Source organism: Nocardia sp. CY41 (assembly GCF_009829325.1).
In the GTDB taxonomy this organism is placed as follows: domain Bacteria; phylum Actinomycetota; class Actinomycetes; order Mycobacteriales; family Mycobacteriaceae; genus Nocardia.
Genome location: NZ_VUOS01000026.1, coordinates 1 through 57,671, shown reverse-complemented (window position 1 = coordinate 57,671; position 57,671 = coordinate 1). Strand labels below are relative to the sequence as shown.

Sequence of the window (57,671 nt, the reverse complement as noted above, 5' to 3'; positions counted from 1 at the left end):
GCCTTGAGGAACACTTCGAAGCACTCCTCGACCGCAGCCGGGTCCGCTGCTTCGAAGCGTTGCCGGAGGACTTCCAGCTGAGCGTTGCTCTGCTCGACTTCCTCGGCTCGAACCCGCTCGGCGGCCTCATGGCTTCTCACGGCCGCATCCCACGCAGCCATCCGATGTTCTTCTCGGCTCATGTGCTGCGCCAGAGCCTCTTCGAAATCCGCCCGCTTCTGCTCGACCTGCCGCTGGTACCCACTACTCCGCACGCGCTGCCAGCCCGTCGGTGCCGGTGGTGCGAACTGCTCCCACACCGGCGCAGGACTGGCGGCCGCTAGCTCGGGCCCAGGGGTGAACGGCCGCGGTTGGAACTCGCTCCGCAGGAGGTCGGTTGGCCAGAGCACCTCTGTGGGAACGTAGCTGGCCAGAAGCGAGGCAAGCTCCTCGACTCGTTCACGAACCATACGAGTCCGGTGTGCAGCATAGGCACGCCGCTGCTCGACGTAGCGGACCTGCTGCTCCTTGGCGGCACGGGCCGATGCCAGCTCGGCGGCCTTGACGGCACGCTGCTGTTCCCGCGCCGCCTGCGCCTCAAGTCTCTGCTGCCGCTGAAGAATCCGCTGCTGCTCCCGCTCGCGCATCCGCAACTGATGCTGCAATTCCGCGAAGAATCCCCGACGCCGAGCCATCGCCAACCCCCGATCACGCCTACGACCACCTCTGTACCGATCTACCACAGAGCGCGGCCAGTGCGCGCGAAGCCAGTCGAGTTACAAGGTCAGGTGGACCGCTCCCCAATGGCCCGTGGGTTTTGACGTGACCCCGTGAGGTCGGTCCACCTGATCTGGCCCCCGCTCAGGAGGCCGCGGTTACGAGAGTTGAGGCAGACTAACCCGCGGGGGGTTACGATGCCGAGATCCTTTCCGCCGTCGGTGCGCCGACAGTCGGTAAATGCTGATCCTCAGGCGCCGCTGATGCGCCCGAGGACGTCGGCTGCGAGGGCGCGGTTGTGACATGGCGCGTACGGCCCACGCCCCTTGGTTACAAGGAGTTCAGCGAGGCGTCGGATCGCTGCGGCGAGCGGCAGGCCGAAGAACTGCTCGTCGGCGCCTTCGTCGGAGACGAACCAGTCGACGACGATCCCGTCGCCGTCGGCAGAGGCCAGTCCGGAGCGCTGAAAATGCAACTGTGGAAAGGTAATTTTTAACTGAGCGAGGGTGCGAAGGGTCTCTCCGGTGAGCGCGGACTCCGACACGTACATCGCGATGCGGTAGTCCACGATGCCGTTGCCCTCCAGGAACCGCTCGACATACAGCACTTCCATCGGCCCGACGTTCAGCGTGAACAGGCGCTGACGCGCGGCGGTCCTGTTCGTGGCGGGGAGCGCACTCAGTGTCCACCGGTCCACCTCCCCGTCGGCGGGGTCGTCGAACGCGTGGGTGAGGTAGTCGGCGATGAGGTCGACTGCGGGGTCGAAGAACGGGTCCTGCTGTAGCTCGGCGAAGTTCTCGTCGCTGGCGGAGGGGTGGAGTGTGCTCATGGGATTTTTGGGATCACTCGAAGTAGTCCTCGTCGACCTCGACGACCGTGAAGGTCTGTCGCGTCTGGACGCCGACGCCGTAGCGGATCATCAGCTCGGCGAGACGCCTGCCGTCGATGAGGATGATGCGGGTGCCGATGTTCTGCGCGTACTCGCGGGCACCCGACGTGAAGGCGCTCGTGGTAATGAAGACGCCGCGGGCAGCTCCGACGCCGTGCAACGCGCCGACGAACGCCTGGATCTCCGGCCGACCGACGGTGTTGTCCGCGGCGTAGCGCTTGGCCTGCACGTAGATGCGTTCGAGGCCAAGCGGGTCCTGATCGATGACACCGTCCACGCCCCCGTCACCAGACCCGCCGATCCGGGCGGCCCGGCCTTCGGTGCCGCCGTATCCCATGGCGACGAGAACGTCGAGTACCGAATGTTCGAGGAACGCCGGATCCTGACCGCGCAGCCGTGCCAGCAGGTCGGCGGCGACCTCGGAATGGAGGCGTTCGACACCACGCTCTATCTGCTCGAGTGGGTCGACTACTTCGTCGGCGACATGTGCGTCGGCTACGGCGTCGCCATTCGAGGAGCCTGTCCGCACCGGCGTGTAGTCCTGATACTCGGGTAGCGCTTTCAGGATCTTCTCGGTGATCCCTGCGGGGTGAGCGGCGAGCAGAGCTCGGCCCGCATCGGTGATGACGAAGGTAGCGCGGGCCGGCTTGTCGACGAGCTTCGCGCGGTACAGCCCGCTGAGCGCCCACCCGATCCGGTTGTCAGCGCGCCCCTGCCCCGACGGCAGCACCTCGGCCCGCTGCTCAGCTGTCAGCCCAACATGTTCCTCCACCGCCGTGTGCAGGTCGCGCTTACGCCAGATGTGGCCGTCGGCAAGGACTTCCAGCACCGGCGTGAGAAAGCCCGACCACACCGGCATCGCCGACACCGGCGCGGTCACAGCTCGCCTCGGAAGGCGCCGAATTGGAAGGATGCCAAGAGAGGGCCGAGTTCAGCGAGGGTGGTGCGGTGGCACGCCCCCATCGACACGAGGCTTTCCGAGGTTTGCACGAACTGACCCTAGACTTCTGTTGGCGGCACTACAATCGGTGCCGACTTCACCTGCGCTGCACTGATCATGTTTAGTCCCGACGTTGTCTTCGCCGAGCGAAGAAGGTGCCTACGCTCTCCAGCGGATCCAGATAGTAGGCGGCAAACCTCTGATGGATCACCTCATGGCACCGGACACGAATCAAACGGTTCTGATGCGTAACCTCCAGAATTGATCCATCCCATACGGCTACTCTCCCGATCTCGTGGGCGATGCCGTGGCCTTCCCCAACGAGCAGGCTCCCTACTTCAAGCCGGGGGACTTCGCCGCGATGCCTGGAACACCGCGATAGACCGTATCTCGGCCGATAGCCATCCGTGAATCTCGGTTGTACATCCGTGCCAGCTCGCCTTGGCTGCCTCGGCACCAGCAGACCCCAACCAACACCGGACCCACAGCCTCTCGCAGCACCGCCATAAGCCGTATAGCGCAATACGCTTGATCGTGGGTCGCTGAGATGGGGTTCGGCGCTGGGCTACATGACCCCGGCCGAGTACGCTGCGGCCTGCACCCACACCCGCTACCCGGTGGCCTGCTGGACCGACTGATCACCGAATGACCTCACCTGACTCTCTTCCCGGGTTCGCATCATCGGGGACCGCTCATCGGTGATCCCACCGTCACCGCGGTGATCGCCGATGCACCCAACCGGTTGTGGGCGGTCGATCCCAGTTCGCCGCCGCCAACGACGGCGGTCGGTGAAGATCGTGTCGATTGCCGAGGAACACGCCCGCGAATGTTTGGGCGGGCTGGTGGAACGCTCGATCACCGCCGACAGGTTGATCGACGAACTTGACCCGCGTCGCCGTTACCCGGCAGCACCGCGCTGGCTTTGCGATAACCACGTTCCATCTCACCCGACTTCTAATCAACGCTCGCGATAGAGGTCAAGGATCTGCTCGACGACGACGACGGTTTGACCGCGCATGAGTACACCGAGTTCCAGATTGCCTCCGGCAATCCCGGCACCAGTAACGTTCGCGCTTCCAATATATGCAGCTGCGGAGTCGGACGTCATTACCTTGAAGTGCGGCCAGGGCGCATCGAGCCTTAGCCGGGAAATGTGAAAATTGGCGATCGCGCCACTGACGCGGATTGTGGTCGACAGTTCGTTAAGTGCGTCGTCGGCGTGCGTCGAACGTGTCGGTAGGAGGATTTCCAGCAATACACCTCGCGCGGTGGCTGCGGCTAGTGCATCGCCGACGAACGCTAGGCCCGGACGGTCGATGAAGGGTGCGGCGAGTCGCAACGTGTGACGTGCCTGTACAATAAGTGTTATTAGCGTCTCGCCAGTGGTACGCCGCAATCCTCGCGGCAGTGGTGTTCCGCTGGGGAGCGAGGCGACAAGATCCCAAGGCTCGTCTACCACCACGGAGCGACGGCCCAGCACCCAAGCCGCACCCTCCTGACATGCTGTAGATATCCGGGCGGCGTCTGCGCCGATGCGAGAGCGCAGAAGGTCGACGAGGTCCGGATGAAATCCGGCGCGTGACGTAGCGAACCGGTCCGTATGAGGCGCGGTGAGTAGGTCAGCAAGCTGACACGCTGCGGCTCTTGGATCGGCGGCGTCGACGAGCACGCCGCCGACAAGCTCGGCATTGTCCACGTCAGTGCGCTTTCACCAGGAACCCGTATTCTCCGAAGAGTTCGGAGCGATTGAGGAAGCGATTGAACCATCGGCACGATGGCTCGCCGAGGTGCAGACATGCCATGCATGCTCCACCGCCGCTGCGGCATCCGGGATCGAGCGGGCATCGGGATTCCCCCTCGACGAGGTCGGTGAGGAAGCGATGTAAGGCCGTTTCGAAGACAGCTTGCAGTCCACCGAGAACGAAGTCGCCGCGGGACGCGGCATAGACGATGAAGGCCATTTGATGAGGTAGAAGGTATTCGGCGAGTCCGTCGCGTTCTATGCCAGCGAAGGCTGCGAGGCGGCGTATAGTGCGGTGCGCGTAGGAATGGATCAATCTCAGAACGTCACCGCCAAGGTCTTGGTACAACTCCTCTGTGGCATAAGGAATCTCGATGTGTTGAAGTAGCGAGAGGCGCGCGGAACGAGAATCGTTGACGGCAGGCAAGGTATGACCAGCCTTAACGAGATGCTGGTACACGCGAAGTGGATCGAGCCGGAATAGCAATGCCTCCGTGCGCGACAGCGATCCGTAGGCGCGGATGTGTCCACGGTCGCGGAACGGGACCAGCCGTGCTGCTCCGGGTGCGAGGTCGCCTCTCGTATAGCCGAATGCAAGTGTCGCGACGGGGAAGTTTGCCAGCAGCTCCACGCCCTCGAGATGCGCGCGACGCATGGCGTCGTGGTACGCACCCTCGTATAGCGTGCGAAGCGGAGGCGTGGTGCCTGCCACCATGTCACTGACACGTGTGCGTCCACCCCGAACCGCCGAAGCGAGGCTCAGCGCCTCCTCATACGCTCTGTCGCGAACGGCATCCGGCATCGCCACATCAGCACCACGGTTGCCGCCCTCTGCCTCGCCCTTGTCGACAGCGGCCTGAGCGAGTTCACGCGCGGTCGCCTCGGAAAGACCCGCCTGCCGGAACGTCTCAACGAGTCCCGCAAGCGTTTGACGACCGGCGGTGGGATCGTCTGCGGACATCCCATCAAGTACCCATTCCAGTGCGCGCGCGCCGCCTCCGGCAGCGCGCAACCGAGCCGCGTCCGCGGGGTCGGGCGGGTTGACGAGCACGGCGAATCGTGGCGAGAAGACCACCGCTGCGCGGTGCACGGTCACAAGCATTCCGCCGTTGCCGCAGTTGCACGGTTGGAAGGGGAAGCCGCCTCGCGTCAGCGCCGCGCGACAGCTGGGGCAGAAGAAGCGCAACTCCTGCGCTGTCGCAGTACCGGGAAGACGGACCGCGACAGCATTGTGGGTACGGCAGCGCGGAAGCATCGGGGCCCCAGAAGCACCGCAGTTGTGATAGGTGACGAATTGCATTTGCGCACGCGACTTGCCGCCACAGGAGCAGCGTTCATCCCGTGCACGGGCGATGCTTCCGCACTGCTTACAGCGCCACTGCGGCGGAAAGGGCTCAACGAGTACGCCACGATCCATATTGAGACCGACGACCTCGACGGTCATGCGGGCCCGCAGTTCGCGTCCAAGGCCGTCGTCCATGCCAGTCGCGGTCCAGGGCGCGATGGCGCCGAGCAGGGTGGTGCGCACGGCGTCTTGGTCGAGCTGGATCGGGACTGGATCCAGCCACTGCGCGACCCTCCAAATGCGGCCCTCGAGGTCGGCGGTCTGGCCGGGCAGTAGTCCAAATAGTACTTGGGAGGCACCTCGTTCGACCCTCATGGTCTGCCTCCTCGTGAGAATACCGGCGCCTGCGCTTCGACATCGCGAAGTGAGCGCATCGGCTCGCCAGTGGGAAAAAGTTCTCTGACCCATTCGGCAGCGCTCGCGGGATCGTTGAGCGCTCGGTAGAACTCGCGCAGGTAAGTGGTGATATCTCGGCGCAGATTCTCGTCAAGCGGTCCGTCGAAGCCGAGCATGTCGATGAGCGCCTGTAGTTCATCGGATTCGAGCACCGGGAGTCGTGCGAAGGCACGCTGTACCGGCCCGGGCTTTGTGAGCTGCCGCAGCCCCGCCGCGATCGCAGCCGGTTCGTGGATCCCGTAAAGGCGGGCCTGTTCGAGGCCGGCAAACGTTAGCTCCAGGATTCGACGGCTCCTGGCGGTAATCGGTACAGGGTCGATCAGCCGATCGGCATGCGCGACGAATGATGGGAAGGTGCGGTACACGGCTGCATCACGCTCGCGTCCGATCTTGTGCAACACGATGACGAGGCCAGGATGGGTCCGGCCTACTCGTGAGGTGGTCTGGATGAACTCCGCAGTCGCAAGGGGAAGTCCGAGCATCACCATGACATTAAGGCGATCGAGGTCGACACCGTGCGAAAGCATCGAAGAGGCCGCTACGAGATGGATCCGGTCGTAGAAGTCGTGTTCGGGATCGACGAGGCGAGCGAGGGTCGTCCGCACTTCATCGAGAGGGGTGCGACCGGTGAGCGTAGCGGCGTTGACCGGTCGGTCGAGCTGAATCTGCGTGTCAAAGGATCGAGCGACGGCCTCAACGTCCTTGAGATTGGAGCCGTAAACGACGTCGACGCCATAGTTGAGGACGAGCTGCGGCACTGTCTTGACATCAACGCCGATCGCGGCTGCGACTGCCGCGGGATCATCGACGGCACGTCGCGTTAGACGCTGAAGTGATTCCGTCAATTGGTCAGTTGCGTACTCGAGCGTCACACCTCGGGGCGCCAGGCCAGCAAATCGGCGGGCGAGAACGCTGGTGTCCCGAGACCAAAATGAGCGCCCTGCTTGCGCACCGGGACGCGGGAAAGCACGGCCCTCGCGGCGATACAGCGCGGCAACCTGCTCGTCGTATCCGGCGAGCGTTGCCGACGATGCAATGATCTTTGGTACTGAGCCATAGTGGTTCTGCAGAGCGTCTAGGAGTGCCTCGTAGTGGGAGTCCACCGCCCCCAGGCTGTCGCGCAGAAGATGGAGTTCGTCTTGCATGCGAATGGTCGGGGCATACAGGCTGGCGTCTTGGGCGAGCGGGCCCGATGCGGCAGTGCAGCCAGGAAACAAGCATCCGCCAGGTGAGCCGCTCCGCGGAGCGTACGTGAAGCCGTGGCCGGGCATCGAGCAGCGTCCTGAGGGTGGTCCGTAGAACCCGCGCATCGCGGCCTGCATCGAGATGCTGGCGGCCTTGTCAAGAGTTCCGAGGACGACGGTCGGTAGCGACCGGTAGATCTCGTCATCGACGATGCGGAACGGCAGCGGTCGCGCGCCCCATTGGCAGTCCGAAGCGGTGCATACGTGGTCTAGAGTCCAACGCGCCTGGTCGAAGCGCATCTGGAGGCTCGCGTCGCCACAGAAGGGACAGCGGAGCAATACCTTGTAGCGCGAAGGCATGTCTGGATCCGTGGGGTCAGGTTCACCAGGCCGCGCACTGGAACCGCGCCTGATCCTGTTGGGAGTACCACCAGCGCCGACGAAGAAGCCGAGCGAAAACTCGCGCCCGCTTATCTTCTCGTCGCGGCGTATCAGCTCTGCTGAGGCGAGGACGTCAGCGAAGCGCTGAGTCTGTTGGAGCGAGAGCATACGCAGCGGAAATCGTCCCCACGACGTGATTCCCTCCCGCTTGCCGCGCAGCCGGTCGTAGAACGCGGCCGTGAGAACGTAGAGGAGGTACGTCTCGGTCTTGCCGCCACCGGTCGCGAACCACAAGGTGTCGACGATGCGGCGGTCGCCGTCGCCGCTATCGTCGACGATGGATACGGCGTTGGCGAGCAGAAAACCGAGCTGGAACGACCGCCAAGCTGTGTGTCGCACAAGTGGCGATTGCGCGAAAGCGCGGTTGGCGAGCTGGAAGCTGCACCGCAGTTTGGCGTTGGTCTCGAGCAGGGTCAGTCCGCGGCGCAGCCGGGTAAGTTCCTCCATGAACTTATTTGCCTCGAGGCTGGCCTCGGCGCGCATCCCTGCTTCCCACCCGTCGGTGGCCGCACGACGCGCGAGAACCGCGGGAGCCCAGTTGTCGGCACCCCAGCGCTCACAAGTATCGATGAGGTCGCGCAACACGGGAAGTGGATTCTTTGCGAGGGTGACGAAGGTGATATCGGGGCTCGGTCCGAGGTCCACATCCCAGTAGGCTGGCCGCGGCTGGTCGTAAACAGCGGCGTCTGTCGTGCGGAAGGTCGCGTCATCGCATTTTTCGACGCCACCGTTGATTCCGTACGCTGCGATGCTGCGGTCGTAGCGGAACGAATCAGGGAGGTTGTCGAGTGTGAAAGGCAGTGTCTTACCAGCGTCGACGATGAGGCTTACCTCGTAGACGTTGACGTCCCAGCGCGGTATCTCCTCGGGCGAGAGATTTACCAGGGTTACCGCAAGGTCGAGACCGTCCTTGCCGACTTCGACCTCTGCGCGGAACTCGCAGGCCATGCCGTTGGCACCGATTCTGCGCAGGGCGGCAATGAAGTCTTCGCGTCCCGCCGACCTGAGAATGCCTACGCCGCACGGTGTCTCAAGGTCGGCTGTCACCTCAATCGGCTCGCTCTTGCGCCACTTGGGATCGTCAGGTGCCTCGCCGCCTTCGAACTCGCTCCAAACTACGAGACGAGCGGTGCATCTCACGGTACGGCCATCGATTTCACTGAGACGCAGGCGGATGCCGACTTCACACGGCTCGAGCCGTTCGCTGCGCTCACCAAGGCGGCTGTTCTGGACGACGACCGCAGGCGCGAGTCGGCCCAACCAGAGTCTCCCGCTGGGCGCGACGGGTAGGGTCTTCATGTGATCGCCACGGCCCTCGGCGACAACACCATCGAGCATCCAGGTGACGAAGGCTTCGGCGTCAGTGGTGTGGATTGCGGTCACAGGTCCTCCAGTCTGCCGAGAAGTGTGAGGGGCACTAGCTGGTCGCAGGGCACGACGTCGATGACAACCGCTTCGGCGATGGCCTCGCGCAAATCCGTGATGGAGAGTCCCGTTTCGTCGTCAACGAGGTTCACGTCTGCGGCGACTGTCGCTCCTCGTGCCGCTGCGGCGAGGGCACGGCCAGCGGCACGGCGGAACCCGCGGCGTCGCTGCACGCCGGCGAATAGTTCGCGGAGACGCACCGACGACATCCCGAGGTCGAGTACCTCGTTTAATTTCTCCAGATCGCTGAACCGCTGCGGCGCCAACGTGCCCTGGGCGACCCAACCGCGCACCGCGCTCGTTCTGTCACAGCCACGCGCCACGAGGGCCTGCTGCAGCGTGGCGATGGTGAACCCAGATTCCGCAAAGCGCCTCTTCACCAGGCGGTGGTAATCATCGACCAGGAACCGCGCAGCCAGCAGATCGGGCCGATCGCCAAGGCGTTCCTCGAGCGACTCAAGGAGCCCTACCCGTCCTTGCCGCCTTCCCACCAGCACAACCGCACCGGATGTCAGCGCTTCTGGGCGGCGTTCCACAATCGTCGGTCCCTCACGCACGTCGACGGGACGCCCGACTTCCAGCATCAGTTTCCCTCGATCGGTGCTGACCGCGACAGCCGGCACGGCGGCAATCCATCCCCTGCCGTCTTGGCGGGCTAGGGCTGTGTTCAGCCCTTCGCCACCAATGTTCAGCGGTTCAAGATCGAAAAGAGCGGTGAGGTCACCGAAGGGATCAGGCGCGGCGACGTACTCGGCGCCGTCGACGACGAGCACCGGTCGAATATTGAGCGGCACCGCTTCTTGCACGTTGGGAGGAGGCGTGCCGACGAGCGCTCGCCACGTCCGTTGGCGGACCTTCACGCCGCCCCAGTGATCACGGGCAGACTCAAGCGACGCTATCGACGATGCATAACCACTCGCAGACTCCCGTCCCAAGGCGAGGACTTCCACGTACGGCGCAAGCCCGCTGAGCAGGCGGTGCCAATCCCACGGCGCTGGCTCACCAATCATCAGTACCCTGGGCCAGGTTCCCTGCCGGTGGAGCTTGCCGATCGAACGGACAACGAACGATGCGTTGCAGTCCCTGTCACGGGTTTGTAATCCCAGCGAGTCGAGAAGGGCCTTCGCTGCCGTCGCGGTGCGTGTGACGACGAGCGTCTCATTTCCGCTTGCGTGGACCTCGCGCAGGGTTTGCTCGAAGGGGTTCCCGAGTTCGAGCGCGGCGCGCAAGTCCGCGATGTCGCTGGCGATGATGCTGGCGATCTCGGCGACGTCACCGGTTAGCGTGCCGGCCCAAGCCGACAGCTCGGAGGCAAAGGTCTGTGTCGCCCGTGCCGCCACCGGAGGCAGGCCGGCGAAGCGATCGAAGCGTGATGGTGTGCAGGGCAGTGAGGTGAGCGTCGAAAAGTGGTGCCAGGCGGCCGATAGGCCGCGCTCGAGATTGCGGTCGCGGCGACTTGGCGCCATAGATCGGAGTACACGCAGATCTTCGCGGACACGACTCAAGGCTGCCTCCGCTTGCGGGTGACGCGCAACGCGCAGACGGACATCGACGCCTGCAGCCATGGTGTCGAGCCGCTCGGATGCGACCGAGAAAGGCCACGTGTATCCGGCGCGGACACTGAAACCGTCGGCACTTGCCAGACCCGCCTCTGACCAGCCCCAGATGAGCCGTCCCAATTCGTCGGCACGGCGAAGCTCCGGATCGAGAGGATCGGCGAACACCTCGATTGATGGCTTTGCAATGTCGACGCGCACAAAACCCGCGAGGTGATCCACGATCACGTGATCGACTGACCAGCCCTTGCAGTGATGCCCGATGATGACGCCGTTCAAGTTGCAGTGGCCAGCGGGACTCTCGCCTTCCGGGTCGCCGCGGTATGACGGGAACACATCAGCGATCGGCACGCGTGCTCCAGTTGTCGCAATCCGCAGGGCGTTCCATGTCCGGATAGCTTGCGTCGTGTCGGCCGTGACAATGCCTACCGACGATTCGCGATTGCCGCGAACGAATTCGTCCAGCAAGAGCTGAGCTGCAAGGAGCACTGCCACCTCGCCCGCTGGCGCGGGATACACGATGGTGAGGCCCTGGTTACGGGACTTCGCCATCGCAATGAGGGCCAGGGCGACCTCGTCCACCCAGCAGAGGCCGACCCTGTGAGCGCCGTGGCCATCGTCGAGGATGAGCCGCCGCTCGCGACCAATACGAACCAAGCTAGCGAGTTCGGCCGATGCTAGAAGCGAGGAATCCCACGCGTTCATCAGAAACGGACCCCAACTACCCGAGGGGCGATTCGACTGCCATGCTCCACCGGGCGGGTGGTGCGACACATGGGCCGGGTTGCCAGCCCAGGACTCTCGGCAACTAGAGCGAGCCGCACATGCCGCACCACAGCGTGCGTCCACACGGTGTTCTGCTCGAAACCATCTGGTCTGCAGCCGCTTTTGGTCCGATACACTGTCGCTCCAACCCCCGCCAAGCTCACCAGCACAAAGAACATGATCACCCAATGTCGCTATGTTCGTTGTGCATTTCGACACTGCCCGCCGCCAAGTTCGGCATCATCCTGAGGTTCCCCCGCTTCCTTGGAGGGCTCTGAGCATGGTCCGATAGGGCCAGGAAGGAGCCCGGCGTGGCAGCACCGAAGAAGTATCCGGACGAGTTGAAGGCCCGGGCGGTCCGACTGTATCTGGAGTCGGACCCGAAACCGACGATACGCAAGCTCGCCCAGCAGCTCGGGGTGCATCACGAGGCGCTGCGGAACTGGATCCGCCAGGCCGATACTGGCCAGCGGCCGGAAACGGCGTCCGCTGATCTGGCCGAGGAGAACAAGCGGCTGCGTAAGCAGGTGGCCGAGTTGGAGCGGGTGAACGACATCCTGCGTTCTGCGAGTGCGTATTTCGCCTCGGAGCTCGGCCAGACCCGGAGGTGATCGTGCGGTTCGTGAAGGACAGCCGGCACCCGGTCGAGCTCGTATTGCGGGTGCTGGGTATCGCCTCGTCGACCTATTACTGGTGGTGCAAACGTCTCGAGCGGCCCTCGGCGCGGCAGATCTCCGACGAGGTGTTGCTGGCCGAGATCGTCGATATCCATACCAGCTCCGGCGGCACTTACGGCTCGCCCCGCGTGCGCGCAATGCTGGCGCGGCGCGGCATCTCGGTCGGCCGCAAACGGGTGGAGCGGGTGATGCGCGGCGCCGGGTTGCAGGGCGCTTTTCTGCGGAAGCGGTGGCGGATCGGATCCACGCGGACCGATCCACGGGCCGCGCCGGCGCCGGATCTGGTCGAACGAGTCTTCACCGCGGATCGGCCGAACCGGTTGTGGGTGGCCGATGCCACGCGCATCCCGTGCGGGCAGGGCGCGTTCTGGCTGGCCGCGGTGCGGGATGCGTTCTCCAACCGGATCGTCGGGTGGAAGACCTCGGACCGCTGTGACACCGAGATGGTTCTGGGCGCGCTGGAGTACGCGGTCTGGAGCCGAGATGTCCGTGACGGTGAGTTGATCCACCACTCCGACAGGGGATCGACCTACACCGCTATCCGCTTCGCGAACCGGTTGGCCGACAACGGAATTGCGCAATCCATGGGATCGGTCGGGGATTCCTACGATAACGCGCTGATGGAGAACTTCTTCTCCACGCTGAAGACGGAACTGGTCTACCGCCGGTCGTGGCGGACCCGCGACGAGGCCGAAAACGCCCTGTTCTCCTACATCGACGGCTGGTACAACACCCAACGCATCCAAAAGAACCTCGGCTGGAGATCACCCGACGAGTTCGAAGCCAGCTACCATCACCCTGTTCCAGCCGAAAGCTGGTAGTCCGCCCTCCAACAATGCGGGGGAACCTCATCCAGCTCGTACAAACCAAGCGCCGGTGTGGCTTGGGGTATCTCGGTCCACGTCGACGGCTCCTCGAGCACGATGGTCGCGCCCTTCGCTATCCGAAACCGATGCGGGACTTCTCGGTTACCGTCCGCCTCGATCAATACCTCCGGCTGGAACAGCATGACTGGTGTTACCAGGTGTTAAGTGGGTGATGACGCCGACGAGTTGCCCCACGATCTGATCTTCTGGGCCAACCCGAACGGTAAGGCGTCCGGCTGGCTGTACGCCAATGGGAAAGGTGTGGGTTGCGACCGGCCAGGGTTCAACTGCGCATGGCGGCCCACAATGGGGCGTGCAAGAGAAGGGGTTTCCACGAACGTGTATCCGGGCGGGAAGTCGCGATGAACGGCACCGACAACGTGGTTCTCGAGGCCAGCGGCGTCACCTACTATTCGCCGCAGGACGAGGCAGCGTTGTTCGGGTGGCTCGACAATACCCCCTGCGTCGAGTCGTACCGAGGACGTTCGTGCACCTTGTACTTGACCGTCGATCTCTCCGCCGTCGACGAAGGTGGCCTCCGCGAAATCGTTACGCTCTACCGCCGATACAACATCGACCTGAGGGGGTTACGCGCCCTCAGCGCAGACCGAGTCAGTCCGTGGTTCAGCGACACCGCTCGCTGGTGGCACGATGAAGCCTTCGGGTAGGGCTCCGGCCCGGTCGTCGCCTCGGAACACCTTCGGTGCCGGAGGGGACATCGAAGGCGCAACATGTCGCCCGGACGTACACGGCAGTCAGGCACTCACGCCAGGATCAGTATCTGTCGTCGATGAAGTACGTGTGCGTAGTGGTCCACTCCCCCTCCGGACACAGACACTACGCACACGGGTGGTTGTGGAGCGGTTTCTACCACGCCACCCGTTTTTCATGGTCGTAGGTGAGCTTCGGGCCGAGTTGCCGGTAGACCTCGAGTTTGTCGGTGGGGTCAGCCGCCTTCAGTATGTGGACCAGCCCGCCGAGTGAGGTCACAAGCTGGTGGATCTCCTTCTTGTTCAGTGGTGATCCGCGCGTTGCTCGGCTTTCCGCGCGGTGAGCTGTGCAGCGGTGGCCTGGCGTTCGCCCTGAACTTTGTTGGGTCCAGCTCGCCACAAGGGCCGGGTCGGTGCCCGCTTCCAGCGCTGCTCGGGACCGAGACAGTTTGCGGTCGTGTTCGGCAAGCGATCGTCGTGCACTCTCGATGGCGGGCGTGTTGTCGGTCTGGGCCTCTTCGAGCATGGCCAGCGAATGCTCGATCCGGTCGGGGTGAAATATCTCGGCCAACCATGAATCGATCGGGCTGCTGAGCTGGTCTTCGCGCAGGTAGACGGTCGTCGGGTGGTCGATGTTGTCAGCGAGGGCGTACTCGGGGGGATACCGGCAGCGGTAGTGCGGCCGCCCGTGGTTCCAGCTGCCCTGTATCCGCCGTCCGCAGGCGTCGTGGAACAACAGCCCCTTGAAGGCGTACGGGTGCTGACGCCGGGTCGTGGTCCTGCCCGTCGATTGCGGGCCCCGGGCGGCGAGCCGAAGGTGCGTCTGCTCGAAAACGTCCTTACTGATGAGCGCGCCACTACACCACCCCACAGATCGTCGCGGCCGAGGAACACCTGAAAGCGGCGAGCCTGCTCGATGGCGGGCGCACCGTCCCGGCGGCCGCGGTGGATGTCGCGATCATCGAGCACGCCGCCAACGACAACGGCCAGATGCTCAACGACGGCCGAGTCCAGCTGCTGCGCGAGTTCGCCACCTCACGCGTAGGCGAGGTGGCGCGCGAGCCTCCAGAACGACCCGTAGGGCGTAGGGCACAACTCACGGGTCGTTCCGGTGTGTGCCTATTACGTGCCGATGCCGAACTGGTGCGGTGGTGGATACATTCGCTCATGTTCACTTTGGTGCAAATCACCCGGCCTCAGGGGTATCCGGAATGCTTTCCGATGATCGATTGGGTCGAGACGGCGTGCTGGATGATGTTGGATACGATCGGGTTGCAAGGCCATTCGCCCGCACTGCCCGACTTTCCCGCCGAGTTGCATGAACTGGGCGTAGTGCACCACGGTATCGGCCCCGACGGCAAGGGAGTCTCCTATGACCGTTACATGGAGAGCCGAGGTGAGCTTCAACGCTGGAGGAAGATCGTCGACGATTCCGATTACAGGAGCCTTCTTCGGCTACAACAAGTCGATCCGAGCGCAAGCAATGTCGCGTTCACTGCCATGTTGAGCAACAGGCTCGGTCGGCTCAATCGCTACATCGAGGAGATCGTCCCGCCGCGCACCCGCGATAACGGCGGTCGAAATGAAGGCGCTACTGCGCGCGCCACCGTTTCGGGGATTCTGGATCGGCTGGTCGACACTCTTACCGACATTCATGATTCCTACAAGGCGCTCCAAGGCCGATACGAATCGGCAGCGGTGGGCTTCAACTTTCTTCATCCCCATTATCCGAAGCCAATGAAGCCGGCCTGAGGCCAAAGCACAGCGGGACAAGCATCCAGAACGGCTGTGGGGTTGCACTATCCACGGGGCGATCTGGATCAGGTCAGCTCCGCCTTCGTGTCCAATGAAGTCGTAGATCGTCAGCGCACCCGGCTCGCCGGTCGTGGTGCCGATCAGGAGTACAGCCCGCCGGGCTCGAACGTTCGAAATATCCGAGGCCATTGACTTTCCACCCGCGGATTCGCTGACGACGTGATACAGGCCGGCGGCTTCGTCGATCGTCGGAACCACGGCCGCCGCACCGACATCCAAGGGATCAGCGGTGTGTTCGGCAGCCGCGACGGCAGTGGGGCGAGTTGCGCGGAATGCACCTCACCGATATGCGTCTTCGGCGTACCCCCACGTCCACTCGGCCCGAGCGCGACGGCGAAACGCTCGTGGCCCTCGGCCGAAGTCCGGCACACTGCCGCCGTCGCGCTCCAGGCATCGTCGATGCGGCGCATCCCGTCCGGAAACGGTCCGAGCACCAACTCGATCTGCTGCTCGGGAAGACGCGGCGGAGGGCCACCATGGCCGTCACCGTATGACAGCCCTCCTCGCCATCGGCACTTCCCTAGGCACTCGCGCGGGCATCGAGTGCCTCCTTCCAGCGCGCGGTGCGTCGGTCCCGGTTGCGCGACGGTAGTGGAATGCTGGTCAGTGAGATCTGAACATCTTCCGCGAATCCGACCGCGACGTCCTGATTCCGCCCGGCGATACGCCATTCGGCCTGCACACCCGCCGCTCGGCCATGCTCGAACGCAGGCGGGTCTTCCGGGTGGGAGTGACCGCATCGGCTTTCGGGGCGTTACCCGCCGACTGTGCCGCCCGCGTGTACGAGATCGCGTTCTCCACCGGACAACGGGTGCTGGTGCCCGAGGTATTCGCCCCCGCGTTGTGCCCACTGGTTCACCCGCGGGCAGCCGGAAGTGGTACGCGATCCGCGCTCACTGACCGCCGTAACGATCGTTGAGTACCTATCGAGTGCTGATGTCAGGGGGTCGCGGAGTGGATAGGTTCCTGTCGATGAAGTCAGCCCGGGTTGGATTGATGATGCTGGTCGGAGTGGCGGTTGTCGCGATAACGGCAGTCGCGCTGCTGTCTATCGCGTCGACGACGAAGACGGTGCAGCGGGACAACGAAGCGGGGCAGGACTCCGGTCTGCAATCGAAGGTCTTCGCGCGGGACGCAGCGTTGAACGCCGCCAAGGAGGTGGCCGTCGCCGTGGTGGGCATGGACGCCGAGCGTATCGACGATTCGATGCGCACAATGCGATCGAAGATGACCGGATCTCTCCGCGATGCTTTCGACAGCAACGCCGAGAGAATGAAACAAGCTGTGTCGCAGTCGAAGTCGTCGATCTTCGCGAGTCCGCTCGTTGCCGCGCTTGCGGAGTTCGACGACGGTGGGACGCGGGCCGAAGCCATCGTCGTGCTCGAACAGAGAACGAGCACCGACACGCAGGCACGTGCCGCTACGTATGTGCTGTCGCTGGCCAAGGAGGGGGGAGATTGGAAAGCAGACGATCTGCAGCCCATCGGCACACCACGAATGGCCGCCGACGTTCGCACAGGCCCGCTCGCCATCTTCGGCGAAACACCGGCCGAGATCGGCAATGACGCCTTCGTCGTCGACGCTGCTACCCGCGAGGTGAAGACGGCCGCAGCCGAGGCCACACAGGCGATGTACACCTACGACTACCGGCTGATCGATGAGTATCGATCCAAGGTCTCGGCACTCTTGACCTATCCGCTGCTGCAGATATTCGAGGCGTCCAGCGACGATCTCGTCGAGGGGGTCACTGCGACGCAAGCCAAGCAGACCGTGAAGGTGGATCCAGTCGGTTTGGTCGATCTCCGCGCCGACAGGGCCGACCTGCTGCTCGTTGTGGAGGTCAGTGCGTCGAAGGTCAGAGCGGCGTCCGAACTCACGAGGGGAACCATGGCGGCTCGGATGATCAAGGTCTCCGGCAAATGGCTGCTGTCTGAGCTTCTCGACATCGCCTGATCACAACACCGCCTCGTTGGCCGAAGGCGTCTGCGGATGGGCGGCTGGCCGAAGTCCCCCCGATGCCCGAGTGGCCGGGAATGATCGGACCGTTGCGACCATGCCTCCCGGTCCCAGGGTGTTCCGGATCTTCGTTCCCGCGAAGTTCCTCGCCGCGAGCGATCGCAGACATTCGGAGACACCGGAGTTCTGGAAGTTCTCAGATGCACCGGGCTGTCTTGTGTATTCGCCTCGAACGAGGCTACTTCGGCCAGTATTCGAACCACCATCGGATCGTCGGGTTGCCGCTCAGCGTGCACCCCGATGTCCGGTAGTAACGCTGGTACTCGCCGTTGACGACGAGGCAGTCGTGTTCGGTGGGGTGCCCGACACTCATCTTCGGCCACTCGTCGGCCCCGGCCGTTGCCATTCCGGGAATCACAATGCCGAATGCGACAATAGCGATGCCCATCGCGCGACGGAGACCCCACGCAGGCCTTGTATCCAGGCTGAATTGACTCGGCGTGGTGTTCAGGTCTTCGTTCGATGACCCTGTCATGATTCTCCTTCGATTGTTGCCGGTGCTGGTGACAACTCCTTCGGACGTTATTTTCACGACCCAGGCTGTGCCCGTCATCGGTACGCGTTAGGCATTTCGGTTGCTACCGGGTGTTGCGGCCGCGACGGCGCCACGGCCCAACCCTTTCCGACCTCCGACAGTCGTAGCAGGTGGCCTCGACCGATACGACATGCGAGCAGGGTCAGGATTCCGATGTGTCCGAACCGACAATCACCGCAACGTCGGCTGCCTCGGGGGTGCCGATCGATCCGCCCGCGGTGACCGCCGGACTCGTCGGCCGTGATTGGGGAGCTCGACAGACTTCGCGCCTCTTGACGCCGCCGGTGTACAAGTGTTCGCGGGTGCGAAAGCTAATCAGCATCGGGTCGTCCGGTCGGTGGCTGATCAGATTCCGGTGTTCTCAGGATGCGGCAGCCCTCTCCAGGGGGCAGCACTCTGCCATTGCAGGTCGCAGGGCCGCTAATGGATTCCTAGGCATATCGCCACGAATTCACTCCCCACACCACCGGCGCCACTCCCAGTAGGGCTAGAAAGACCCCCCCGCTCGTGGCAGCCGGTTCCTCCGAGTCATGTTTCTCTTCTTCTGTTCCTGCCACTCGACTTCAAAGGGCTTGCGGATCGACTCACCCGTGTCGCGGCCGATCCCGAGCAATTCGACAACCCGCGCCATTCGGACCAAGCCCGGGGCACAACGCGGTCGCGGTGGTAGTGGACGAACTGCACTGACATGACGCGAGGGCCGCCGACCACTCGCCTGGTCGCCGCTTCGTCCAGCAACAGCACCGCATTCATAGGAACTCTCAGGCCGCGGCGCTTCGATAGGCACGTTCGCCGCGGAAGACGGCCGCGTGCCGTGCCGCGAATTCGTGAAAAGTTGTCGGCTCGATACCGAATCGCCGATGGGTAGCAACGTTCACCTTGGCGGTTCCCAGTTTCCGCCGCTCGTCGAAGAGTTCGACGAACGCGTCGGCGCGCGGCGGCGGATAACCTCGGCCGAGCCACTCGCTGCGTTTGGTCTGGGGGGCGACGTCGACATATCGGACAGGTCGGTCGATGGCTGCGGCAATGTCGGCGGCGACCCCGGCCCCGGTCAACGCCTGCGGCCCGGACATCCGGTAGGTGGTGTATTCGTGTCCGTCGCCGGTCAGCACGGAATGCGCAATAGAGGCGATGTCGTCGATCGCTATCGGGACCAGCGCCGCCTCGCCCAGGGGCAAGCGCAGTTCACCCCGCGCGACGATGTCGGGAACCTCCTCGAAATACGCCTCCATGAACTGACTGGGCCGCAGCACAGTCCACGGAACGCCGGATGCCAACAGATAGCGCTGAACCTGCTCATGGTTGCGGGTCGACCGGAACTTCTCCGCATCCCAACCGGTGAAATGATCGTCACCGGAGAACTTGACGATGCGCCCGACGCCGGCGCGTTTGGCAGCGTCGATGAACGTGCATTGCGTTTCGAGCATGTCGGGCCCAGCTCCGGAGATCATCAGCACTCGATCGACACCCTCGAGGGCAGCGCTGAGGGAGTCCGGCCTCAGCATGTCGCCGACGACGACATCGACGACCGGTAGCGCCTGCAGTTCGGCGGCTTTTGCGGGTGTGCGGACCAGCGCGCGGACCGGGTCGCCGTGGCGCACGAACTCCCGAATCACTGCCGACCCCGGACGGCCTGTAGCGCCTGTAACGAGAATCATCCTTGCTCCATGTTCGTAGGTGGTTACATAATGGTACTTTATAGATACATATCGCAACTATAGAAGTGCGCTTCGTAACTGAGGCGATAAACTATCGACGTGGACAGCAAACGGACATACGGCGAGGCGTGTGCGGTCGCCAACGCTCTTGACCTGGTGGGTGACCGGTGGGCCCTGCTCATCGTTCGAGAGCTCCTGTTCGGACCCAAACGATTCAGCGACCTGCGGGCGGGACTCCCTGCCATTGCACCCAATCGTCTGACCCAGCGGCTGCGTGAGCTCGAGGAGTACGGCATAGTCCGACGACGCACACTCGGCCCACCTGCCGCATCGCAGGTCTACGAACTTACGGTGTGGGGTCGCAGCTTGGAAGGCGTCCTTGTGGAGCTCGCCCGGTGGGGCCGGCAGTCGCCGTTCCGAGATCTCGATGATCACGTCAGCGTCGATTCGCTGATGCTGGCGCTGCGGACCGATTTTCGCCCGCCCTCCGCTACCGACCTGCATGCCACCTATGAGTTGCGGTTCGGTGCTGATCACGTGGCAGTCCGAGTGATGGGAGCCGAGATCGACATATCTCGCGAGGAGGTGGCGGCGCCCGACGTCATCGTCACCACCGACGTTCGAACGTTCGTGAGGGTGATGACCCGAGCCGAGCCCGTGTTACACGCCATGCAATCGGGTCGGCTGAACCTTGCAGGCGATCCGGCCGCGTTCGAACGGCTGCTCAGCGCACTGCCGCGACCAACCCCCGCCGATCTCCTCTGAATCTCGTCCGATGGGTAGCAGCGTTCACCGTTGCAGTTCCCATTTTTTTGCCGCTTCTCGCCCCGCAGACCTCGTCGAGACCGGAGGGAACGGGGTCAGCCGCCCGGGCGAGGAAACGTCCACCGGCGTAGCCGAATCGGTCGATCCGCTTACCGGGCGGCAGCTGCTGCGAGTGCGGCATGGCCTCGCTGAGACGGAAGATGTGGGCGCAGCGGGCATTGGGGAAACCGAGCGCGTCGTTGTTCCGCCTGAAACGGCCGAATTCGGCTACGGAGGTACGAGCGCGGCCAGCTCACCTGGACTGCGCCCACAGTCCCGCTCCCGGTGTTGCTGGCGGGATGACCGCCGGGAAGCACTCGCTGCAGCGTTCCTGTTCAGCCTGCTCGGGCTCGCATCGCTTGAACGGCCTCAGATTCCGGGATGTCGGATTGCAGCCGGGCCTGCCCGGCCGGTGTCTTCGAGTGGGTAGTGGTTCATCAGGATCAGAGTCTCGGCAGTGTTGGCGATGCCGTGATAGCCGATGTGGATGGCCGCGTGGAGCTTGCCCGCCAGGGATCACCGGGCTTCGAAGTCATGCAGCTCCGGCCTTTCGAGGAAGATCCACACGTCCGCGCCCTAGACCCTGCGGGCCTCGGCCGAGGCGTTCCTTGACACCATCCGCTCGTCCAACACCCGCCGCACGTGTCTTTTGCGCCGTTACTGCCGGAACCCTGATCGGCAAAGTATTCGTCTACGAGTTGTTTCGGGACGACACTTCCGCATCGATTACCTGTAACGCCCACTCGGTCCATCGGTACAAGGCCTCTTGCTGATAGATGCCGTACTCCGCAGCCAGCCTGCCGAACCGGAGTTTGCCGCACGGGTGGGTGTCGGCGTCGGCACGCGCGGTGATGGACCGCAGCTCATCGAGTTCGGCGAGCGCGTCGGCACGATACCGCAGGACCAGCTCCCGTGCCTGTTCGGGCTCCACTGCCGAGAGCAGGAACATCCGCAGCGAGTACTCGTCGCGGACCGCCCTGGTCTGCATGGGCGTCATCAACCATTCCCGCAATAACGTCCGCCCCTCCTCGGTGATCGCATACGTCCGGCGGCCACGAGCTCCCTCCTCTGCGACGACGATCAACCCTGCTTCGGCGAGCCGGTTCAACTCCGGATAGATATGGCTCTGCCGCGCCGTCCACGCGTGCTTCTGCAGCGACCTTTCAAATCGGGCGGTCAACTGGTAGCCGCTGGCCGGACCGTCCTCGAGAAGCCCGAGCAGGGCGTATCGCAACGACATGCCCACAGCATGGCAGATCGCCGTGACCCGTCCTCGCCGACCGGCGGAGACCTCGGCGTCGGTCAGCTTCTTCGGTCGGTGTCGCGCAGGGCCGCCAGTACGTTCTCCACCGCGCTTGCGAATACGTGTTGATTCCGGTGTCCGCGAGCAGCGTGGCGCGGAATCTGTGCGCCACATCGGACACTTCCGCGGTTGCTCTGGTCAGTTCCGGCAGGCCGAGATCCGCCGAGTAGGAGTCGAGTCCGACGACTCCGGCCGCGCGCCTCGCCCGGTACCTGGTACACCCGATCCAGCGAGATGGCCTGGCCGAGCAATGCTTCGGCGTTGTCGACCAGGTCCCGGTCTCGCCGGTCAACCGACGCCTGGGCGAATGCCTGTCGGGCCGGTCTCGACTGGGGCAGACCACGACCGACATATGCAGCCAGCCACACCGGCAGCCGGTCCCGTGGAAAGGTTTCCATGCCGGCGAGATAGTGGGTGGAGTCGCTCGGCGGGATCGACGGTTCGCGCAGCCCGCCCGGATCTGTGGTACTGGTGTTGGACAAATTGCGAGCCCCTGCTCCCCGCCATCGCGGTTGTCGTCCAGCGACTACTGTTGACGGTGCCATCGCTGAAGATCCTCGCGAGCAGCCGCGAGCCGCTCCGCTGGGTCCACGTTCGATACTCGTGCTCACTCCTCGGCTTTCGCAGTTCTTGCCGAAGGGGCGTTCGATGCACCTCGTGCGCTCAGCGGTATTCCGGATGTTCGTTGCCTGTGGCTGTGCGAGGGCGGCGGCTGCGACTTCAGCGGCAGGTGCGCCTATCGTGTCGTCGTGACTGTGCACTGCTCTGCGACGGCGACGATGTCGCGGTGACCACCGACCTCACCTATCGTCCGGTCGTGGGCCATACGACCAGCAGATCCGGTGCTGACATCGTCTGGTCGTCATGACGCGATTGGCGCCGCGAGGAGCGAGGTTCCCTTCACGGTGGTGTGGGGCCCAACCCCGTCCAGCGAGACCGACAGGCGGTGTGCGACGGATCCTGCATCGAATTCCCAGCCGTTGTAGCCGTCGAACGCGGGATCGTCTGCAGCTGGGAGTCTTGGAGCCGCCGGTCGTCGCCGGTCGTTGATCCACGCAAGCATCTCGTCGCGGCTCGCCTGACCCATGGAGTCGTTGCCGTACAGATCGTAGAAGCACGATTTGCAGTACCTTGCCCTGCTCCGCGACGGTCCACTCCGACCAGTCGCCGCAGCCGCTCTGGTACCCGTGACCATAGAAGTGTGCCGCACCGAAGCGGGCGCTGAGCGCTTCGAGGTCGGCGTTCAGGGCTCCTCTGTGCACCAGCTGGGTCCAGCCGTCGAACGCCGGAGTGACCACAACCGCCTTGTCGGGCGGCAGGTCACCTTGTGCATCGAATAGCCAGGCGGCCTCTCGGAAGCCGACCGGCACAGCGTCGGTGAGCTGAAATGCGTCGAGCACCGCGGCCTGGTCGCTGGTCGGGACCGCGTACCAGGAGCACTCTTCGACGAAGGTGGGCCCGAGCGGCTCAGCGGCGTCGAGATCCTGCGCGCGACGATGCAGGAGGATTTTATCGAGTGTCGCGTCGCGAGTCTCCGGCCCGCACCGCCGGGTACCAGCAAGGCACTCTCGCGGGAGTGTTGCCGAGATCAGGAGATCGGATGCGCCGCTGCGCGAGCGGGTGCTGTGGCACATGCTCTATGAGTCCTCCGCACGCGCCGAGGAGGTACTGGTGCTCGATGTGCGCGATCTGGACACGGTGAACCGGTGCGTGGTGGTGGCCCGCAAGGGCGGGGCGCGGGAGGTGATCGCGTGACAGCCCGGCACAGCGCGGTTGCTGCCGCGCATGCTGGCCGGTCGGCGCCGGGGCCCGGTGTTCGTGACCGACCGTAAGGCCCCGGCCCTCGGTGGCCGGCAACGATGTCGACCCGGTGACCGGGCGGGCCCGGTAGTCCTACCGGCGCGCGGCCGAGCTGTTCGAGACGCACACCAGCGGCGACGATGACGGCCCCTACACATCGCATCAATGGCGGCATTCCCGGCTCACCCACGCCGCCGAGGACGGCGCGTCGACGCCGGTGCTGATGAAGTCGAGCGGGCACACGTCGGTACGCAGCCTCGCGAAATACGCCCGGGTGTCCGACGAGGAACTGCGCCGGTACCACGCCGACGGCGACCCAGCCGCACGCCGGCGACCGGGCCGCTGAGCTCTAGGCCACGGCCGTAAGGTGCTCGGCCCGTTGATTTTCCGTAGGCACGTGTCCGCTTCGAACCGGGCGGGTCGCGGTTGTTTGCTGAATCAGCTGTTCAGTCCGGCCAGTTCACGCCATTCGGCTATCGGCGCGGTGGCTGGTTGGGCTGTGAGAACCTGTAGGCAGACGTGATCGGCGCCGGCATCGAAGTGGGCTTTTACGCGGTCGGCGATAGCGGCGAGTGCGTTTGGCCCGCCCCCGGCCACCAGTGCGTCGACGACCCGGCTGGCCGGGGTGCCGCACAGCTCGTCGATGGTGTAGCCGAAACGCTGCATGTCCTTGACGTGCGCGCCGCCGGTGGCGAGGTAACCGCCGACATGAGCTCGGGCCAGGTCGCGAGCCGCTTCGGGATCGGGGTCGAGCACGACCGCCTGCTCGACGGCGAGCAGCGGGCCGGGGCCGAGCCGGGTGCGGGCGTCTTCGGTATGGGCGACCGGCACCAGGTAGGGATGCGCGCCGCTGGTTCGTGCGGCGGCCAGGTCCAGCATCTTGGGGCCGAGTGCGCCCAGCACGCGGTGGCCGGGAACAGGCGGGGGCGGGCTCTGCAAGGGCACCGCATCCATCGCATCGAGGTAAGCGGTCATCGTCGAAACGGCACGCCCGGCGGAGGGTACGCGATGCCCTCGGTAGATCAGTGGCCGGTCATCGACCCGGTGTCCGCCGAGGCCGAGGATGAACCGGCCGGGATAGGCCTCGGCGAGGGAGCGTTCGGCGGTAGCCATTGCGATCGGATCGCGGAAAAAGATGTTCGCGATCCCGGTGCCGATCACGAGGTCGTTCGTGGCGCCGAGGAGGATCCCCGCCTGCGTCAGCGCGTTGCGGCCGAATTCCTCTCCGATCCACAAGGCGTCGAAACCGAGCTGTTCGATCTCGCCTGCCAGCTCGCGTACCCGGGTGGCGGGTTGTGCATCCAGGGCCAGTGTCCACAGGCCGAGGCGGCCCGCTGTCGTGTTCATTCATCCTCCGGTAAAGTGAGAGACTCTCACCTTAACGATAGTGAGGGGCTCTCACCTTGTTCGAGGAGGTCGTGTGCCGAGACCTGGACCCAGGCGTGCCGATGCCCGCCACAATCGCGAGCAACTGCTCGCGGTCGCGGATACGGCCTTCCGCCGGGACGGAGTGCACGCCTCACTGGCGGAGATCGCGCGCACATGCGGGATCGCCATCGGCACTCTCTACAAGCACTTCCCGACCCGCGAGGCACTTGTTCAGGCCCTGATCCACGATCAGGTCACGAGCCTGCAGGAGAACGCGGAACGGCTCGCCGACTCCGACAAACCGTGCGAAGCGCTTATCGAGTGGTTGCAGGAGTTCGGCCGGTGCGCCTCGGCGTATCGTGGCTTGGCGGAATCGATCCTGGCCGCGGCCGCCGTGCAGAACTCTGACCTGAACGCCAGTGTCGAGAGCATGCGCGCCGCCGGCGGCATTCTCGTGAGCAAAGCGCAAAAGGCCGGGGCCATCCGGCCCGATGTCACTCCTACGGAGGTGTTCGCGCTGGCCTGCGGGGCGGGTACCGCGAGCGAGTACGCGGCCGCCGATCCCGATCGCCTCCTGCGATTCGTCGTCGAGGGGCTCTCAGCACGGTAGCGGGCGGGTGTATGCACTCTGAAACACCCTCATCGTCGGCGGGCGGGTAGTCGGCCGCGTTGTCAGCAGGAATCAGGAGCCGTGAGCTGAAAGCGCACCATTCGGCATTACAGCTCACTCTGATTGGCTATACCCATACCGCTGGGCGCGCCCATGAGCGCCCGATTCACTCGTCATCGTCAGGGTTCCGGTAATAATCGCCGAAAACCAACGGATACGGGCGTAGCTGCTGGTGAGCCTCGTCGGGACCATCAGCGTCTTCGGACCTGCTTCGCGGGCTCGAGCCGCGGACCGGGGAGACAGCCAGGACTTCCGCGCGCCAGTATGAAAGCGCGTTCGGCAGACACACCCCCTCCAGTTAGGCTGACACGGTATCCGAATCGACGGAGTCGGATGTGAATTGCACTAGGTGGGCTGGCTGTTGACCGATACGACGACCGGTGAAGAGTTGTCCCTGCCAGCCGGGGCGGGCAGCGGTACGGATCGGGCGCTTCGCCGGGTGCGGATCCTGTGGATGTTCGCTGTCCTCGCGCTTTTCGTGGGGGGAGTCGCGGCAGTGCCCGCATGGTTTCAGGCATATCGCTTCTACCGATTCGACTGGGTCCCGGTGTGGGCTCTGGCGGTGTGCTGGACGGCCGCTGTGGTACTCCTTGCCGTGCCGAGGCTGGGTCGGCGCCGCGGGCGGGGGCGGATTGCACTTGCCGCCGCTCTGGGAGTGGCGATGGTGCCTGTGTGGTCCGTTTCGATGTTCGTGGCCTCGTTTGTCGCCGAGGACAGCGCGGTCGTGGCCATCGAGGTAAGTGCCGACGGGCACCACGAACTGGTCACGGAATCGTACAAGGAATACAACAACCCCGCCGCTTGCCGCGTCTTGCTTCGTGAGCGCGGTGGGCTGTTCAGCAGACAGGCCTATGTGTGGCACGACGAAGTTTGCCCGCAGCATGTGTCCTTCACGGGCGCCACCACGATCAGCCTCACCGAGCCGGGCTCCGGGAAGCCTAAGGTGACGACGTTCGACGCCGACCGGATGCAGGTCGCACGGATTCATCGGACTTACGGCATCCGCTGACACGAACAACTTTCGAATCGGTACAGGGGCGGCACACTGAACCGTCACCTCGACAATAAGCCGGCGACCTACTCGATGCCGCCACCGATGGACCCGGCTCCGGCTGGGACCTGCACGAACTTCGGCACTCTGGGCTGCCACATCTTGGCGAATCGGGCGCGAGCCTGCTCGAACTCATGGCCAAGTCGCGTCACCGCAAGGCCGAGAACCTGCGCCGCTACTCCAAACCATCCCCGCAGGCGATGCGCGAACTGACCAGCCTCATCGGTCCCGGCCCGTCCCGGACCCATTGACCAGCAACGACGTCATATCCGCCCGAAATTCGGCCGACACTACGGCGACCCCTCGTCGGGAGCATCCGGATCCCGCAACGGCCGGTGACTTCCGCGCAGATCTGGCTGGTGGAAGCTGTAGTGGCCGTCGAGCCGGACATGGCGGCGGATGAATGGCGACAGCCGCGCGGCGTCCTCCTCGCGTACCGGATAACCCTGCTCCCGCAGCTGGTCCACGGCACGGCTCAGGTACACCGAATTCCGCCTAACGGCAGTTTCCGCTCAACTGGACCCCACATGCCGATGCTCAGAGACAAGGTCGTCGCTGAAGCTGCTCGGCTTCCCTGCCGTGAATGAACTACCCGAACGCCAGCACTGCAATTCCGACGAAGAGATCCACGATCGCGCAGAACTCGGCGAAGGACCGGGCGACTGTGCGGTTCGAGTGGTAGTGCACGCAGTCCCACCCGCTGTGGGCGATCCAGCCGGCGGCGACCACGAAGCGGGCGACGTTCCCGCCCACCTCGACCGCGATGATCGCCGCCGTCGCGAACCCGGCAGTCGCGACCGCCAGAACTCGTACCGTCGAGTCGAATCCGCGGCTCGCCGCCAGCCATCCGAGCAGATTGGCCGCGAGCACTGTGAGCGCGGCATATGGGGGCACCCAGTCCTGGAGCCGAAGCAGCGCGAAGACCACTCCCAGCACCAGAAACACGGTCCAGGTCGCCTGTTGCCGCCCCACCGCCGCGGCGCCGATATAGATCAGCGCCAGCACAATCAGCAGTTCCGCCAGCGTGCGGACCATGTCCGCGTCGCCGGTCGGCGCCATCACAGCCACGACCGCGATTGCCGTAAGCGACGGCCAACGGTGTGACACCCATCGGATCGCCTCCGTCATTTGCCGGCCTCCGTCGTGTCATCCCTCACTGAACTACGCACAGTGCTGCATGGCCACGGTCAGCGCATCGGTATTCGATAAGCACCGGACCGGACGCGACGTTGGCTCGCGTCACCTCCTTACCCAGTGGCACTACGCTCCGTATGTATGGCAGGAACGAGTGCGTCTGTGGTGCCCGAGGTCCCCGATACCGCCGTCCGGGCCGCGTTCTCCCGTCTTCGGCCGCGTGACATCCAATTCCGGCACCTCGCCAGCGTTCGGGCAGTACTGCACTATATGACGGTCGCCGACCCACAGCGGCTGTCCCGGATGCTTGGCGATATCGCGCCTGCTCAATTGCTGTGCGCAGCCCGACTGGCGCACCCGGACCATCTCCCAGCGCTGCACGCGGCTTTCGACTACGCCTCGGATGCACCTGCAGTATTCTCATATATGGCAGGCGATTTCCCGCCGAGCGTGGATATTCCCGTGCCGAGCAATGCCCGGATCATCGCCGGATTGGTCGGACTCGCCGACGGCCTGCCGGGCAGCGCCGTATCACATGGCCTGTTTCCCAGCCCCATAACCAAACTCGCCCGGCTGAGCCTCGCCTCGACCGGATATTTTCCCCGCTCCGAGGTTCTCGATGCGGCTCGGTCCGCCTATGACACGGGACACCCCTACTGCGCGCACGATGCCGTCGCGTGCGCACTGGTGCACCCGGACGTCTCGGTCGGTGAGCGGATCGACCTGGTTGCTCAGCTGGCTGCGCTCGGCCCCGACGGACGAGCAGCTCGCGGGTGGCGGAATCGGAAGAAGTTCTGGCGTATCGTCCGATGGGCCGGCTTGCCACCGGACACGCGCCGCACCGGATGAGTGGTGGAACCCGACGGGGCCGATCGACACCACCCATGGGTCGAACACTTCGTGCACAACTACTCGCTGCCCGGTCGAAAGCCGATTTCGTACACCCGGGCGGGGCAGCCGCGGGCAGCGCGCCGAAAGCCGAGAAGGTAACCCCGACCCGTAATAGCCGCCTGCGTTCGTGCATCATGGTCGGCTCGACGGTAAGTGATCAGGTTCTCGCCGATCAGCCTTCCCCGATCATCACGCTGCCCGGATCGGCGGACCGCGATGGCATCGGTCCGCGCGACTACCGCGGACAGCTCCGGGCACTCCGCGACCGACTCCGACCAGCCGCGAACGTCAATCGTCTCGGCCGCGATTCCGAGCCGGCCACGACCCGCAGCAGGCAGGGTGGTCGACCCGTCGCACGCGAGCACTAGGCGGGTCGGCACTGGCAGGTCAGGGCATGGTCTCAAACGAGATACCGTTGAATCCCAGCCAATTCCCCGGCAGACCTCGACCGTCACGGCGCTACAGCAAACGGCGGGCGCTGGACCGCGTCTTGGCCGAGCTCGGAATCCGGCCGAGCAGCCCGGTTTGGCCAAGTCGGCCTCCCAGTTGTGCAACGTCCACGGATTCGACGGATCGGTCTCGCTGCAAAGCCGACATTCCTCCGGCTACATCGCGGGGAAGTCGACTCGGTTGATCAACGGCGTGAACGTACGTTCCGGTTCGGCCACGGCCACGACAGCGACTCGCCGGGCCGAATGCGCGACCTGATCCCGAGAGCCAACGACGGTCACCCCGTGTCGGTCACCACATCGCGGTACGGCTTGGTGAGCCATACCCCGGCGCTTTCGCCCGATCGCAACTGTTCACGACCTGGGAGCGGTCGCCGTACTCCGCAGCGGCCGACCGGCCGGAAATGGCCGCCAACTGCACGGACGTATACACAACCTCGCAGCACCGATGAATTTCGGATGGAGTCGCCGTCGATACGTACAGAGTTTTCGACAGACAGGAGTCCATGCATGACGAGTCCGTTCCGGGTCGGGGTCCTCGCCCTGCTCAGAACCGACCCGGAGGTGGCGGGATCGCGTGCGCCGCATCACCGACAGCGGCTGTACGCCTCCCCGTTCCGTCCGGCCCGGCTGACGGCGTGGGAAGCGTACCCACTGCCGCCGCTGACCGACGGCCGCTTCGAGATGGGCATCGACACCGGCAGACCGGGAATCGAGGAGGTAACCCCGCGCCAAGGGACAGCCCGTCGTGCCGCCACCGATCCAGCGGCTGGCCCAGATCCACGAGACCGTCGACTACCGGTCATCGGCGACACCGTCGCACCGCACTTGGCGCATCCCGCCACTAACCTCGCGGCACTTCGCGCCGCGGACGCAATGACCGTGCTTCCGGATGATCCGACGGCCGCCGCCGAGGAACCCAGCGACATGGGGAGCAGATCGGCTTCTCCTACTTCGTCTTCGGCGCCGAGTTCACCGAGCTCCGGTCGTCGCTTGTCTGCTTCTACCCCAACGATGGCCATCAGCTTACGGCCCGTCCGTACATGTACATATTGACGGGTACGTCTGTAGGTGTCAATGTGGATCTCCCAACGATCACCTAGTCACGAAAATCCAATTGCATGAGTCGTGAATACCAAGCAAAAGCTAGTGTTTCAGGGGTCGATGCGGTGGCGAGTACCAACGTCCTCATGGATGGCGGAGACGCCTTCGTCGGTCGCGAGCGGGAGTTGGCGGTTGTCATCTCGTTGCTGCTCGGCCAGGCCCGACTGGTCACCCTGGTGGGGCCGGGCGGCTTCGGTAAGACCCGCCTCGCGGTCGAGGCGATCCGGCGGTACCGCAAACCGAGTGGGGCGGTGGTGCGGTGGGTGCGGCTGGCACGGCTGGAGGTCGCAGCCCCGATCGAGGCTATTGAAGAGGAGATTGCCCGTTCGGTCGCCACCGCCGACTTCTCCGGCCGCACCGCAGAGGCCGCGATTGTGGATGCGCTCGGCGGGCCCGACTCCGCACGCAGGAGCGCACCGACGGTGTTGGTGCTGGACAACTGCGAGCACCTGCTGCCCGGGATCGTGCAGGTCGCCCAGCGCCTGCTCGCCCAAGTGCGGTCCCTGAAAATCCTTGCCACCAGCCGTGAGCCGCTGAAGTGGGTGCATGAGCATCGGATCACGGTCGCCGCGATGTCGGGATCGGAGGCGGTCGAGCTATTCCGGCGCCGGGCCGAGATGGTCGGCCGTCCCGTGCTCGACGACGACATGGTGCGCGACATCTGTCGTCACCTGGACAACAGCCCGCTCTGCATTCAGTTGGCGGCCGCTCGGCTGGTCCGCATACCGCTCGATGCCCTTCGGCGGGAATTGAGCGGGGAGGCCGCGGGCGACCAGCGGATGCAGTGGCGTGATGAGCGATGGCACGGGGTAGAGGAACGCCATCGGCGGGTGTCCGATGTCATCGCCTGGTCGTATCAGCTGTGTACGCACGAAGAGCGGCTGCTGCTGGACCGGCTGTCGGTCTTTGCCGCGGGCGCCGACGTCGACCCCGGGGAACGGCTGGCGGCGTCTGCTTACGATCGGGGCGCGGATCTGGCCGAAATCCGGGCGGTGTGCGCGGACGACCCGGACGCAGCCGTAGACCGATCCGGGATTCGGCTGATGGACAACGAGATCGGCGAGATCCTCGATCGCCTCGTCGCCCGATCCTTGGTCACGTCGCATTTCACGGCAGGAAGCGTGCGGTATTCACTCGTCGAGAGTGTGCGGCTGTTCGCCGAGCATCGGCTGCGGGAACGTTCGATCGATGCTGTCGACCGGTGGGCAGTTACGGCCGACCGTCATATGCGCTACTACCGCGACCAGGTCGTCGATGCCGCAGGCCGGTGGTTCGGCGCCGACGAGCGGGTGCTGCTCGACTGGGCGCAGGCGGCGTGGGAGAACATCCTGACCGCGATCGACCGCAGCCTGACGCCTTCGGGCGACCCGGAGATCGGACTACAGATCTGCGCCGGCCTGCTCGGTTTGCGACTGCCGTTTTTCAAAGGCTCATTCCGGGAAGTACGCAGCCTGACCGAGCGGACACTCGCGGCCGTGCAATCGGCCGGTCGGCCCCCGACCGACCTGGTGCTGTCGACCACCGCGCTGATTGCGTGGGTCGCCTTGTGCCAAGGGAACCGCGACGAGGCCCACGACCTGCTGGACGACTGCATTCACATGTGCGTACCCCATCCGGACCGGCCGCAAGCCTGGCGCGACAGCGCCGACCGGGACACCGACCTACCTGCCATCGTGGAATTCGTCTGGGGAAACGAACTTTTCGTCCTCCGCGACCCGGCTTCGACCGCAGTCCTGCGCCGAGCCGCGGAGAAGTTCGACCGAATCGGCGACGACAGCACCGCCTCGGTCGCGAACCTGATTGCGGCACTCGCCGCGGTCCTGCTCGGCCCGATGCCCGCAGCGCGAACCCTCGCGTCGGATTTCCGTGATCGCGCCGCCGCCTCCGGCACCATATGGGCAAAGGCCTGGGCCGACCTCATCTGGGGCTTGGTGCTGACCGGTCAGGGCGAGGCTGAATCGGCACTCGCGTTCGAACACGCTGCCCTGAAGCGACAACTCGACACCCGGGAGCGCTGGGCGGCGCTGTGGACTGTCCAGGCACACGCCTGGACCCTTGCCCAGATCATCTCCGACCTGACCGAGGCGATGAGCAGCGACACGGTGCGGATCACCGCCCTGGCCACCCGGACCGCGCAGATCCTCGGCGGAACGGCAACGCTGCGCGCTCACTTCGGTGTGGCAATCGAGAGCCTGGGCCCGTTTCACGACGAGACTGTGCGAGCCGAGCAGATCGCCCGCAGGGCACTCGGCGCCGGTTCCTTCGCCGCCGCTGAAGCGGCAGGCGCCCGCATGGATCCGGAAGCCACCGAAATCCACCTGCTAGCACTCGGATCGGCGGCGAAGCTGTCCCGCTCTCCCACCCGCGCAATGCCCGAAGACCCGGCATGGCGGCTGCTGACCAACGCCGAGCAGCACGTCGCGGTGCTCGCCGCGGCGGGCTGGACGGACACCGCGATCGCAGCCCGCCGCGGCTCCTCTCGACGCACCGTCAACGCCCAGATGGCCGCGGTCCGGAGGAAACTCGTCGTAGGTACCCGCGACGAACTCACTACTCGAATTCCTGCGGCACTCGAGGAAAAGGTCGCCGCCGAAGCCGCCCGACTCCCAGTCGGCAACCAGGAGTGAACGAGATGGAACCGATTTCCGCCCTAGCCGAAGTATTCACCGCTGAGCGGCCACGACCGGATTCGAGCGCGAGCTGAGCCTGTTCGCCCCACTGATTGGGAGCTGGGCTCTGCGGGTGTTCGAACATGAACCGGCCGGGTCGGGTGATCGAGGCGTCGGTCCGTCCAAGGTCCAGCCGTGCGCGTCTGCCTGCTACGTGGTGACGGGGTGCTGCTGTATGCGCTGCGAAAGCCGTTTCAGCCGCACGAGTTCCGTATCGGATGGGATCCGGAGACATTCGCGCCGACGGGCCGCCGTATCGTGACGCGCTGCCGGAGGCACTGCGTGTGTTCCTCTCCACGGTGCATGCGGGGTTCACCGATCTCGACGAGATCTCCTACGGTCCTGCCCCTCCCCGGGACATGCAGAACTATTCGGTGCTGAACTTGCGCGAGGCCGTGCGTAATTGGGAAACTAACGAGGACATTCCGGGTGGCCGGGCAATGCTCATCGCCAAGGGCTTGGGCGATACGCGCTACTTCGTCTCTCCCGACCTGCCCCGAGGCACCATCGGCTGGGAGGCCGACGGCCATATGGAGCGGCCCCTGGAGTTCGCGCGCACCTTCGACGAACTGATGAGCTATGGCTTCCAGCTCGAGCGTGATCGCCCGCCCGAGACCACCGCGCCCGAGACACCGCCGGCACCGGAAGAGTTGCGGCAGGTAAAGCGTGTCCCTGCCCAGGGCGGCGCGAGCGGTCGTGTGGAACCGCGAACTCCTATGCGCCAGACTCACCAATCGTGTCGATGTCCTCTGTTCAAGCGCGAGCGGGCAGCAGTTCGGCGACGAGTTCCTCGACACGGTTCCTGATCTCGTCGCGGATCGGGCGCACCGACTCGACACCCTTGCCTGCCGGGTCCTCGAGTACCCAGTCGCGGTAGCTGACTCCGGGGAAGACTGGGCAGGTGTCGCCGCAGCCCATGGTGATGACGACGTCGGAGGTTTCGACGGCGTCGAAGGTGAGGATTTTGGGTGACTGGTCGGAGATGTCGATGCCGACCTCTCGCATGGCTTCGACCGCGGCCGGGTTGATCGCCTCGGCGGGCGCGCTGCCTGCGGAGCGGACTTCGATGGCTTCTCCGGCGAGGTGGGTGAGGAATCCGGCGGCCATCTGGGAACGTCCGGCGTTGTGGACGCAGACGAACAGGACACTGGGCTTGGATGCCATGAGCGAGTCGGCCTTTCAGTAGGTGGCGTGGGCGAGGGGGCTGTCGCTCATAGCGTGTTCCGATGCTGAGTGGTTCGACAGGGTCAGACCGAGGGCTGGAGTTCGACGAGCAGGTGCTGCACACGGGCGTCGATGTCGTCGCGGATCAGGCGCATGCGTTCGATGCCGTCGATGCCGCGTTCGGAGGGTTCGTCGTTGTCCCAGTTCACGATCCGTACCCTGTCGATGGGATCGACGTGCGCTTCGCGGCCCAGGGTGACGACGAGGTCGACCGCGCGCAGCAGTCGCGGTTGCCGCCGTTCTTGACGCACACGAACGGGTTATGGTCACCGCTCGAGCACCTTTTCCTCCGCCGCGCCCGAAGGGGCGGTCGCGGCAGTGCTGCGGGCACCGAAGCGTGTGCGCAGCGCCAGTGAGACGTACACCAGCCCGACCAAGACGGGGACTTCGATGAGCGGGCCGACGACTCCGGCGAGAGCTTGGCCGGAGGCGGCGCCGTAGGTAGCGATGGCGACCGCGATGGCGAGTTCGAAGTTGTTTCCCGCGGCGGTGAACGCCAGCGTGGTGGTGCGCTCGTAGCCGAGGCCCAGGGCCGCGCCGAGCAGGTATCCGCCGCCCCACATGATGGCGAAGTAGGCCAGCAGAGGAATCGCGATCCGCACCACATCCAGCGGCTGAGAGGTGATCTGCTTACCCTGCAGCGCGAACAGGATCACGATGGTGAACAGCAGCCCGTACAGCGCCCACGGCCCGATCCGCGGCAGCAGCGTGGATTCATACCAGTCGCGGCCCTTGCCGCGCTCGCCGAGACGGCGGGTCAGATAGCCCGCCAGCAGCGGAATCCCGAGGAAGATCAGCACCGACTTCGCGATCTGCCACGGCGAGGCATCGATGCTGGTTCGCTCCAGCCCGAGCCAGCCGGGCAGCACCGACAAGTAGAACCAGCCCAGCACCGCGAACATGACCACCTGGAACACCGAGTTCAACGCGACCAGCACCGCGGCGGCTTCGCGGTCTCCGCAGGCCAGGTCGTTCCAGATGACGACCATCGCGATGCAGCGCGCCAACCCCACGATGATCAACCCGGTGCGGTACTCCGGCAGATCCGGCAACAGCAGCCACGCCAGTGCGAACATCAGCGCCGGTCCGAGTAGCCAGTTCAGCACCAGCGACCCGACCAGCAGCTTCCGATCGCCGGCGACGGTGTCGAGCCGGTCATACCTGACCTTCGCCAACACGGGGTACATCATGATCAGCAACCCGATCGCGATCGGCAGCGAGATGCCATCGATCTCCACGGTGCTCAACCCGTCCCCGAGGCCGGGGATCACGCGTCCCAGCAACAGGCCGGCGGCCATCGCGACGCCGATCCACACGGGCAGGAACCGATCCAGCGTCGACAGTTTCCCCACAACTCCGCTTTCTACAGCAGCGGTATCCGTGCTCACGCGAACAATCCTGCAGCGGCGCCGCTCTCGACCAGCAGCACATCCGACAGCCTTTGCAAGGCTTCGGGAATCACCCGGTAGTACACCCAGGAGGCGCGGCGCTCGCTGGCGAGCAGCCCGGCCTCGCGCAGCACCTTCAGATGATGCGAAATCGTCGGCTGAGTCAAGTCGATGCCTTCGGACAGATCGCACACGCACGCTTCCTGCCCTGCGCGCGACGCGATCGCACTCAGCAGCCGCAGCCGCATCGGATCCGACAACGCTTTGAACACCCCCGCCAGCTCCGCGGCGGCCTGGGCGGTCAACGGTTCACGCACGATCGGCGCGGCGGTGCACGACTGCACCGGAACGATCGGAAGCTGCGACTTCGACATGCGCCTATATTGATCGATATCAATACTGGAGGGCAAGCAAACACCGGGTGAACAGGTCGCAGAGGTCGCTGTTCGGGGGCTGTGGGAGCGCTCGACCGCCCGGCCCCAGAGGTATCTGTCGACCTCGGCGCCATGCAGTAATGTCAGGCAGTGGTCGAGCAGGGCGCGGTCACCGCCGCGGAGCGCGCATACGTGCACCGCGCCGGGCAGGCCGCATCGGGTTGCGAAGAGGGCGTGCTTCCACGAGGACGGACAGGGTCCCATGGCACCCACTGGCGCAGCGCGACGCCGCTGAGGCCGTTTCTCACCGGCCCAGCCATTTACCTCTTGGCGAGGCTGAACTGCGTGACGTCGATATAGCCATCGCGGAAGAATCGGCCGCAACCACTCAGATACTTCATATAGGTGTCGTAGGTTTCCCATGAGGTCATCGCGATCGCCTCGTCGCGGTGTTCTTCCAATGCCCGCGCCCAATGTTTGAGAGTGAGAGCGTAATTCGGGCCGAGCGGATGGATACGCTGGACATCGAAGCCCGCCGCGCGCGCGTAGTCGATCACCCATTCCGGCTCCGGCAACTGGCCGCCGGGGAAGATCTCGCGGGCGATGAACATGCCGAAATCGAGGACTTCACGATTGATCGGCAGGCCTTTCGCGCGGATCTGGTGCCGGTTGTAGACCACGATCGTGTGCAGCAGCATACGCCCGTCGGCGGGCAACATGCGGTGGCACGTGTCGAAAAAACATTCATAACGCTCCCGCCGGAAATGCTCGAACGCGCCGATGCTGACGATGCGATCCACCGGCTCGTCGAACTCTTCCCAGCCCTGCAACAGCACCCGGCCTGTTCGAGGCCCGCGATGCGCGTCGAACAGGCCTTTGACGTGCTCGTATTGGTTGCGGCTCAAGGTCAGGCCGATCACGTTCACGTCGTAGCGCTGCATCGCGCGCATCATCGTCGAACCCCATCCGCAGCCCACATCGAGCAGCGTCATGCCGGGGCGTAGATCACATTTCTCCAAGGCCAGATCAATTTTCGCCAACTGCGCTTCCTCGAGGCTCATGCCCTCCCGTTCGAAGTACGCACAACTATAGGTTCGAGTCGGATCCAGGAACAGCGCAAAGAAGTCGTCAGACAGGTCGTAATGCCACTGGACATCGGAATAGAACGGGGCCAGACCCTCCATGAGTGTTCCTTTCTCCGGAGACCACATCGTTGTCCTCGCCAGTCGGCTAGCTGGCGAGAGGTGCGTCGAACAGGAGCGTCAGAACAATTCCCGAGCCGGAACCGGGCCGCCTGCGAGTGTATGCCCGGGCTGTCGGATAGACCCGAGACGAAATAGATCCGAGACGAAATAGACCCGAGACGAGCTGGGTGCGTGTCGCCGAGACCACCGCGATGCAGGCGCCTCAGTGCAGCAGGGGCAACGCTGCAGCGCGAGCCGGCCGCCGCTACGCGCGACGGCGGGCCGCCCGCGCCGAGCGTGGCGACGGTGCTGTGGGATTTCGACGCCCGGCGAACCAGCGCGCGACAGGGGAGAGAGCGCGTCGTCGGTTCGATGTGTTCTTTGCAGCGGCCCGCCGGCTTCCGGAACGAGGGGTGGGAGGCCGATCACGTCGAGGCGCCCACTCCTCGAACGCCGCGGCCTGGTGCGCTGAGCCGGCTCGCTCACCGCATCCCGGTGAGCGTGAGCTGGCGCCGATGGTGATCGTAATGGCGGCCGGGATAGGCGTAGATGTCCGCGAGGGTCATGTAGTCGGCGAAATACGGATCCCACCGGGTCGGGTAGTGCATACCGCGCCGGAACGCGGTGTCTGGCTCATGTGTCAGCGCGTGTTGCAGCGAGCCGATCACCCGGTCGAGTTTCGCTCCCATCCGATGGCGGTTGTAGACGCGAGCCGCCCAGCACGAGCCGTAGTAGTTGATCACATCGAACGGCGCTGTCGCGGCGTTGAGGACTGCGGCGAACCCGCGACCGACTCGCTCGGGCAGTCGGCTCATCACGCGCGCAACGATCAGCAGCCGTCGCACCACCATGTACCCGAACAGCATGTGGAACAGCAGCTGTTCGTTGCTCCAGCGGGTGCCCGCCGAAGCCTTGCCCCAGTCGTCCTCGCCCGCCATCGCCAGCAGAGTGTGAAAGTCGGCCCGCGCCCGTTCCAGATCGGCCGCGAGCACGCTTCGATCCGTCACCGGTTCTGGCATACCGCCCCGATTCCATGGTCGGACGAGCTGCCCACTGCGTGGCAGTCTCCATCGTCCACCCGACACTTCGAGCTTCACAACCGCCAGCCGACCGGTGAGCACGCTATCGCGGCGGCCAGAGTTCGATCCTTCTCGGGGTCGCATCCGGCACATGGATACAGGAAACCCCGTGGCGGCTTCTGGTGCGTCCTTTCCGGTTCTCCTCCGTCTGTCCTGGTACCCATCCCCACGAATCCAGGAGTCACCATGACCAGCCCGACCGAGTTCGAGTCCCCGGCGACACATCGGACAGACGCATCACCGCAACCTGCGGCGCCCACCTGTTGCAGCACCGAACGGCAGACCACGTGTTGCGATGACAGCGAGAAGGCGACGTGCTGCGCTCCGGCGGCCACGGCCGACTGCGGCTGCCGGTAGCCTTCACCCAGCACAGTGCGGTGCGAGCCTCGTAGGGCTCGCACCGCATCTTTGTCCGATCGGTGACCGCCCGGGGCGTCCCAAACCGGTGTGCTGGTCTACTGGCCGGATGGTGGTGTGACACCACCACCACAGCCGCAGCCTTCGTCGCTGGGGGCTGCGCTACCGCAGGCGCCGTCGCGGGGTTGGTAGTCGTGGACGTGGCCGGTGCGGTCCTGGCTGATCTGGCAGCAGGCGTGCAGTTGGGCTTTGAGGGCGGCGCGGCCGCGTTGCACGCGAGATTTCATCCCGGACACCGAGATACCCGCCTCACCGGCAGCGGCGGCGTGCGTGCGGGCGTCGAAGTCGACCATCTTCACCGCTGCGGCCTGATCGGCGGGCAGTCCGGAGAGCATCGGCACCAGGCAGGAGGCGAGTTCTTTCTCCGCCGCCTCGCTGGTGTCAGGTCCATCCTCGCCCGCGGATGGGTTGTCGGGGACGGCGTCGACGGGTAGTTCGCGGCGATGGGGCGCCGAGCGGTAGTAGTCGGTGATCGCGTTGCGGGTGATGGCATACATCCAGCCCAGCAGCCGATCCTGCTCCCGCAAATCGCCGAGGCTTTTGGCCATCCGCAGGAACACGATCGACAAGATGTCGTCGGCGTCTTCCGAGCGGGAGACCCGGCGCGCGATGAAGGCCCGCAGGTCGCCGGAGAAGCGGCGCCAGAGTTGGTCGAGATCAGCGTGTTGCGGTTGTGGTGTGGTCGCGGTGGTGGCCGTTGTCTCGCTCATGATCGGGTTCCTCTCCCTCTCCAGCATCCTCGCCCACCGCTGTGGTGGCGAGCCTTGGTTCGCGGTCCCCGGTACCGACGACGGTGACCGCGATCGGACGCATCCGTGCGTCCCGATCCGGGGTGCCACGTCTGTATGGGTGTCGAAGTCGATGTCGGGTTCTCCGATTCGACGGTCCCGATAAGCGCGGTGAGGAGGTGAGAGCGATGCTGACGACACATCTGCTGTCGGATCTGACCGACGAAGAGGTCGATCTGATCGTGGCCGAGGAACTGCATCTGCTCGACGCCACCACATGAGCGCCGTCCACGCCCGTACCGGGCGTATCCGCTGACACAGCACACCCATGCGCCCTTACCCTCTCGCTGGGTAGGGGCATAGGCGTGCCCGGTTCGGCGGCAAACACGCAGAACCCGTCTCCTCCTTCCCTGCCGGAAGGACGAGACGGGTGCGTCGTCGTTCAGCGAGCTCGAGCCGACCGAACCAGCTGGGGGAGTGCGGGGGCAACGGTGACCGCGGCCCACAGTCCGATCGCCGCGACCAGGGCGGTGACGGTGTCCGCGGTGGTGGCGGTGCCGAGAACATGTCCGCGCAGGGCGTCGGTGGCGTGGGCGACCGGATTGACCGTGGCCATGGCCTGCATCCAGCCGGGCATGGTGTGGATCGGTGCGAACGCGCTCGAGACGAACATCAGCGGCATCATCACCATCATCCCGGCGAACTGGACCACATCCGGGCGGCGTAGCCGGTCCCCGATCAACCCGAACAGGGCGCTCATCGCTCCCGCCAGCACCACCAGCATCACGACCGCGGCCACGGCATCGACGGCGCTGCCGTGGAAGTCGAAACCCAGCAGCACAGCGGCGATCCCGAGCAGCCCGGCTCTCGCGAGAGTGAACACGGCCTCGTTGACGGTGCGAGCCACTCCGGGCAACGTCGCTCGCATCGGCAGGGCCGCGAAGCGGTCGTGCAGGCCGTTGGTGTGATCGATCGCGGCGGAGACTCCGGCGTTGGTGCCGGCCATCACGGTCGAGACCGCGAGCATGGCCGGGGTGAGGAAGTCGATGTAGCTGACCCCGGCCGGGAAGCCGGGTCCGGCGGCGACGCTGCGGAACACCTGGCTGAACAGCACGAGCATCGCCATCGGCATGGTCAGCGAGAACATCAGCAGTTGCGGGACGCGGGCGCTGGTGCGCAGGTTCCGCACCGTCAGGGCGGCGAGCTGGTCGACGATCGGGGAACGCCCGATCACGGTCGTAGTAGTAGTGGTGGCGGTCATCGGTGGGCTCCGGTGGTGTGGGCGAGGTGGGTGAAGACGTCGTCGAGGCTCGGGGAAGTCACGTCCAGATCGGTGACGTCGATGCCGCCGCGGTGCAGGTCGGCGACCAGTGCGGTCGCGGTGGGGGCATCGTCGACGGTGACCGACACCCGCACCCGGGTGCCGTCGACTCGATCGGTGTCCGGGGTGAACGGCAGATCCGCAACCCGGTGGGCGGGGACGGTGGCGTGCAGGACCTTGCCGCCGACGATCCGTTTCAGCTCGGCGGGAGTGCCGCGAGCGGCGACCCGCCCGTGGCTGAGCACCACGATGTGGTCGGCGAGCCGGTCGGCTTCCTCGAGATACTGGGTCGTGAGCACGACGGTGGTGCCCGCAGCGGTGAGCTCGTCGACGACGTCCCACAATCCGGCGCGAGCGAGGGGGTCCAGACCGGTGGTCGGCTCGTCCAAGAACAGCACAGACGGGTCACCGACAAGACTGGCGGCCAGATCGACGCGGCGGCGGGAACCGCCGGACAGTTCCCCGACCCGCCGGGTCGCGTACTCGCCCAGCCCGAGCCGGTCGATCAGCGCGTCGGCTCGTGCGCGGGCGGCGCGGCGCAGACCGGCCAGTCGGCCGATCAGCTCCAAATTCTCCCGGGCGGTAAGGAATTCGTCGAGTCCGGCGTATTGACCGGTCACCCCGATCCGGCGGCGAACTTCGGTGGCGTCGGCGACCACGTCCAGGCCCGCGATCTCCACACGGCCGACGGTGGGCCGCACCAGAGTGGTGAGCGCGCGAATCAGGGTGGTCTTGCCCGCACCGTTGTGGCCGAGCACCCCAAGGGTCGTGCCCGCAGCAGCTTCCACGTCGATGCCGTCGAGGGCCCAGGCTTTGCCGTAGGCGACGTGCAGATCCTCGACCACAACGGCCGGGGCGGTCATCGCACACCCCTGCCACGGTCAGGCAGCTGGTCGTACACGTGAATCGTCATCACAGGGTTCCTCTCGGAAGAAGGTGTGTTCCCACCTCGGGGTGGATGGGAGTCCGCTTCCTCAGACGAACCAGCCGCGCAATGGATGCACGGGGTCCAGCGGAGGTCGGTGATCATGTGGATCACACGCGGGCGAGCTATGCCGGGTGCCGCGACCCACGCCGCGCAGTGACACCGACGACAGCAGCCACTGCCACTCCGGACCCTGGTCGCGGCAACACGGATGCGTCGTGAAAGAGGCACCCACCGCCAGGGCGCCGCACATCAGTAGCCGCCTGTCCACGCCCACCGGCAGCCCGCTCCCGCCTCCACGTGCATCAGCGGTGAGCGCTGAACGGCTCAGAACCGATGCGAGCCTGCGCCCTGCGGGCGCAGATCTGCTGCAGGTGTTGTGGTGCCCATCCGCTCATGGGACGAGTCGGCGCACAGGGGGTGCATTTCTCCCAAATGTCCGTAGTCGTCCTCGATGGGCGTGTCGGGGCACACTGCCACGTCACCTCGTTACCGTTCGGAAATCGACCACGGAGGATCGCGCGGCGGTTGACGGGTAAGAGTTCCCTTAGCAACCGGGTGGCGTAGCCCGACGAGAGGACCTGGACTTGAGTGATCTTTCTCGCCGCGACCTGCTCAGGACGTCGGCGGCCGCTGGCGTAGGAGCGGTCGTTGTCTCGGGCCTTACAGCCGCAGACACGCCGGATATTGCCGACGCCGGCGCCCCGGGATATGTGACCGCGGGCGACCCGAGCAAAAGCCCGGGATGCCCGCCCGCGACGCTGACCGGTCACATCGTTCGCCCCTGTGACGCGTCGTACACCGACGCACGACTCGGCTGGGACCAGCTCTTTTCCCACTATCCGCTGGTCATCGTCTTCGCACAGGAAACCCAGGACGTGGTGAACGCCCTCACGTGGGCGCGGCAGCACAACGTCGCGTTGCGGGTGCGCAGCGGCCGCCACGCCCTCGAGGGCTGGTCGAACGTCGACAACGGCATCGTGATCGACGTCAGCCAGCTGAAGTCGATCCAGATCGACACCGGCGCTCATACCGCAACGGTCGGCGCCGGACTGACTCAGTTGGAAGCGGTGACGACGCTCGCGAAGCAGAACCTTGCGATCACAACCGGAAGTGAGGGCAGCGTAAGCGCGTGTGGTGCGACGCTCGGCGGCGGCCTCGGGCCGCTCAACCGCTGGCTCGGCATGGCCTGCGACAGCCTGGTGGCGGCTGAGGTCGTCATCCCGTCGGGTGACGACTGCGCCGAGGTGATCAACGCGGACTCGCAGCACCACTCGGACCTGCTCTGGGCGCTTCGCGGCGCGGGGAACGGCAACTTCGGGATCGTCACACAACTCACCTACAAGGTGTCTCCGCTCACGCGGCTGGCAAATATGCAGGCGACATGGAATGGACTCGGGGACCTGTACGAGGTCTTCGAGGCATGGCAGCGTACGGTACCGTCCGCCGACAGCCGTCTGGGATCCGAGCTCGAGATCCACAAGTCCCAGATCCAGCTGTCCGCGTGGCTTGTGGAGGGGGTGGCGGCACAGGCCAGAGAGATCCTGGCTCCGATCCTGTCGGTCGGCACGCCCGACGTCACGGTGCAGGTCGGTAATTGGGGCGATATCTTTGCGGGAGCCCAGATCCCGCTCGCGCAAGAGCCCGCGAACTGGAAATTCTTCTCGCAGTTCGTCAAAGAGCCGTTGCCGAAGAAGGCGATCGACATCATCGGCTCCTTCATGCGAGACGCTCCCACAGAGGAGAGCAACTACTTCGTCGATGCCTTCGGTGGGGCGGTCGCGAACGAGCCGCGCGGCGGCACGGCGTTCGTGCATCGCGACGCGCTTTTCTACGGTGAGATCGGCGCAGCTTGGGGGACTCGTTCAACACAACCGGGCGTCAGCGACCCGCTGACCCCGCAGGCCCAGGCCTGGATCGCGGAGTTCAGCCAGGCGCTGCGGCCCTACACGGACGGCGCCTACGTCAATGTGCCGAACGTCGGAATGCAAGAGTGGGAGACCGCCTATTGGGGGAGGCAGCACTTCGAGCAGCTGCGCAGGATCAAGGCGAAGTACGACCCCCACAATGTCTTCCAGTACGAGCAAAGCATCCCGCCCGCGTCACACTGATCGACAGTCGGTCACAACTGTCCCGCGGACCCGCACCTACACCACCCGCGCAGCCGAGTTGTCCGAACGCCTTCCGCACAACGGCATCATGATCAGATCGTCTGCTTCGGAGTCCGGGTCGATCGTGCCGCCGACCTCCGGCACCCACAGTTGCGCGCCGTAGCGGACGAAGACCGGAAAGGTCAGCCGGAACTGCCCGCGGAAGATGACGTACAACGGCAGGATCGTCAACACCAAGCTCGATCACCGGCTACACTGCGCTGTCGGTGATGGCCAGGGCGCTCCCGCCGCGCCCCGCGCTCGCTGCGCTTTGGCCCGCGAGCAGGCCGCGATCGAGGAGCGCGAGGCCGCCGCCCGGCTCGCCCGGCGGCGCGCTTGCCGACGAAGAGGGCCGCCCCATGCAAGCGGAACTGGCTGTGCGACCGGGAATCGCCGACTCCGTTGAGCCGCGCTTCGACGGCGGTCATGTCGTCATGGCCGAGTTCCCGCCCCCTCGACCGCTGCGGCAGCGTCTGCCCGGATCCGGGATTCGATGTGCCGAATCAGTTTGGTGAGGTCCGCGCAGTACACCGAGGGGTTGCGGAATCCCTCGCCTTCCTGGTACCGGGTGACGTAATGTCCGCCGCCACATACGGTGTGGATCGGACAGCTCCGGCAGGTGTCGCTCAGTGCGTCGACTCCGATCTGGCGGGCCACGATGGCCGGGTGCACCATCGCCTGATCCAGCGGATTGCCGCGACCGGTCGTACGCAGTTTGGTGGCACCCGCAAAAGCCGACTTCAGATCATCGATCTGCTCCACAGTCCCGTCGGTTTCGATTACGGCGATCCGGATCGGTTCCAACCCGAACACTTCCGACCTCACCGTCCCGCCGAGGAGCAGGTCGATGATGTTATCGAACATTCTGATTCGAGTCTGCAACTGCGGTGCGTCGTACCAGTGATCGAAAATCGTGATCAGCCAGTCCGCGTAGGGGGTGCTGTCGGGATCGCCGAAGGGGCCGGGCGGAGGTGTCGTCCAATTGCCGTGCGGTATCTCGAAATTGACGGCAGGCGGCTGGAAGGCGAGCATGCCTCGGTAGGTCTGCAGTGGATCATTCGCCAAGTCGATCACGCAGAGCAGACCCGCGAACAGGTGGCTCCGATCGCCGGCTATCAGCTTCTCCAGGCCTGCCGTGACCCTCGCGTAGGTTCCGGCGCCACGTCGATCCCGGCGGTGTCGATCATGGCTTTGCTCATCTCCGTCGAGGCTGACGGTCACACAGATGTCCCACTCGTCGCAGATACGCAAGAACTCGTCGTCGAGCAGCACGCCATTGGTCTGCAGGACGATTCGGACCGTGCTGATGGGATCCAGGATCGTCCGGGCGCGTGATGCGAAGTACTCGAAGTTACGGTGGCCGACCAAAAGAGGTTCGCCGCCGAAGAAGTTCAGATTCAACGCCGGGATTTCGAACCGCCTGGCATGATCGGCGATCATTTGACAGGTGTCGTCGAAGACTTTGTGACTCATCATCTTCGGCTGGTCACGCCAACTCTGGTCGGCCATCTCGTAGAGATAGCAGTAGTCGCAAGCCAGGTTGCATCGACTGTGCAGCTTGATGATGTAATCAAGGAACGGAAGGGGTTCCCAGCCTTTGCCGAGCAGCCCGGCGACATCCACTCCGCTTTCCGGCCAGGTCTTCCGCGCCACAGGCAGGCCCAATGCTACTGACGTCGGTTTCATGCTGTGTGTTCTCTCGATTGGGGGAACGGCCACGGGTGATCCGGCCGCCGGCTTCACCGCCCGTGACCGCTCCCAGAAGGTTCGGACTACTTGGAGCCGCTGATGAACGACTTGAAGATGGCCTCGCGGTGGCCGTCGCGGGCAGGCGTCAACTGACGTTCCAGCGCGGAACGCAGCGCTGGGCTGACATTTTCTACAAGCCGCCCGGCCTCCACATCGGTGATTTCCGAAAGATTGATCATGACAAACTCCTTCGATTTATGTTGCTGCGAACAAAGACGATCGAGTCACAGTACAGATTTCTGCATAGTCTCCTATTCATGCTCGCGGGAAACCGAATCGGAACCCCATCGGATTTGCGGAACCTGTTTCGACGCCGCCACCAGGTGGGTTCCCCTCCGGCCGGGTTCGTAGCCGGCGCCGATCGCGAGGATGAGCATTGCCATCAGGGTCAGCCACCCGACCACACCGGACCCGAACATGGCCAGCAGATACCCCGCCGCGAGTGCACCCAACGCGACCGCACCGCTGCTGACCAGACCCATCGCAGCGAGCGCGCGGCCGAGTATGTGCTCGGGAATGACCGCCGTCCGGTACAAGGTCAGCGCGATATTGGATACGACACCGACTGCACCGACTCCACCCCAGCAGACCGCGAGCACAATCGGGTTGTCGCTCGAGGCGATCGGCAAGAGCAGCCCTGTCCACACCCACAGTCCGGCGCGATAAATCCATCGCGCCGACCATCGGGCAGTGAACCAGTGGGCGCCGACCGCACCCAGGATGCCTCCGATGCCTGCCGCCGAAAGCACGACACCGGCCGTCCACGCCGCGAGTCCGGTCATCTGTAATTCGAACAGAATCAGCAGCAGAACGATCTGGATGATCAGATTGGACATGCCGAGCGCCGCGGTCGATGCCCGAAGCAACGGCTCTTGCCACACGATACGGATGCCGACGCCGAGGTCGTGCGACCGAGGTCGATGTGCCGTCGCGGCGGGATCTCGGCGGGCACGGTTCGGGCGAATCAGCGCCAAGGCGATGAGACAGTACAGATACGTGGCGGCGTCGACGACGAATGGAAGCCAGCGCGCCAGGCCAAAGACCGCCCCGCCCGCGGCCCGTCCGAGCAGCAAGGCAATGGGTTGTTCGGCCTCGAGAAATGCGAAGGCCGCGGGACGCTGCTCGTGGGACACCACATCCGATATCGCACCGCGTTCACACACCTCGGCAAAGACATATATCGTACCCTCGACGAATGCCGCTGCGATGACCAGTAAAGCGAGATGCCGTGCCTCGGCCAGAACCGAGGTGGCTACCACACAGACGGCCAGTAGTCCGAGAACCTGGCAGACCATCAGGACGCGCAGTCGCTCGAATCGGTCCGCGACGATCCCTGAAGGAATCTGGAAGATCAGATTCGGCGCACCGAGGGCGAAGCCGACCCATCCCGCCGCAGCGAGTGAATCCGTCGTGGCCAGGATGAGCAGCGGGTAGGCGATTCGGGCACCGTGAAATCCGACTAATGACAATGCATTGCCGGACCAGAGCAGAAAGAAACTCCGGTTGCCGGTCAGGTGCAACTTATTCATCGGAGGCTCTCGGATTCGACAACCATCGCACCAGATCCACGACGTCGGTATCTCGATCCACCGCCTGGTAAAGGTGTGCCGCTATCTCGGCACGCGTGGTGAGAATTCCGAAGTCGTTGTCCGGGAATAATATGGGAAGAGCCAGCGCCAGCCCGGCCCACAGCTGCGGCCGACACGGATCTTGTCGCAGCTCTCGAGCGTACTGAGCGCAGGCAGCCGAGACATCGCCCGCCAGGTACAGACGGTCGCCTTCGGGCTGGTCCGGGCTCGACAGCTCCTCCAAGTCGGCGCTGTCGAGCGATTTCAGCTGAGCCGAAAGACGAAGGCGACAATAGCGATCGGGAATATGGTCCTGATCGGTCCAGGTCGCGGGAGGTAGGCGCCGAGGAATGGGACGCCCCGAGGCCCATCGCGCCGCGAGCTCGGCGATGCCGTCCGCGGACGGCCGCCGGTTCCGTACCTGCCAGAAGGTCCGATGGGCGATCGTCGCCTCGGATACAGCGAGACGGACTTCCGCTGGGATGTTCTCGTCGGCCCATGACCGGACGATGGCGGCGAGCGCGTTGAAGAAGTGTTCCCCTTCGGTGGTGAGCAGACCTGACGCGACCACTTGTGCCATCGCGGTTTCCAGCTGCATGCGTCCGAGCTCGAAGTCGACGTGGGACCGTATGGACCCGTGGCACTTTGCATGGCGGTGCACTCGCCAGAAGTCCGTGACGCCGGCGAACGCGTAGATCCCGTGCAGCAGCCCGAAGATCGGTCGTGGGTCGTCACGCCAAGGCGCATAGCAGCGAAAGGGTGGATTGGGCTCGGTCAGCAGGAGGACATGATCGGTGAGCAGGGTGAACTTCGTATGCTGGATTTCGTGAATCAGTGTGAGCGCTAGTTGGCACGGATCGGCTGGTGCGGTGGTGTACACGCAGCCGACTCCGTCATATGCGGTGTGACTCATGCTGGCCACGAGCGGCTCGGCACTGAGTGGGACGAGCATCTTCAGGCATTCGCGGATCGGTGCCAGATACCGGTCGAAATCGTGGTGTAGCAGTTCCCAGGACGCCGAGAAGTCCGCTTGCCACTGCTCAACCTGTGCCGTGCTGAGCCGCGGCGCCTCCCGGCGAGCTGCCGAAAGCTCGCGAAAGGGATCGAGGTCGTCCAGGACTACCTCGAAGGTCTGACCCTCTCCCCATACGCGGCGCAGCGGCAGCCATTCCGGAGCGAATTCGTGCTGCACAGACGGGACCCGGACAACGGTGTTTTCCCCGGTGAAGTACAGCGAGCCGTCACCAGACCAGTGCAGTACGCAGTGTCCGAAAAGATCCGAGGCGCCGAGTAGCGCCATACCGATCCCAGGCAACATCACGGCACCGTTGCGTACCACCAGCTTCATCGAGCCCTCCGGCCGACATCTGATGCCGACCGCCGCGGCGAGCCAGCCCAGATATCCGCAGTCCGCCCACAGCGGAACTGTGCCATCATCGGTGATCGCCCGAATTCGACGTAGGACCCGGCCCAGCCAGATCCCCGTATGCGGGTGGGAAAATGCGGCAGCCACCTCTCCCTGGTGGGAGTTCTGTAAGTCCGCCAGGAGCCGGTATGCGTCGAGAAGCCCTGCTTTGTTCGCCATTTCGGGTGTCGCCGTGGTGGCCTCGGCGACAAGGGTACGAAGCAGGATCACACGCGCGGTCGACATGTCTTCGATCAACGCCGAAAGATTGCCCGCGGTGCTGATGCCGGAGCTGGGATCAATGATGACGTCATCGATCCGATCGGCTGCTACAGCCACTGCGTCCCCTGTCGCTAGCGTTCGAGAACGGGCATGATCTCGGCCCGGACGCGCGATTCGATGTGTTGGATCAGCTTTTTGAGGTCGGCACAGTACACCGACGGATTTCGGAATCCGTTGTCTTCTCGATACCGGTGGACATAGTGCCCACCACCGCACACGGTGTGGACCGAGCACGCCAGGCAGGTGTCGCCGAGGGCGGCGAGGCCGATCTGCCGAGCCGCGATGCCAGGGTCACGCAGCGCCAGGTCGAGCGGATTGCCGCGATCTCCGCGGATCGATAGCTTGGTGGCACCTGCGAACGCCGATTTCAGTTCGTCAACCTGCTCGAGGCTGCCGTCCGTTTCGATGACCACCAACCGAACGGGCGCGAGCCCAACGGCTTCCGACGACGTCTGGCCGCCGAGCAGCAGCTCGATGATTTTTCCGAACAGTCGGACCGTGGTTTCCAATTCCGGTGCGCCGTACCAGCGCTCGAAGACCGCGATGAGCCAATCGGCGTAGGGTGTGACCGACTCGTCGGCCACCCTGCCCGGTGGCGGCGTCACCCAGTTACCATGGGGCACCATGAAATCCGCCGTCGGCGGCTTGAACCTGGCCACGGCCTCGTAGGTCTCCACCGGATCGTTCTGGAGATCGATCGTGCACAGAATCCCCGAGAACAGGTGCCGCCACCGGGGAGCCCGTAGTCGCGTCAGCCCGGCAACGACCTGTCGGTAGCTGCCCTCTCCACGGCGGTCCCGCCTGTGCCGATCGTGTCCGCGCTCGCTACCGTCCAGACTGACGCCGATTCGGACACCCCACCGATCACAGATGCGGAGGAACTCGTCGTCGATCAGCACACCGTTGGTCTGAAGACCGAGACGCACCTGTATGTCCGGTTCCAACGCAGCTCGGGCCGTCCGCGCAAAGTACTGCAAATTCTGTTTCCCGACCAGCAACGGTTCGCCGCCATGGAACACGATATCGACCGCCGGCAGCGAGTGCCGCAGCGCATGCTCGCGAATCATTCGACATGTATCGTCGAAAACTTCGCGAGACATCACCTTCGGCTGCTCCATCCAGCTTTGATCGGCCATCTCGTACATGTAGCAGTAATCGCAGGCAAGGTTACAGCGACTGTGAATCTTGACGACATACTCTGTAAATGCCATCGGCTCCCAGCCGTTGCGGATCAATGCCGCCATATCCAACCCGGGGACCGGCCAGCGCAATTGTGCAGCAACCTGTTCCATCGTCACCGACAGCCAACTCCTTCTCGGATCTGCCGCCAGATTCCACCGGCCATTGTGATTACCTGGAAATGCTTGCGCGACAGCGATATCGACCACGTCCTCGTCGAGGCGAACTGCGGTGGCGGGCCGATCGAAATTTTGAGCGACGGAAACCTTTCTGGTTCTCGGCGACCACGGTCGGCCACCTACGGATTCGTAGATGATCACCGCCGCCGACGCACTGGGGAAGGACCGAACGCGCCGGGCGAGGGACCGAACGCGCCAGTTCCCGAGGTGGTTCCGCTCCGAGCATGAAGTGGGTCACGGCTACCGGCGCGTACCGTGGCCGATGACCGTCACCCCAGGGCGGAGCGGTCCGCGCCGATGTAACGTCGAGTCCGCAATTCCCGGTCGAGAATCACGATGATGGACACAGCAGATCTCATCCTGTTACCCAAACTTGCCCTCGACTGCACCGGCCTGTCCGGTCCGGTGCGACGGCAGCTCGCGCGCGAGGCCGACATACCCGAATGGATGTTGGAGAGCACGCAGGTGGCCGTGCCCAGCGATCGAAACATTCGCCTATGGGAGCTGGTCGAGCACGAAATCACCGATCCGCACGTGGCACTGCGTGCCGGGCGAACCTATGTTCCGGGGCGATTGGGACTGAACGACTACCTGTTCATGACCGCGCCGACCGTAGCGGCGGGATTTACCCGAACAGGTACGCACGTCAACGTTCTCACCACCAATTTCACCCTGTCGATGGCCGATGCGACCGAGGAGATCGCCTTCGATCAGGGCATGGTTCGTGGGGAGGGACGGGGCAGAGAGTTGGCGATGCAGGCCGCGTTCGTCGCCATGGTCGCGCGGACCCGGCTGGGAACCGGCGGGGTGGTGAAGCCGGTGCGGGTCAGCTTCCGGCAGGCCGCGCCTCGACGGCACGATCAGTTCGTCGAGACCTTCGGCACGACGCGGATCGAGTTCGGCGCTCCGACTGATCAGCTGGTGTTCCGTGTCGCCGACCTGGCGCAGCCGCTCACAACCGCCGACCCGATGCTGGCCGAAATTTTGCTCCGGCACGCGGAAACGGCCGCGGTGCGGCATCCTGCTGTGACGTGCTCCGAGCAACTTCATCACATACTGCTCGGGATGCTCGGCAACGGTCCGATCCCTGTCGATCACGCGGCACGCCGAATGGCGACGAGTGCCCGCAGCCTGCAGCGAGAACTGGCGGGAGAAGGCACCACCTGGCGCCGCGAACTCGACCGCGCCCGCCGGGTGTGGTCGGAGAAACTGAAGTCGTGTCCGGGCTTGTCCCAGGATGACATCGCACACCGACTCGGCTATTCCGATGCGCGGGCGTTTCGTCGTGCGCGGCGGCGGTGGTCAGCTGACGAGTTTCCCTCTGGTTGAGCGGCGACGGCCCCGCGTCGCTGAGCGAGCCGGCCGAAGCGCACCCGCTCACACCGGGATCATCGGCGAGCTGCCACCGCCGCCGTCGCCTCGGCAGGCCGGTCGGCGAAACGAGGAATCGTTGGTCCTATGAACACTCAAAGGTTGCGAACCCGCCGCGACTTATGTGTTGGGATGTCGTGACCAACACCTCCGAGACGCGTATCCCCTCGTGGACCCGATGACCCCCCGGTCGCGGCGCACGACGGCGCGGCGGTGGCCGGCGAGGTCGATCTGGCGACGGTCCCTTTCCACCGCGACTAACGCCGCGAAAACAGCATCCTTGCTGGAGAATTCGCCGCTGATGGCGCTGACCGAGGCGACTCGCTGCTGGGTGCTGACACTGATGGGCCGCACCACCGAGGCATTGGCGTCCGGCGCGCTCAGCATGCGCCTCAACGCCCAGAGGCCCGATGCTCTGTACGCCTGGCACGCACCGCTGGTCTACGGCTCCACGTTGATCGAGGCCGGCCGCTATCGGCGCGGGCGCCAGGAACTCATCAAGATCGCCAGCGAGGTCCCCGGCGAGATCTACCCGACCCTCATGCCACATTTCTATCGGTATCTGGTCGATGCCGAACTCGCTCTCGGACGGATCGACGCCGCGGAGAAGACGACTCGACGCGTCGAAACGATCGTCGACGGCATGCCGACGATGCATATGCGGCTCGGCGACGCGCGGTACTGCCGCGCGCACGTACAGCTGACCCGCGAGGAGGTAGGGGCGGCCGCCGACAATGCCGAGAAGGCCGTCAGCGAGTACACCGCCAGCGGCACTGCTTTGGATGCGGCTCGTGCTCGTCTGCTGTTCGGACACGCGCTTGCCGATCTGCACGACCTCACCGCGGCGAAAGCCCAATTCGACGCAGCGCTGCTGGCATTCGAACTCTGTGGCGCGGAACGGCTCGCCGAGCGTGCTCGCCTGGCTCTGCACCGGGTAGGCGAGCGGCAGACGTCCGGACCACGAAGCCGTTCCCGCGCAACCACGGTGCGGCTCGGCGATCTGACCGAGCGGCAATCCGAGATCGTCGATCGGGTCGTACTCGGCCGGACGAACCGCCAGATCTCACAGGAACTCTATGTTAGCGAGAAGACTATCGAGGCCCATCTGACCCGCCTTTATACCAAGCTCGGCGTCTCCTCACGGGCGGAACTCGCTGCCCTGGCGGCCAGCGATCGCATTCAGCCTCGGATATGACCTGCAGCGCCCGCCATGTGGTCCGATGCTCGGGTCCGCGCGGCTACTGGGCTAGCTGTATGAGGCCATGACGTAGGTGACGCCGGTGTGTAGGCGGCTGGCTGGTGGCCGGTTCCCGGCGGCCCGGTTGCGGCCAGCAGAGTGGTGCACCTATCGACCCGGGAAAGTCGTTCGCCGAGCAACTCGCCTCAACCAGTCGTTCACTCACCATGAGCGCCGAAGCAAACACCGGCTCCGCAGGGGACGATGGCGCGCCGGCGCGGAGACTGTCAGCCGCCGACTGGTACCTGCCGGAAGAAGTCGATCTGGTCGGCCACGACGGTGTCCCGCAAGGCCGGGTCGGTGTAGAAGGAGAAATGGGTGCCGGGATATACCCGCAACTCGCCGCGCGGCGCGGCGTCGGCCAGCGCGCGACTCGTCTCCACCGGCGTCTCGTGATCCTCGGCGGCAGCGCAGACCAGCAGTGGGCACGACAGTCGTGCGGCTGACTCCGCAGGACGGTAGCGCATCATCTCCAGCAGCGCGCGGGGAGCAATGGTATTGCGCCACAAAGTTTCCCCGCCCCCGGTGAGGGTCTGAATGTGGCGCGCCGCTTCCGGCGTCGCGGTCACGGCGAGTTCCCCTGGCCCACCGACCATCGGAATGTAATACGGGCGCCTACCCGCCGCGCCGCGCAACCGATCCCAGATGATAGCGCCGAGCAGCTTCACCGTGTCCCGGGTGGTCCTACCCTCGACCCGCCTCGGAAAGCCGTTGAACGGAATCTGCGCCACGACGGCACCTATGCGCGGGTCGTCGGCCGCGACGGCGACAGCGTGCGCTCCACCTAGCGAGTTACCCCACAACAGAATCCGGTCGGCGTCGATGCGTGGGTGGCTGCGCGCGAATGCGACACCGGCCCGAATATCGGCGAGCTGGCCGGCGATTCCGGGTACCTGCCGCGGTTCGCCGGCGCTCTCACCGAAGCTGCGGTAGTCGAACACCAATGCCGCGAAACCTGCGGCGGCGAAGCGCTCGGCATAGTCGTACAACCGGTCCATCGTTCCACTGAAACCGTGGCAGAGCACCACACACGGCAACCGACCGGCGCTGGTGGGCAGAAAGAGGCGGCCGGCACACCGGACACCGGCGACGTCGAACGAGACCTTGGTACACATAAGGGCCATCCCTGCGGCATAGACTGACTGTCGGTAAGTACAGTAGCGAAATTTTTGACCGTAGGTAAGTAAGCACATGACATCTGAGCGCGTCCTGGCGGCCGCACGCGTCCTGTTCGCCACCCGCGGCTACCGAGCCACATCCATGCAGGCCATCGCCGACGAGGTGGGCGTCACCAAAGCCGCCCTCTACTACCACTTCGACTCCAAGGACGCGATCCTGCACCAGCTCACCCTGCCGCTGCTGGACGAGCTGGATGCGGTGCTGGCCGCGGCCGAGTCGGAACCGAGCGCCGAGGAGGTCCGATGGCGGGCGATCGAGGGTTATGTCGATGTGCACCTGCGCCACCGACACACTCTCACCATGCTGGTCAGAGACATGACGCTGCTCGTCCAAGCTCCGGTGGCCGACCGTTTCCGGGCCGCGATCGCCTTGGCGAACGAGCTGGTGGCAGGCCCCGGAAGCGGGATCGAGCAGCGGGTGCGGGCCGCTCAGGTGGTCGCGGGCCTGGCCGACCCCGTCGTCCTGTTCCGCAACGAGCCGGTCGACCGGCTGAGGCAATTGATCCTGAATGGTGCCCAGGCGCTGCTGGGCGAACCCATCGAGCCGAGACCGACCGGCCGCGCCAGAGGGCGCAACGGGGGACGGCCCGCCAAACTGACCGGCGAGCAGATCGAACAGGCGCGCTCGATGCGCGCCGACGGCTGCGACGTCGAGGACATCGCTACCCGCTTCGGCGTTTCCCGCGCAACCGTCTACCGGTATCTCAAAAACTATTGATTATGAGATTAGATTATGAGATCAGAAACGCTTCGCGATCGCTGCCGCGATCGCATCCGGTTCCTGTTCCTGAATGAAGTGACGAGCGTGCGGTAACTCGACCACCTCGAGATCTCCGAAGGCGGCGCGCATCCGCGGGATACAGGCGTTCGGCCGGAAGACCATGTCCCGCATTCCCCACACCAACAGCGTCGGCTTGTCGCCGAGCAGGGCAGGCACGTCTCGGGCGAGACGATCGAGCAGGGGACGTGCGGCACGAATCTCCCCAGGCGTGACGGCGAGGCCGCGACGGGCTCGGGCAGTGGGCTGCACCGCGCGGTAGTGATCGGCCTCGACCGTGGTGAGCGTGCGCTTCAGCTCGGCGAGTAGCACGCGCTCGATGAGAAAGTTCTGTTCGAGTATCCGCCGCTGCATCGGACGACTGTTCATGATCATGCTGAACGCCCGGTTGGCGATTGCCTCGATCGGCCAGAACACGGTATTGCCCAGGACGATTCCGCTCACCCGGTCCGCCCGCGTGGTGGCCGTGCCCAGACCGATGGGTCCGCCCCAATCGTGCCCCATCACGACGAAGCCATCGAGTTGCAGGTGATCGATCAACTCGCCGAGGACCGAGGTGTGCTCCGCGATGGTGTAGCCGAACCCGGCGGGCCGCTCGGACATTCCGAACCCCAGGTAGTCCACGACGACACAGCGGTACCGATCACGCAGGGCCTTCACGATGTGGCGGTAAAGAAAACTCCATGCCGGAGCCCCGTGACAGAACAGGATCGTCGGTCCCGTCCCTTCATCGATGTAGTGCACGCGGCCGGCAGACGAGTCGAACCAGCGCGACGCGAATGGGTACAGGTTCCCGTCGGGAACAAAGTCGATCAACATTGAGCCCCTCCCTGTGCGCGAGCCTACATGCGCCGCCCCGCTCAGCGCCGGGCCCTGAGGTCACGGCCACGCCGTGTGGTTTCGGGGACGGGCGTTCATGCTCCGCCGTCCACGATTGGGAGACCGGTCGCCCGGTGGCACGAGGCAGTCGTCGAATGGACTCTCATCGGGATTGCGACAACCTGTGACGACGATGACGGAATACAATCGGCTCGGCGTTGACGTTCGACGAAGAGTCCGTTGCGGAATCGAAGGGGCTGCAGGTGACCGATTCCCAGCACGGACCTGGCGATCGACCACCTATGCCGGACGGCGTCGATCCCGTTGCGCCGCAATCTGATCCGTCCGACGCCAGCTGGGCCATGCCACACCTGCCACCTGGTCAGGGATATGGGCCGACGGCGTCGTATCCGCCACCACCGACCGGCAACGGCAGAACAGGTTTGATCATCGCCGGTGTGCTCGGGCTGGTGGTGATGCTGGGGCTCGGTGTGGTTATCGGCATCGTCGTCGGCCGCGGCGGCGGTAGCAGCGAGTCGGCTACCTCGACGCCGGAGGCGAAGACCTATTCGATGAATGCGGTCACCAACGCTTGCGACCTGGTCGATCCCACACCGTTGACCACGTGGTCGCCCACGCCGAAAGGTGCTCCCGAGCATAAGGAAACGCGGCCCACCGCCTACGCAAGCGGCAGCTTGAAGTGCGATACCGAATACACCAGCGCGACCGTCGGCGAGTTCCCCATGAACAAGGCCGCGATGAGTGTCGAGGCCCAGTTCACCAACGGTGCGGCGGCGCCCTTCTACGACCATTGGAAACATGCCGACGTCGAAACACCCGAGGCGGGGTCGGATTCCGGTGCGGTCACCGGAATCGGCGATCAGGGCTACTGGTACTCCGAAGCCAGAGGCAACCTGGTCGCGAACATGACCTACGTCGTCTGTGTACAGGACGGGAATGTCTCGGTGCGGGTGCGGATCCTCCTCACGCGCGAGAAGGGTTCTCCGGCGGTGCGGCGGGATGAACTCGATTCGATCGCCAGGTCGCAAGCGCGCAGGACGCTGGACGGTCTACGCGAGAATTGACGACCGGCGCGTCGCGCGCACCAGTAGGCGCCGACGACCGACGGTGGCTCGAATACGATCGGGTCGACGTCGACGGGGGAGCCCGTCGAGGAACCGGGGAGGCTACGGGGATGACCGATTCTCAGCACGGACCTGACGATCGGCCGACGCCGGACAGTGCCGCCCATCCTGCGCAACGATCTGTTCCGCCGGTCGGCAGCGGGGGTGTCCCCGACTCGGGCGAGTACATGTCCTCGCCCGGGGCCATTTCCGGTCGGCCCGGGTACGGCCCACCTGGTCTCGGGTACGGGCAGCCACCTCACCCACCGCGAACCGGCCGCGGCAGAACAGGTCTGATAGCGGTCGGCGCCATCGCGCTGGCAGTAGCGCTGGGACTTGGTGTAGTGATCGGGGTCGTCGTCGGCGACACAGACAGCGGGTCCGCCGCTGCCCCGGCCCCGCCCAGCACCTCGGCCTCGTCCAGCACGGCTGTGACCACGACACTCCGGGATCCGGCGCCGGGGAACTATTCGATCAGTGGCATCACCAACGCGTGCGATCTTGTCGATCCCACGCCCCTGCAAAGGTGGTCGTCCACCCCGAGGGAAGCCCCCCAGCATCGGGAATTCCCGCCGAACAACTTCGGCGGCGGCAACCTGTACTGCGCCATCCGCTACACCAGCCCCTCCACCATCCCCGACGACGCCACCGTCGACGAAGCCGGCATCAGCCTGCAGGCCCAGTGCACCGGCCCCGACGCCGCCCCCGCCTACGACGGTTGGAAACAGACCGACACCAGTGCCACCGGACCGGGGCGGGCCTCGGGGGAGGTCACCGGAATCGGGACCCAGGGTTACTGGCGCACCGCGACCACGGACACCAGCAACGGAATGACCTACATCCTGGGCGCGCAGGACAGCAATGTCTCCGTGCGAATAGAAGTCGCTGTCCTGCGCGCGAAGGGCGAGCCTCCGGTGAACCGGGCGGACCTCGCCACGATCGCCGAGAACCAAGCCCGCAAAGCGTTGGATGGACTGAGGAAGACTTAGAGCTCCTAACAGGTTCGGTTGAGTGGCGGTGATTCTCGTTGCGGTGCAGTATGTTTCGTCGTGGCGGCCCCGTGGATCGTGGACGACGAGTTGTGGACAGTGATCGAACCGCTACTGCCGGTCCG

Annotated in this window: 49 protein-coding genes and 1 pseudogene (1 of these 50 running past the window's edge); 19 read left to right on the top strand and 31 right to left on the bottom strand. The window is 65.0% G+C overall.

Annotated elements, in window-relative coordinates; genetic code table 11:
- From GVY64_RS27740 to GVY64_RS27710, 7 genes are all read right to left on the bottom strand, one after another.
- Positions 1 to 644, bottom strand: the beginning of a protein-coding gene (locus GVY64_RS27740) for a restriction endonuclease (RefSeq protein WP_236567263.1). 967 nt of this gene lie to the left of the window's left edge; 644 of the gene's 1,611 nt are visible here — the first part of the coding sequence; the start codon lies at positions 642 to 644; the stop codon falls past the left edge of the window.
- Between the two features lie 302 nt (positions 645 to 946).
- Positions 947 to 1,525: a hypothetical protein gene (locus tag GVY64_RS27735; protein WP_159847588.1), complete on the bottom strand. Its 579-nt coding sequence runs from the start codon at positions 1,523 to 1,525 to the stop codon at positions 947 to 949.
- Positions 1,526 to 1,538: 13 nt separating this feature from the next.
- Complete coding sequence (locus GVY64_RS27730) at positions 1,539 to 2,465, bottom strand: restriction endonuclease (RefSeq protein WP_236567261.1); 927 nt, start codon at positions 2,463 to 2,465, stop codon at positions 1,539 to 1,541.
- Positions 2,466 to 3,483: 1,018 nt separating this feature from the next.
- Positions 3,484 to 4,221 carry a phospholipase D-like domain-containing protein gene (locus tag GVY64_RS27725; protein ID WP_159847585.1) on the bottom strand — a complete coding sequence of 246 codons (738 nt, stop codon included), beginning with the start codon at positions 4,219 to 4,221 and terminating at the stop codon, positions 3,484 to 3,486.
- A 1-nt stretch (position 4,222) separates the two neighbouring features.
- Positions 4,223 to 5,926 (bottom strand): hypothetical protein, encoded by a 1,704-nt coding sequence (locus GVY64_RS27720; RefSeq protein ID WP_159847582.1) that lies wholly within the window; start codon positions 5,924 to 5,926, stop codon positions 4,223 to 4,225.
- Positions 5,923 to 9,015: a helicase-related protein gene (locus GVY64_RS27715; RefSeq protein ID WP_201298179.1), complete on the bottom strand. Its 3,093-nt coding sequence runs from the start codon at positions 9,013 to 9,015 to the stop codon at positions 5,923 to 5,925. The genes GVY64_RS27720 and GVY64_RS27715 overlap by 4 nt, the downstream gene beginning before the upstream one ends.
- The gene (locus GVY64_RS27710; RefSeq protein ID WP_159847579.1) at positions 9,012 to 11,318 is read right to left on the bottom strand and encodes a hypothetical protein; all 2,307 of its coding nucleotides are present in this window, start codon (positions 11,316 to 11,318) and stop codon (positions 9,012 to 9,014) included. Before GVY64_RS27710 ends, GVY64_RS27715 begins: the two co-directional genes overlap by 4 nt.
- A 371-nt stretch (positions 11,319 to 11,689) precedes the next feature.
- Here GVY64_RS27710 and GVY64_RS27705 point away from each other — a divergent pair, with 371 nt between their 5' ends.
- From GVY64_RS27705 to GVY64_RS27695, 3 genes are all read left to right on the top strand, one after another.
- On the top strand, positions 11,690 to 11,989 hold the full coding sequence (locus GVY64_RS27705; protein WP_159847576.1) for a transposase: 300 nt from the start codon (positions 11,690 to 11,692) through the stop codon (positions 11,987 to 11,989).
- An 11-nt stretch (positions 11,990 to 12,000) separates the two neighbouring features.
- On the top strand, positions 12,001 to 12,876 hold the full coding sequence (locus tag GVY64_RS27700; protein WP_159847573.1) for an IS3 family transposase: 876 nt from the start codon (positions 12,001 to 12,003) through the stop codon (positions 12,874 to 12,876).
- A gap of 407 nt (positions 12,877 to 13,283) precedes the next feature.
- Positions 13,284 to 13,589 (top strand): hypothetical protein, encoded by a 306-nt coding sequence (locus GVY64_RS27695; RefSeq protein WP_159847570.1) that lies wholly within the window; start codon positions 13,284 to 13,286, stop codon positions 13,587 to 13,589.
- A gap of 199 nt (positions 13,590 to 13,788) precedes the next feature.
- Here GVY64_RS27695 and GVY64_RS27690 read toward each other — a convergent pair whose 3' ends face one another.
- On the bottom strand, positions 13,789 to 14,367 hold the full coding sequence (locus tag GVY64_RS27690) for a hypothetical protein (RefSeq protein WP_159847568.1): 579 nt from the start codon (positions 14,365 to 14,367) through the stop codon (positions 13,789 to 13,791).
- 209 nt (positions 14,368 to 14,576) lie between these two features.
- Between GVY64_RS27690 and GVY64_RS27685 the strand changes: the two genes are divergently transcribed.
- Together GVY64_RS27685 and GVY64_RS27680 are read left to right on the top strand one after the other, a co-directional pair.
- On the top strand, positions 14,577 to 15,383 hold the full coding sequence (locus tag GVY64_RS27685; protein ID WP_159847565.1) for a hypothetical protein: 807 nt from the start codon (positions 14,577 to 14,579) through the stop codon (positions 15,381 to 15,383).
- 1,035 nt (positions 15,384 to 16,418) lie between these two features.
- Complete coding sequence (locus tag GVY64_RS27680; RefSeq protein WP_159847562.1) at positions 16,419 to 17,399, top strand: hypothetical protein; 981 nt, start codon at positions 16,419 to 16,421, stop codon at positions 17,397 to 17,399.
- Between the two features lie 241 nt (positions 17,400 to 17,640).
- Here the strand turns inward: GVY64_RS27680 and GVY64_RS27675 are convergent, their stop codons facing one another.
- The gene (locus GVY64_RS27675; RefSeq protein WP_159847559.1) at positions 17,641 to 18,015 is read right to left on the bottom strand and encodes a hypothetical protein; all 375 of its coding nucleotides are present in this window, start codon (positions 18,013 to 18,015) and stop codon (positions 17,641 to 17,643) included.
- 743 nt (positions 18,016 to 18,758) lie between these two features.
- The gene (locus GVY64_RS27670; RefSeq protein WP_159847556.1) at positions 18,759 to 19,655 is read right to left on the bottom strand and encodes an NAD(P)H-binding protein; all 897 of its coding nucleotides are present in this window, start codon (positions 19,653 to 19,655) and stop codon (positions 18,759 to 18,761) included.
- A gap of 99 nt (positions 19,656 to 19,754) precedes the next feature.
- On the opposite strand from GVY64_RS27670, the gene GVY64_RS27665 reads away from it, so the two are divergent.
- Complete coding sequence (locus GVY64_RS27665; protein ID WP_159847553.1) at positions 19,755 to 20,420, top strand: winged helix-turn-helix transcriptional regulator; 666 nt, start codon at positions 19,755 to 19,757, stop codon at positions 20,418 to 20,420.
- A 730-nt stretch (positions 20,421 to 21,150) separates the two neighbouring features.
- Here GVY64_RS27665 and GVY64_RS27660 read toward each other — a convergent pair.
- The gene (locus GVY64_RS27660) at positions 21,151 to 21,699 is read right to left on the bottom strand and encodes a PadR family transcriptional regulator (protein ID WP_159847550.1); all 549 of its coding nucleotides are present in this window, start codon (positions 21,697 to 21,699) and stop codon (positions 21,151 to 21,153) included.
- A 1,695-nt stretch (positions 21,700 to 23,394) separates the two neighbouring features.
- Between GVY64_RS27660 and GVY64_RS38770 the strand changes: the two genes are divergently transcribed.
- Both GVY64_RS38770 and GVY64_RS38060 read left to right on the top strand, forming a co-directional pair.
- Positions 23,395 to 23,517: a hypothetical protein gene (locus tag GVY64_RS38770; RefSeq protein ID WP_268895675.1), complete on the top strand. Its 123-nt coding sequence runs from the start codon at positions 23,395 to 23,397 to the stop codon at positions 23,515 to 23,517.
- 157 nt (positions 23,518 to 23,674) lie between these two features.
- A complete protein-coding gene (locus GVY64_RS38060; protein WP_236567281.1) occupies positions 23,675 to 23,908 on the top strand; it encodes a tyrosine-type recombinase/integrase in 234 nt (77 codons plus the stop codon).
- Positions 23,909 to 24,000: 92 nt separating this feature from the next.
- Here the strand turns inward: GVY64_RS38060 and GVY64_RS27650 are convergent, their stop codons facing one another.
- A complete protein-coding gene (locus tag GVY64_RS27650) occupies positions 24,001 to 24,909 on the bottom strand; it encodes a TIGR03620 family F420-dependent LLM class oxidoreductase (RefSeq protein ID WP_159847547.1) in 909 nt (302 codons plus the stop codon).
- A gap of 73 nt (positions 24,910 to 24,982) precedes the next feature.
- Between GVY64_RS27650 and GVY64_RS27645 the strand changes: the two genes are divergently transcribed.
- Entirely contained in the window at positions 24,983 to 25,540 is a 558-nt protein-coding gene (locus GVY64_RS27645; protein WP_159847544.1) for a TetR/AcrR family transcriptional regulator, read from the top strand.
- Positions 25,541 to 25,961: 421 nt separating this feature from the next.
- Positions 25,962 to 26,609, top strand: coding sequence for a hypothetical protein (locus GVY64_RS27640; protein WP_159847541.1), 648 nt, complete (start codon positions 25,962 to 25,964; stop codon positions 26,607 to 26,609).
- A gap of 332 nt (positions 26,610 to 26,941) precedes the next feature.
- Here GVY64_RS27640 and GVY64_RS27630 read toward each other — a convergent pair whose 3' ends face one another.
- Both GVY64_RS27630 and GVY64_RS27625 read right to left on the bottom strand, forming a co-directional pair.
- Entirely contained in the window at positions 26,942 to 27,136 is a 195-nt protein-coding gene (locus GVY64_RS27630; RefSeq protein ID WP_159847538.1) for a Tn3 family transposase, read from the bottom strand.
- A 103-nt stretch (positions 27,137 to 27,239) separates the two neighbouring features.
- Positions 27,240 to 27,719, bottom strand: coding sequence for a hypothetical protein (locus GVY64_RS27625; RefSeq protein WP_159847535.1), 480 nt, complete (start codon positions 27,717 to 27,719; stop codon positions 27,240 to 27,242).
- A 492-nt stretch (positions 27,720 to 28,211) separates the two neighbouring features.
- Between GVY64_RS27625 and GVY64_RS27620 the strand changes: the two genes are divergently transcribed.
- The 3 genes from GVY64_RS27620 to GVY64_RS27610 all read left to right on the top strand — a co-directional run bounded on the left by GVY64_RS27620 (position 28,212) and on the right by GVY64_RS27610 (position 33,704).
- Entirely contained in the window at positions 28,212 to 28,634 is a 423-nt protein-coding gene (locus tag GVY64_RS27620) for a hypothetical protein (protein WP_159847532.1), read from the top strand.
- A 1,681-nt stretch (positions 28,635 to 30,315) separates the two neighbouring features.
- Entirely contained in the window at positions 30,316 to 32,856 is a 2,541-nt protein-coding gene (locus GVY64_RS27615; protein ID WP_159847529.1) for an ATP-binding protein, read from the top strand.
- Between the two features lie 260 nt (positions 32,857 to 33,116).
- Positions 33,117 to 33,704, top strand: coding sequence for a hypothetical protein (locus GVY64_RS27610; RefSeq protein ID WP_159847526.1), 588 nt, complete (start codon positions 33,117 to 33,119; stop codon positions 33,702 to 33,704).
- Here GVY64_RS27610 and GVY64_RS27605 read toward each other — a convergent pair.
- The 9 genes and pseudogenes from GVY64_RS27605 to GVY64_RS27565 form a co-directional block, all read right to left on the bottom strand.
- Positions 33,652 to 34,062, bottom strand: a complete 411-nt coding sequence (locus GVY64_RS27605; protein ID WP_159847523.1) for an arsenate reductase ArsC — start codon at positions 34,060 to 34,062, stop codon at positions 33,652 to 33,654. The two genes, GVY64_RS27610 and GVY64_RS27605, sit on opposite strands and share 53 nt — an antisense overlap.
- 83 nt (positions 34,063 to 34,145) lie before the next feature.
- Positions 34,146 to 34,352: pseudogene (locus GVY64_RS27600) on the bottom strand (low molecular weight phosphatase family protein); the annotation flags it as partial.
- 36 nt (positions 34,353 to 34,388) lie between these two features.
- Positions 34,389 to 35,510 carry an ACR3 family arsenite efflux transporter gene (arsB, locus tag GVY64_RS27595; RefSeq protein ID WP_159847520.1) on the bottom strand — a complete coding sequence of 374 codons (1,122 nt, stop codon included), beginning with the start codon at positions 35,508 to 35,510 and terminating at the stop codon, positions 34,389 to 34,391.
- Positions 35,507 to 35,884, bottom strand: a complete 378-nt coding sequence (locus GVY64_RS27590; protein WP_159847791.1) for an ArsR/SmtB family transcription factor — start codon at positions 35,882 to 35,884, stop codon at positions 35,507 to 35,509. The genes arsB and GVY64_RS27590 overlap by 4 nt, the downstream gene beginning before the upstream one ends.
- A gap of 320 nt (positions 35,885 to 36,204) precedes the next feature.
- Complete coding sequence (locus GVY64_RS27585; protein WP_159847517.1) at positions 36,205 to 37,068, bottom strand: cyclopropane mycolic acid synthase family methyltransferase; 864 nt, start codon at positions 37,066 to 37,068, stop codon at positions 36,205 to 36,207.
- A 482-nt stretch (positions 37,069 to 37,550) separates the two neighbouring features.
- Positions 37,551 to 38,087: a DinB family protein gene (locus tag GVY64_RS27580; protein ID WP_159847514.1), complete on the bottom strand. Its 537-nt coding sequence runs from the start codon at positions 38,085 to 38,087 to the stop codon at positions 37,551 to 37,553.
- Positions 38,088 to 38,602: 515 nt separating this feature from the next.
- Positions 38,603 to 39,274, bottom strand: a complete 672-nt coding sequence (locus GVY64_RS27575; protein ID WP_159847511.1) for a sigma-70 family RNA polymerase sigma factor — start codon at positions 39,272 to 39,274, stop codon at positions 38,603 to 38,605.
- 460 nt (positions 39,275 to 39,734) lie between these two features.
- Complete coding sequence (locus tag GVY64_RS27570) at positions 39,735 to 40,553, bottom strand: ABC transporter permease (protein WP_159847508.1); 819 nt, start codon at positions 40,551 to 40,553, stop codon at positions 39,735 to 39,737.
- Positions 40,550 to 41,476 (bottom strand): ABC transporter ATP-binding protein, encoded by a 927-nt coding sequence (locus tag GVY64_RS27565; protein WP_159847505.1) that lies wholly within the window; start codon positions 41,474 to 41,476, stop codon positions 40,550 to 40,552. The genes GVY64_RS27570 and GVY64_RS27565 overlap by 4 nt, the downstream gene beginning before the upstream one ends.
- Before the next feature lie 649 nt (positions 41,477 to 42,125).
- Between GVY64_RS27565 and GVY64_RS27560 the strand changes: the two genes are divergently transcribed.
- Positions 42,126 to 43,649, top strand: a complete 1,524-nt coding sequence (locus tag GVY64_RS27560; RefSeq protein ID WP_159847502.1) for an FAD-binding oxidoreductase — start codon at positions 42,126 to 42,128, stop codon at positions 43,647 to 43,649.
- 36 nt (positions 43,650 to 43,685) lie between these two features.
- Here the strand turns inward: GVY64_RS27560 and GVY64_RS27555 are convergent, their stop codons facing one another.
- The 6 genes from GVY64_RS27555 to GVY64_RS27530 all read right to left on the bottom strand — a co-directional run bounded on the left by GVY64_RS27555 (position 43,686) and on the right by GVY64_RS27530 (position 50,191).
- A complete protein-coding gene (locus GVY64_RS27555; protein ID WP_236567260.1) occupies positions 43,686 to 43,886 on the bottom strand; it encodes a hypothetical protein in 201 nt (66 codons plus the stop codon).
- A 234-nt stretch (positions 43,887 to 44,120) separates the two neighbouring features.
- Entirely contained in the window at positions 44,121 to 45,374 is a 1,254-nt protein-coding gene (locus tag GVY64_RS27550) for an FxsB family cyclophane-forming radical SAM/SPASM peptide maturase (protein ID WP_159847499.1), read from the bottom strand.
- Between the two features lie 86 nt (positions 45,375 to 45,460).
- Positions 45,461 to 45,616, bottom strand: coding sequence for a hypothetical protein (locus tag GVY64_RS27545; RefSeq protein ID WP_159847496.1), 156 nt, complete (start codon positions 45,614 to 45,616; stop codon positions 45,461 to 45,463).
- Between the two features lie 72 nt (positions 45,617 to 45,688).
- The gene (locus tag GVY64_RS27540; RefSeq protein ID WP_159847493.1) at positions 45,689 to 46,966 is read right to left on the bottom strand and encodes an MFS transporter; all 1,278 of its coding nucleotides are present in this window, start codon (positions 46,964 to 46,966) and stop codon (positions 45,689 to 45,691) included.
- On the bottom strand, positions 46,959 to 48,749 hold the full coding sequence (locus tag GVY64_RS27535) for an HEXXH motif domain-containing protein (protein WP_159847490.1): 1,791 nt from the start codon (positions 48,747 to 48,749) through the stop codon (positions 46,959 to 46,961). The genes GVY64_RS27540 and GVY64_RS27535 overlap by 8 nt, the downstream gene beginning before the upstream one ends.
- Positions 48,750 to 48,763: 14 nt before the next feature.
- Complete coding sequence (locus GVY64_RS27530) at positions 48,764 to 50,191, bottom strand: FxsB family cyclophane-forming radical SAM/SPASM peptide maturase (protein WP_201298177.1); 1,428 nt, start codon at positions 50,189 to 50,191, stop codon at positions 48,764 to 48,766.
- Between the two features lie 195 nt (positions 50,192 to 50,386).
- Here GVY64_RS27530 and GVY64_RS27525 point away from each other — a divergent pair, with 195 nt between their 5' ends.
- Together GVY64_RS27525 and GVY64_RS27520 are read left to right on the top strand one after the other, a co-directional pair.
- Entirely contained in the window at positions 50,387 to 51,379 is a 993-nt protein-coding gene (locus GVY64_RS27525) for an AraC family transcriptional regulator ligand-binding domain-containing protein (protein ID WP_159847487.1), read from the top strand.
- 322 nt (positions 51,380 to 51,701) lie between these two features.
- Entirely contained in the window at positions 51,702 to 52,616 is a 915-nt protein-coding gene (locus tag GVY64_RS27520) for a LuxR C-terminal-related transcriptional regulator (protein ID WP_159847484.1), read from the top strand.
- 269 nt (positions 52,617 to 52,885) lie between these two features.
- Here GVY64_RS27520 and GVY64_RS27515 read toward each other — a convergent pair whose 3' ends face one another.
- A complete protein-coding gene (locus GVY64_RS27515; protein ID WP_159847481.1) occupies positions 52,886 to 53,773 on the bottom strand; it encodes an alpha/beta hydrolase in 888 nt (295 codons plus the stop codon).
- Between the two features lie 76 nt (positions 53,774 to 53,849).
- Between GVY64_RS27515 and GVY64_RS27510 the strand changes: the two genes are divergently transcribed.
- Positions 53,850 to 54,554 carry a TetR family transcriptional regulator gene (locus GVY64_RS27510; protein WP_159847478.1) on the top strand — a complete coding sequence of 235 codons (705 nt, stop codon included), beginning with the start codon at positions 53,850 to 53,852 and terminating at the stop codon, positions 54,552 to 54,554.
- A gap of 21 nt (positions 54,555 to 54,575) precedes the next feature.
- On the opposite strand, the gene GVY64_RS27505 is transcribed toward GVY64_RS27510, so the two are convergent.
- Positions 54,576 to 55,433: a haloalkane dehalogenase gene (locus GVY64_RS27505; RefSeq protein ID WP_159847475.1), complete on the bottom strand. Its 858-nt coding sequence runs from the start codon at positions 55,431 to 55,433 to the stop codon at positions 54,576 to 54,578.
- Positions 55,434 to 55,651: 218 nt separating this feature from the next.
- Here GVY64_RS27505 and GVY64_RS27500 point away from each other — a divergent pair, with 218 nt between their 5' ends.
- On the top strand, positions 55,652 to 56,518 hold the full coding sequence (locus GVY64_RS27500) for a hypothetical protein (RefSeq protein WP_159847473.1): 867 nt from the start codon (positions 55,652 to 55,654) through the stop codon (positions 56,516 to 56,518).
- A gap of 470 nt (positions 56,519 to 56,988) precedes the next feature.
- Entirely contained in the window at positions 56,989 to 57,546 is a 558-nt protein-coding gene (locus tag GVY64_RS27495) for a hypothetical protein (protein WP_159847471.1), read from the top strand.
- Positions 57,547 to 57,671: the final 125 nt, after the last annotated feature.

Excerpts from the sequence above, each read along its gene's own strand:
- GVY64_RS27650 (WP_159847547.1), bottom strand. The coding sequence starts at position 24,909 with ATGAACACGACAGCGGGCCGCCTCGGCCTGTGGACACTGGCCCTGGAT.
- GVY64_RS27515 (WP_159847481.1), bottom strand. The coding sequence starts at position 53,773 with ATGTGTACCAAGGTCTCGTTCGACGTCGCCGGTGTCCGGTGTGCCGGC.
- GVY64_RS27695 (WP_159847570.1), top strand. The coding sequence starts at position 13,284 with ATGAACGGCACCGACAACGTGGTTCTCGAGGCCAGCGGCGTCACCTAC.
- GVY64_RS27735 (WP_159847588.1), bottom strand. The coding sequence starts at position 1,525 with ATGAGCACACTCCACCCCTCCGCCAGCGACGAGAACTTCGCCGAGCTA.
- GVY64_RS27605 (WP_159847523.1), bottom strand. The coding sequence starts at position 34,062 with ATGGCATCCAAGCCCAGTGTCCTGTTCGTCTGCGTCCACAACGCCGGA.
- GVY64_RS27680 (WP_159847562.1), top strand. The coding sequence starts at position 16,419 with ATGAAGTCAGCCCGGGTTGGATTGATGATGCTGGTCGGAGTGGCGGTT.
- GVY64_RS27545 (WP_159847496.1), bottom strand. The coding sequence starts at position 45,616 with ATGATCAATCTTTCGGAAATCACCGATGTGGAGGCCGGGCGGCTTGTA.
- GVY64_RS27505 (WP_159847475.1), bottom strand. The coding sequence starts at position 55,433 with ATGTTGATCGACTTTGTTCCCGACGGGAACCTGTACCCATTCGCGTCG.
- GVY64_RS27550 (WP_159847499.1), bottom strand. The coding sequence starts at position 45,374 with ATGAAACCGACGTCAGTAGCATTGGGCCTGCCTGTGGCGCGGAAGACC.
- GVY64_RS27570 (WP_159847508.1), bottom strand. The coding sequence starts at position 40,553 with ATGACCGCCACCACTACTACTACGACCGTGATCGGGCGTTCCCCGATC.
- GVY64_RS27585 (WP_159847517.1), bottom strand. The coding sequence starts at position 37,068 with ATGGAGGGTCTGGCCCCGTTCTATTCCGATGTCCAGTGGCATTACGAC.
- GVY64_RS27580 (WP_159847514.1), bottom strand. The coding sequence starts at position 38,087 with ATGCCAGAACCGGTGACGGATCGAAGCGTGCTCGCGGCCGATCTGGAA.
- GVY64_RS27540 (WP_159847493.1), bottom strand. The coding sequence starts at position 46,966 with ATGAATAAGTTGCACCTGACCGGCAACCGGAGTTTCTTTCTGCTCTGG.
- GVY64_RS27525 (WP_159847487.1), top strand. The coding sequence starts at position 50,387 with ATGATGGACACAGCAGATCTCATCCTGTTACCCAAACTTGCCCTCGAC.
- GVY64_RS27510 (WP_159847478.1), top strand. The coding sequence starts at position 53,850 with ATGACATCTGAGCGCGTCCTGGCGGCCGCACGCGTCCTGTTCGCCACC.
- GVY64_RS27720 (WP_159847582.1), bottom strand. The coding sequence starts at position 5,926 with ATGAGGGTCGAACGAGGTGCCTCCCAAGTACTATTTGGACTACTGCCC.
- GVY64_RS27710 (WP_159847579.1), bottom strand. The coding sequence starts at position 11,318 with ATGAACGCGTGGGATTCCTCGCTTCTAGCATCGGCCGAACTCGCTAGC.
- GVY64_RS27575 (WP_159847511.1), bottom strand. The coding sequence starts at position 39,274 with ATGAGCGAGACAACGGCCACCACCGCGACCACACCACAACCGCAACAC.
- GVY64_RS27590 (WP_159847791.1), bottom strand. The coding sequence starts at position 35,884 with ATGTCGAAGTCGCAGCTTCCGATCGTTCCGGTGCAGTCGTGCACCGCC.
- GVY64_RS27675 (WP_159847559.1), bottom strand. The coding sequence starts at position 18,015 with ATGACGGGCACAGCCTGGGTCGTGAAAATAACGTCCGAAGGAGTTGTC.
- GVY64_RS38770 (WP_268895675.1), top strand. The coding sequence starts at position 23,395 with ATGCTCTATGAGTCCTCCGCACGCGCCGAGGAGGTACTGGTGCTCGAT.
- GVY64_RS27610 (WP_159847526.1), top strand. The coding sequence starts at position 33,117 with ATGGGATCCGGAGACATTCGCGCCGACGGGCCGCCGTATCGTGACGCG.
- GVY64_RS27565 (WP_159847505.1), bottom strand. The coding sequence starts at position 41,476 with ATGACCGCCCCGGCCGTTGTGGTCGAGGATCTGCACGTCGCCTACGGC.
- GVY64_RS27670 (WP_159847556.1), bottom strand. The coding sequence starts at position 19,655 with ATGATTCTCGTTACAGGCGCTACAGGCCGTCCGGGGTCGGCAGTGATT.
- GVY64_RS27620 (WP_159847532.1), top strand. The coding sequence starts at position 28,212 with ATGGCAGGCGATTTCCCGCCGAGCGTGGATATTCCCGTGCCGAGCAAT.
- GVY64_RS27660 (WP_159847550.1), bottom strand. The coding sequence starts at position 21,699 with ATGTCGTTGCGATACGCCCTGCTCGGGCTTCTCGAGGACGGTCCGGCC.
- GVY64_RS27615 (WP_159847529.1), top strand. The coding sequence starts at position 30,316 with ATGGATGGCGGAGACGCCTTCGTCGGTCGCGAGCGGGAGTTGGCGGTT.